At 59.7% G+C, this 57,671-nt stretch carries 47 protein-coding genes; 7 read left to right on the plus strand and 40 right to left on the minus strand.

All coding sequences use genetic code 11. From position 1 onward, the window contains the following. The 3 genes from Q0J60_RS07270 to Q0J60_RS07280 all read right to left on the minus strand — a co-directional run. A partial coding sequence (locus Q0J60_RS07270; RefSeq protein ID WP_294440060.1) for a carbamoyl-phosphate synthase domain-containing protein occupies nucleotides 1–395 on the minus strand: 395 nt, incomplete at its 3' end. 499 nt (nucleotides 396–894) lie between these two features. Beyond that, nucleotides 895–1,233 carry an AzlD domain-containing protein gene (locus tag Q0J60_RS07275; RefSeq protein ID WP_294440180.1) on the minus strand — a complete coding sequence of 113 codons (339 nt, stop codon included), beginning with the start codon at nucleotides 1,231–1,233 and terminating at the stop codon, nucleotides 895–897. 1 nt (nucleotide 1,234) lies between these two features. After that, complete coding sequence (locus tag Q0J60_RS07280) at nucleotides 1,235–1,897, minus strand: AzlC family ABC transporter permease (RefSeq protein WP_294440063.1); 663 nt, start codon at nucleotides 1,895–1,897, stop codon at nucleotides 1,235–1,237. A gap of 591 nt (nucleotides 1,898–2,488) precedes the next feature. Between Q0J60_RS07280 and Q0J60_RS07285 the strand changes: the two genes are divergently transcribed. Together Q0J60_RS07285 and Q0J60_RS07290 are read left to right on the plus strand one after the other, a co-directional pair. Further along, nucleotides 2,489–4,918, plus strand: a complete 2,430-nt coding sequence (locus Q0J60_RS07285) for a cation:proton antiporter (protein WP_294440065.1) — start codon at nucleotides 2,489–2,491, stop codon at nucleotides 4,916–4,918. 154 nt (nucleotides 4,919–5,072) lie between these two features. Next, nucleotides 5,073–6,017, plus strand: coding sequence for an AEC family transporter (locus tag Q0J60_RS07290; RefSeq protein WP_294440068.1), 945 nt, complete (start codon nucleotides 5,073–5,075; stop codon nucleotides 6,015–6,017). Nucleotides 6,018–6,124: 107 nt separating this feature from the next. Here the strand turns inward: Q0J60_RS07290 and Q0J60_RS07295 are convergent, their stop codons facing one another. The 16 genes from Q0J60_RS07295 to ileS form a co-directional block, all read right to left on the minus strand. Next, entirely contained in the window at nucleotides 6,125–7,408 is a 1,284-nt protein-coding gene (locus Q0J60_RS07295; RefSeq protein WP_294440070.1) for a rhomboid family intramembrane serine protease, read from the minus strand. A gap of 105 nt (nucleotides 7,409–7,513) precedes the next feature. Beyond that, nucleotides 7,514–8,713: a rhomboid family intramembrane serine protease gene (locus Q0J60_RS07300; protein WP_294440073.1), complete on the minus strand. Its 1,200-nt coding sequence runs from the start codon at nucleotides 8,711–8,713 to the stop codon at nucleotides 7,514–7,516. A 117-nt stretch (nucleotides 8,714–8,830) separates the two neighbouring features. Then, entirely contained in the window at nucleotides 8,831–11,551 is a 2,721-nt protein-coding gene (gene ppdK, locus Q0J60_RS07305) for a pyruvate, phosphate dikinase (RefSeq protein ID WP_294440075.1), read from the minus strand. Nucleotides 11,552–11,615: 64 nt separating this feature from the next. After that, nucleotides 11,616–12,527, minus strand: coding sequence for a pyruvate, water dikinase regulatory protein (locus tag Q0J60_RS07310; protein ID WP_294440077.1), 912 nt, complete (start codon nucleotides 12,525–12,527; stop codon nucleotides 11,616–11,618). 111 nt (nucleotides 12,528–12,638) lie between these two features. Next, complete coding sequence (gene glyS, locus Q0J60_RS07315) at nucleotides 12,639–14,726, minus strand: glycine--tRNA ligase subunit beta (RefSeq protein ID WP_294440080.1); 2,088 nt, start codon at nucleotides 14,724–14,726, stop codon at nucleotides 12,639–12,641. Nucleotide 14,727: 1 nt separating this feature from the next. Beyond that, nucleotides 14,728–15,642, minus strand: a complete 915-nt coding sequence (locus Q0J60_RS07320) for a glycine--tRNA ligase subunit alpha (protein ID WP_294440082.1) — start codon at nucleotides 15,640–15,642, stop codon at nucleotides 14,728–14,730. Between the two features lie 2 nt (nucleotides 15,643–15,644). Next, complete coding sequence (gene lepB / locus Q0J60_RS07325; protein ID WP_294440084.1) at nucleotides 15,645–16,214, minus strand: signal peptidase I; 570 nt, start codon at nucleotides 16,212–16,214, stop codon at nucleotides 15,645–15,647. Nucleotides 16,215–16,314: 100 nt separating this feature from the next. Then, nucleotides 16,315–17,046 carry a tRNA (guanosine(37)-N1)-methyltransferase TrmD gene (gene trmD, locus Q0J60_RS07330; protein ID WP_294440088.1) on the minus strand — a complete coding sequence of 244 codons (732 nt, stop codon included), beginning with the start codon at nucleotides 17,044–17,046 and terminating at the stop codon, nucleotides 16,315–16,317. A 13-nt stretch (nucleotides 17,047–17,059) separates the two neighbouring features. Continuing rightward, nucleotides 17,060–17,599: a ribosome maturation factor RimM gene (locus tag Q0J60_RS07335; RefSeq protein ID WP_294440090.1), complete on the minus strand. Its 540-nt coding sequence runs from the start codon at nucleotides 17,597–17,599 to the stop codon at nucleotides 17,060–17,062. 3 nt (nucleotides 17,600–17,602) lie between these two features. Further along, nucleotides 17,603–17,857: a KH domain-containing protein gene (locus Q0J60_RS07340; protein ID WP_294440091.1), complete on the minus strand. Its 255-nt coding sequence runs from the start codon at nucleotides 17,855–17,857 to the stop codon at nucleotides 17,603–17,605. A gap of 2 nt (nucleotides 17,858–17,859) precedes the next feature. Beyond that, complete coding sequence (gene rpsP, locus Q0J60_RS07345; protein WP_123208282.1) at nucleotides 17,860–18,105, minus strand: 30S ribosomal protein S16; 246 nt, start codon at nucleotides 18,103–18,105, stop codon at nucleotides 17,860–17,862. A 126-nt stretch (nucleotides 18,106–18,231) separates the two neighbouring features. Continuing rightward, nucleotides 18,232–20,475, minus strand: a complete 2,244-nt coding sequence (gene pnp, locus Q0J60_RS07350; RefSeq protein ID WP_294440092.1) for a polyribonucleotide nucleotidyltransferase — start codon at nucleotides 20,473–20,475, stop codon at nucleotides 18,232–18,234. A gap of 161 nt (nucleotides 20,476–20,636) precedes the next feature. Then, nucleotides 20,637–20,927 (minus strand): 30S ribosomal protein S15, encoded by a 291-nt coding sequence (gene rpsO / locus Q0J60_RS07355; protein WP_294440094.1) that lies wholly within the window; start codon nucleotides 20,925–20,927, stop codon nucleotides 20,637–20,639. A 348-nt stretch (nucleotides 20,928–21,275) separates the two neighbouring features. Beyond that, nucleotides 21,276–22,223: an RluA family pseudouridine synthase gene (locus tag Q0J60_RS07360; protein WP_294440183.1), complete on the minus strand. Its 948-nt coding sequence runs from the start codon at nucleotides 22,221–22,223 to the stop codon at nucleotides 21,276–21,278. Between the two features lies 1 nt (nucleotide 22,224). Next, entirely contained in the window at nucleotides 22,225–22,851 is a 627-nt protein-coding gene (lspA, locus tag Q0J60_RS07365) for a signal peptidase II (protein WP_294440095.1), read from the minus strand. A 146-nt stretch (nucleotides 22,852–22,997) separates the two neighbouring features. Beyond that, on the minus strand, nucleotides 22,998–25,838 hold the full coding sequence (gene ileS / locus Q0J60_RS07370; RefSeq protein ID WP_294440096.1) for an isoleucine--tRNA ligase: 2,841 nt from the start codon (nucleotides 25,836–25,838) through the stop codon (nucleotides 22,998–23,000). A gap of 233 nt (nucleotides 25,839–26,071) precedes the next feature. On the opposite strand from ileS, the gene Q0J60_RS07375 reads away from it, so the two are divergent. Continuing rightward, complete coding sequence (locus tag Q0J60_RS07375) at nucleotides 26,072–26,941, plus strand: DegV family protein (RefSeq protein WP_294440097.1); 870 nt, start codon at nucleotides 26,072–26,074, stop codon at nucleotides 26,939–26,941. Nucleotides 26,942–27,059: 118 nt separating this feature from the next. Here Q0J60_RS07375 and dut read toward each other — a convergent pair whose 3' ends face one another. The 3 genes from dut to Q0J60_RS07390 all read right to left on the minus strand — a co-directional run bounded on the left by dut (nucleotide 27,060) and on the right by Q0J60_RS07390 (nucleotide 28,493). Further along, complete coding sequence (gene dut, locus Q0J60_RS07380) at nucleotides 27,060–27,506, minus strand: dUTP diphosphatase (RefSeq protein ID WP_294440098.1); 447 nt, start codon at nucleotides 27,504–27,506, stop codon at nucleotides 27,060–27,062. Between the two features lie 144 nt (nucleotides 27,507–27,650). Further along, the gene (nrdR, locus tag Q0J60_RS07385; RefSeq protein ID WP_367178820.1) at nucleotides 27,651–28,115 is read right to left on the minus strand and encodes a transcriptional regulator NrdR; all 465 of its coding nucleotides are present in this window, start codon (nucleotides 28,113–28,115) and stop codon (nucleotides 27,651–27,653) included. A gap of 108 nt (nucleotides 28,116–28,223) precedes the next feature. Further along, nucleotides 28,224–28,493, minus strand: coding sequence for a hypothetical protein (locus tag Q0J60_RS07390; protein WP_294440100.1), 270 nt, complete (start codon nucleotides 28,491–28,493; stop codon nucleotides 28,224–28,226). Nucleotides 28,494–28,787: 294 nt separating this feature from the next. On the opposite strand from Q0J60_RS07390, the gene lexA reads away from it, so the two are divergent. Beyond that, nucleotides 28,788–29,462, plus strand: coding sequence for a transcriptional repressor LexA (lexA, locus tag Q0J60_RS07395; protein ID WP_294440101.1), 675 nt, complete (start codon nucleotides 28,788–28,790; stop codon nucleotides 29,460–29,462). A 107-nt stretch (nucleotides 29,463–29,569) separates the two neighbouring features. Here the strand turns inward: lexA and hflX are convergent, their stop codons facing one another. From hflX to Q0J60_RS07465, 14 genes are all read right to left on the minus strand, one after another. Beyond that, complete coding sequence (gene hflX / locus Q0J60_RS07400; RefSeq protein WP_294440111.1) at nucleotides 29,570–30,877, minus strand: GTPase HflX; 1,308 nt, start codon at nucleotides 30,875–30,877, stop codon at nucleotides 29,570–29,572. 13 nt (nucleotides 30,878–30,890) lie between these two features. Next, nucleotides 30,891–31,847, minus strand: coding sequence for a tRNA (adenosine(37)-N6)-dimethylallyltransferase MiaA (gene miaA, locus Q0J60_RS07405; RefSeq protein WP_294440113.1), 957 nt, complete (start codon nucleotides 31,845–31,847; stop codon nucleotides 30,891–30,893). Next, on the minus strand, nucleotides 31,840–33,195 hold the full coding sequence (miaB, locus tag Q0J60_RS07410) for a tRNA (N6-isopentenyl adenosine(37)-C2)-methylthiotransferase MiaB (RefSeq protein ID WP_294440115.1): 1,356 nt from the start codon (nucleotides 33,193–33,195) through the stop codon (nucleotides 31,840–31,842). The genes miaA and miaB overlap by 8 nt, the downstream gene beginning before the upstream one ends. A gap of 85 nt (nucleotides 33,196–33,280) precedes the next feature. After that, nucleotides 33,281–33,619 (minus strand): stage V sporulation protein S, encoded by a 339-nt coding sequence (locus tag Q0J60_RS07415; RefSeq protein ID WP_294440124.1) that lies wholly within the window; start codon nucleotides 33,617–33,619, stop codon nucleotides 33,281–33,283. A gap of 89 nt (nucleotides 33,620–33,708) precedes the next feature. Beyond that, nucleotides 33,709–34,788: an ATP-binding protein gene (locus tag Q0J60_RS07420; RefSeq protein ID WP_294440125.1), complete on the minus strand. Its 1,080-nt coding sequence runs from the start codon at nucleotides 34,786–34,788 to the stop codon at nucleotides 33,709–33,711. A gap of 253 nt (nucleotides 34,789–35,041) precedes the next feature. Then, nucleotides 35,042–36,583 carry a ribonuclease Y gene (gene rny, locus Q0J60_RS07425; RefSeq protein WP_294440126.1) on the minus strand — a complete coding sequence of 514 codons (1,542 nt, stop codon included), beginning with the start codon at nucleotides 36,581–36,583 and terminating at the stop codon, nucleotides 35,042–35,044. 210 nt (nucleotides 36,584–36,793) lie between these two features. Continuing rightward, nucleotides 36,794–37,342, minus strand: a complete 549-nt coding sequence (locus tag Q0J60_RS07430; protein WP_294440127.1) for a regulatory protein RecX — start codon at nucleotides 37,340–37,342, stop codon at nucleotides 36,794–36,796. A 197-nt stretch (nucleotides 37,343–37,539) separates the two neighbouring features. After that, nucleotides 37,540–38,559 (minus strand): recombinase RecA, encoded by a 1,020-nt coding sequence (recA, locus tag Q0J60_RS07435; protein WP_294440128.1) that lies wholly within the window; start codon nucleotides 38,557–38,559, stop codon nucleotides 37,540–37,542. A 288-nt stretch (nucleotides 38,560–38,847) separates the two neighbouring features. Next, nucleotides 38,848–39,996: a CDP-diacylglycerol--glycerol-3-phosphate 3-phosphatidyltransferase gene (gene pgsA, locus Q0J60_RS07440; RefSeq protein ID WP_294440129.1), complete on the minus strand. Its 1,149-nt coding sequence runs from the start codon at nucleotides 39,994–39,996 to the stop codon at nucleotides 38,848–38,850. Next, nucleotides 39,989–41,326: a 30S ribosomal protein S12 methylthiotransferase RimO gene (gene rimO, locus Q0J60_RS07445; RefSeq protein WP_294440130.1), complete on the minus strand. Its 1,338-nt coding sequence runs from the start codon at nucleotides 41,324–41,326 to the stop codon at nucleotides 39,989–39,991. The genes pgsA and rimO overlap by 8 nt, the downstream gene beginning before the upstream one ends. Nucleotides 41,327–41,413: 87 nt before the next feature. After that, entirely contained in the window at nucleotides 41,414–41,911 is a 498-nt protein-coding gene (locus Q0J60_RS07450; protein WP_294440131.1) for a YajQ family cyclic di-GMP-binding protein, read from the minus strand. A 38-nt stretch (nucleotides 41,912–41,949) separates the two neighbouring features. Further along, complete coding sequence (locus Q0J60_RS07455; RefSeq protein ID WP_294440186.1) at nucleotides 41,950–43,260, minus strand: RodZ family helix-turn-helix domain-containing protein; 1,311 nt, start codon at nucleotides 43,258–43,260, stop codon at nucleotides 41,950–41,952. A 92-nt stretch (nucleotides 43,261–43,352) separates the two neighbouring features. Further along, nucleotides 43,353–46,214, minus strand: a complete 2,862-nt coding sequence (locus tag Q0J60_RS07460; RefSeq protein WP_294440132.1) for a DNA translocase FtsK — start codon at nucleotides 46,212–46,214, stop codon at nucleotides 43,353–43,355. A 371-nt stretch (nucleotides 46,215–46,585) separates the two neighbouring features. Further along, nucleotides 46,586–48,370 carry a ribonuclease J gene (locus Q0J60_RS07465; RefSeq protein ID WP_294440188.1) on the minus strand — a complete coding sequence of 595 codons (1,785 nt, stop codon included), beginning with the start codon at nucleotides 48,368–48,370 and terminating at the stop codon, nucleotides 46,586–46,588. Between the two features lie 537 nt (nucleotides 48,371–48,907). On the opposite strand from Q0J60_RS07465, the gene Q0J60_RS07470 reads away from it, so the two are divergent. Next, nucleotides 48,908–49,870: a MarR family transcriptional regulator gene (locus tag Q0J60_RS07470; protein WP_294440133.1), complete on the plus strand. Its 963-nt coding sequence runs from the start codon at nucleotides 48,908–48,910 to the stop codon at nucleotides 49,868–49,870. Between the two features lie 92 nt (nucleotides 49,871–49,962). Here the strand turns inward: Q0J60_RS07470 and Q0J60_RS07475 are convergent, their stop codons facing one another. The 3 genes from Q0J60_RS07475 to Q0J60_RS07485 form a co-directional block, all read right to left on the minus strand. Beyond that, nucleotides 49,963–50,688 (minus strand): hypothetical protein, encoded by a 726-nt coding sequence (locus tag Q0J60_RS07475; RefSeq protein WP_294440134.1) that lies wholly within the window; start codon nucleotides 50,686–50,688, stop codon nucleotides 49,963–49,965. 2 nt (nucleotides 50,689–50,690) lie between these two features. Continuing rightward, nucleotides 50,691–52,544, minus strand: a complete 1,854-nt coding sequence (locus tag Q0J60_RS07480; RefSeq protein WP_294440135.1) for an FAD-dependent oxidoreductase — start codon at nucleotides 52,542–52,544, stop codon at nucleotides 50,691–50,693. Nucleotides 52,545–52,618: 74 nt separating this feature from the next. Further along, nucleotides 52,619–53,146 (minus strand): FMN-binding protein, encoded by a 528-nt coding sequence (locus Q0J60_RS07485; RefSeq protein WP_294440137.1) that lies wholly within the window; start codon nucleotides 53,144–53,146, stop codon nucleotides 52,619–52,621. A gap of 212 nt (nucleotides 53,147–53,358) precedes the next feature. Here Q0J60_RS07485 and Q0J60_RS07490 point away from each other — a divergent pair, with 212 nt between their 5' ends. Further along, nucleotides 53,359–53,931: a TetR/AcrR family transcriptional regulator gene (locus tag Q0J60_RS07490; RefSeq protein ID WP_294440139.1), complete on the plus strand. Its 573-nt coding sequence runs from the start codon at nucleotides 53,359–53,361 to the stop codon at nucleotides 53,929–53,931. Nucleotides 53,932–54,064: 133 nt separating this feature from the next. After that, nucleotides 54,065–55,060 carry a DUF5692 family protein gene (locus Q0J60_RS07495; RefSeq protein ID WP_294440141.1) on the plus strand — a complete coding sequence of 332 codons (996 nt, stop codon included), beginning with the start codon at nucleotides 54,065–54,067 and terminating at the stop codon, nucleotides 55,058–55,060. A gap of 410 nt (nucleotides 55,061–55,470) precedes the next feature. On the opposite strand, the gene Q0J60_RS07500 is transcribed toward Q0J60_RS07495, so the two are convergent. Further along, nucleotides 55,471–57,309 carry an ABC transporter ATP-binding protein gene (locus Q0J60_RS07500; RefSeq protein ID WP_294440143.1) on the minus strand — a complete coding sequence of 613 codons (1,839 nt, stop codon included), beginning with the start codon at nucleotides 57,307–57,309 and terminating at the stop codon, nucleotides 55,471–55,473. Between the last annotated feature and the right edge of the window lie 362 nt (nucleotides 57,310–57,671).

A 57,671-nucleotide genomic window follows, 5' to 3' on the forward strand; every position in this document is an offset into this window, starting at 1 on the left:
TGGGAGCCGTTGTCGCGCAGATGACGCACCAGCGCGCGGGTGTCGATGCCCTCGATAGCCACGACGTTGCGCTCTTCGAGGTATTCGGGAAGCGACATCTCGGAGCGCCAGTTGGAAGGCGTCTCGCACATCTCGTGCACGATGAGGCCGCGCAGCGCGGGGCTAGCGTTGCCGCAATATTCCTGCGGGAACTGCGGCGCCATCTGCGTATCGCCCGTGTTGATGCCGTAGTTGCCGATCTGCGGATACGTCATGGTGACGATCTGGCCGGCATACGAAGGGTCGGTGATGACCTCGAAGTAACCTTCGAGCGAGGTATTGAAGCACACCTCCCCCGTTACCTCTCCGCTTGCTCCGCAGGCGCGACCGTAGAACACGGTCCCGTCTGCGAGCATTAAAATAGCCGCACTCCGAGCCTTTTTGCTCGTGGCGGCTATCAGTTCTTGTGCTAATGAGTTCGGACGCGCGTGCGACGCGACCCGGCACAGCGTGCCGTTGCTGGATGTGCTCATGCGCTTGTCTCCTTTTCGGTCTCTCGGTACCGGATTAAAGGCATTCCACGCTACCCCGCATTCGCCGAATTCCCACTTGCGCACGCTTACGCACACGTCTCAAGACGCGCATGAGCGGTGACACGTAGATTCATCGACTGCTGGATAATGTCGAGGAATGTACAAACAACCCGTTTTTTGCACTTGGTGGATTATAAGGCCAAGTGCATGAATACAAGCGTGAAATTAATATTCTGTTCATAATTGACCACAAATAGTTTTCAAAATGGAAATATATACAATTACGCGGCGTCATAGGGCTGGAGATTACACCAGGATGACATACATCGTGCAAACGCTGCACGTCATGGACCTGGGGAACAGAGCGATGGACGTACGCGCCCTACAGCAGCACGGGGCCGTAAGTAAGCACGGCCAACGACCCGACGCCAACGACGATGCACCACGCCATGGACTTCGTCTTCGCACCGACGATAACAACGAATGCGGCAGCAATCAGAGGCGCAAGCCAGCTCCATACATCGCCGCTCGTCACCTTGGCGGGATCAAACAGGTCGTTCGCTACGAGCGCCGCAAAGGCCGCAGGCGGAATGAAGTTCAGGGCACGTACGACGGTCTCAGGCAGCTGCCTGCCCTTCAGAAGGAAGACGGGAAGCACGCGGCATGCCAGCATGGTGATTGCGACGGCGACGAACACGATGAAGAAATCGTTGACGGACACGCTAATCACCCACCTTGATGGCGGAATCGTCGGATCCGCCCGTCTTGAGGCTGAACAGCAGTGCGCAGCCTACACCCACCAAAGCTCCAATAAGGATCGCGGGCCCAGAAAGGCCCACGCATTTGCAGAGGATGACGCCCAGAATAGCGCCGACAACGGCGACTGCGTTGGCTTTGGACACCTTTTGCATGCACAGAAGGCAGATGAACAGCGACGTCATGGCGAACGAAGCAAGCGCCGTAGGAAGCGAGACGGCAGCGCCGATGAGGGCGCCGGCAATATTGGACAGAATCCATGCACTCTGTGAGAACAGGTTCACGAAGAGCGCCGCGCGCACGGTCCATCCTCCGTTGATGAAGCGTGCGAGGTTCACGCCGAAGCTTTCGTCGGTGACGGTAGCCCCGAAGATGAAGGAAAGGCGCTTGGACACGTTGCCGCAAAACTGCGAAAGCGACGCGCCGTAGAGCATCTGCCGCGTGTTCACCAGCGTGACGCTGAGGATGATAGCCGACAGCGGGTTGCCTGCGAGATACATGTTGGGGATCATGTATTGACCTGCGCCGGAGTAGAACAGGATACTCATGACGGCGGTCATCCACCAGTCCATGCCCGCGGCGGCGCACAGGATGCCGCACGGCAGGCCCAGCACGACGTAGCCCGCCATGATAGGAAACGCCGCGGTAAGCGAATCGCGAATCGTTGGAGTGCCCCCCGCGCTCTGCGAATCGGGTTCGCAAGAGGTGTCAGACTGTTAGATATGTTCGTTATCGGTTGAAAGCATAGCGCGCGGTATTATACGGCATCCGAACGCACCCAGCCAAGCTTTCTTCCGAAGCAAAGAGACCCCTCTTCGGTCATGTCGACGCCGAGACCCGTCCTGCTGCAACGCATCCGATGACCATGGGCATCTGAGGCTCGGTACCTAGCACGACTACGCATACGAACATCGCTGCCGCGAGCAGCCCGAACGCAGCGATGCCATGACGAAACTCAGCGTGCTTCGATTTATTCTCGGACACAAAACAACCTTTCAATCGACAAAGCGCTTAGCGACTTTTGAGCCGCACGCGCAATGTCGCCTTTTCTATCAATCCTCGATATTGCTTGCATATCTAAGCATGAACGTATGAATTGCGTTGAATGAACGCTCTTGCGTGACGCCCACACGCCATGCCTATCACGCCTGTTACAATCGAGGTAAATCCGACCAATAACGTCTCATTTATGTTCGCATGCAAGACGAGGAGACCCGCCTATGCATCATATCCCCCTGCTCATCACCGACCTCGCGCTGATCCTTACCGTGGCCGCGGCGGCCACCATCATCTGCCGCAAGCTCAAGCAGCCGCTCGTTTTAGGCTACGTGGTGGCCGGCTTCCTAATCGGCCCCGCTGTGGACTGGTTCCCCAACGTAGGAGATTCCGAGGGAATTTCGACCTGGTCTGAAATCGGCGTCATCTTTCTGATGTTCGGCCTCGGACTCGAGTTCAGCATCGTGCGACTGCTCAACGTGGGCAGGTCGGCTGTCATCACCGCCGTGACCGAAATGGCGCTCATGATTGCCGCCGGCATGCTGTGCGGAACGGCGCTCGGGTGGTCGTTCTTCTCCAGCCTCTTCCTGGGCGGCATGCTGGCCATCTCGTCTACCACCATCATCATCAAAGCGTTCGACGACCTGGGCCTTAAAGGCAAGAAGTTCACCGAACTCGTATTCGGGTCGCTCGTCGTGGAAGACATCATGGGCATCTTTATGATGGTCGTTCTGTCCACGATGGCAGTGAGCGCCAGCCTCGACAGCGGAGCCGTGGTGGTTGAGCTGGGGCAGATGGCTCTCTACCTGGTCGCCTGGTTCGCCTTAAGCGTCATCTTCGTGCCCTCGCTGATTTCGCGCGTCGTCCATATCGTATCCGACGAAATCCTGCTGGTGGCCTCGCTCGCGCTGTGCCTGTGCATGGTGGCGCTTGCGAACGCCATCGGTTTTTCCTCGGCGCTCGGCGCCTTCCTCGCGGGATCCATCCTTGCAGGAACCGCACAGGTCCATCGCATCGAAAGCCTGTTCAAATCGGTGAAAGACCTGTTCGGAGCCGTGTTCTTCGTCTCAGTAGGCATGTTGCTTTCACCGGATGCCGTCGTCCAGAACGCTCCCGCCATCATTGCCATCACCTTGGTCACGTTGCTCGGCAAGCCAGTATTCACGTTCTTGGGTGCCATGCTATCGGGACAATCGCTGAAAACATCCGTCAAATGTGGCATGAGCCTCTCGCAGATTGGCGAGTTCTCGTTCATCATCGCCGCCCTCGGCGCATCGCTCGGCGTCACGGGCGATTTCCTCTACCCCATTATCGTGGCCGTCTCCGTCATCACCACGCTCACGACGCCCGTATATGTGAAGAATTCCGACAGGCTTTATCGCGCCCTCGCCAAAGTTCTTCCAGGCCGCATCCTCGAACGTATCGATTCCGCCAAGGATGAAACCGACAGCACCGAAGGAGCATCGAACCTGTGGGCCAACCACGCGAAACGCTGGACGCTGAAGGTAGTGCTTGTGGTGCTCTCGGCCACCGCGTCGGTCGAGGTGCTGAAAAAAATCATCGAGCCGCTTCTTGCCACCGCCATTCCCAACGAAGCGCTCAGCTGGACCGTCATGGTGACCTGCGTGGTCATCACCGGCCTGTTCATGTCCAATGTGTTTCACGCCGACCGCACCACCGAGTTCAACGTGCTATGGATGAAGGATAAAAGGAACCATATACCCCTCACCCTGCTTACCATCATTGGAGCCGTTATCTGCGTCGGGATGGTCTTTTTCATCGTGAATGCCTCCGGCGTCGGACAATCGCCTATCCCCTATCTGATCGCCCTCATCGTGACTGGCGCGATGGCGGTATCTAAGCGCATCCATTCCCTGTTCATCAGACTTGAGACGAGTTTTATCGGCAATCTCAATGAGAGCATCATCGCGGAAAGGCGCGATGCGTTAAGCGACGAAGAGCGCGAAGCCTGGGTCAAGCGCAATCTGTATGTGGTGGAGGTAGAAACCACCCGCATGCTCCAGCACCGCGAGGCCATTCCGCCCTTGGGCCTGTCGCCCCTGAAAAGCCTTGCCAATGCCCCGGCCGCAAAGCAGCAGCCGCAGGGCGAGCAGTCCGCCGACTTCATGTATGGGCTCGCGTACGGCCTGGACCTGATAGCAATCCAGCGCGGCGACCGCCGTATCGAATGCGCCACTCTCGCCAGATTGACCAAGTCCGAGCTCGCGCAACGCATCATTGACCCGTCGGACCCGCTTTGCATCCAAGAGGGCGACGTGCTGACGTTCCTGGGAACCGAAGACGAGGCGGATGCCTATTTGCAAAGCCTCGTGGCCGACGGCGTGCTGGACGAGGAACAGGCATGCAGCATTTCGCTCGACGAATACCTGAGCGGCAGGCCCGCCATCCCCGACGCGACGTGCTTCGCGATCGATGTCGACGCGTCTTCGCCCCTTGCCGGAACGACCATCGCCGCATCGCAGCTTAAGGAACGCTACGGCAGCCTTGTGGTGGCGCTGCGCCATAACTGGCTGCTCAAGCTGAGGCCGCAGCATAACATGCGCATCTCTGCGGGCGACCGCATCTGGCTTATGGGCAAGGCAGACCTGGCCGACCCGCTCATCAAGCGTGAAGACGCCACGGTGCTCGAATAGCGATGGCTTAAGGACGAATCGGCGCGTGGTGCCCGTCCCTGGTTCGCATCACGCTTATGTCGTTTTGTGTTCGATTCGCCAAGATTCTTTCAAACAGTGCGCAATTGGAGGAAGATGGGCGGGCTGCTCTCCAGGGCGGCTTGCGTACAAACCTATGACAGTGGCGGAAGGAATCATGGAAGACGCGCTTATCAAAGTGGCGGCGTTCGTCGTCACCATCGTTGTCGGATATATCGCAGGACGAAGCGGAAAGCTGGGAAGTCGTCCCGGTGTGACGGTTTCGACCATCGTATTCAACTTCACGCTGCCCTGTGCGGTCATCCATGCATTCGGCGCTGCTGAGTTCGATACGTCTCTTCTTATCTTGGTGCCCATCGGGTTCGCCTGTGCGGCCGTTCCCTATCTCGTGACCACGCTCATCACGCTTAAGAGGCCGCGCGAGGAACGCGTGTTCTTAATGATGGGCGGCAATTCGTTCAATATCGGGTGCTTCGCACTGCCGTTCATCCAGACCGTATTCCCGGCTCCCATGGCCGTGACTGCCTGCCTGTTTGACGCAGGAAATTCCGTCGTGGGCACGGGCGGCTCGTACGCCGTGACGGGCCTCATCGCCTCGGAGAAGCCCGTCGAGCATCCCGTCAAGTTCCTCGCCAAGCGTCTGTTCGGCTCCGCGGCCTTCGACTGCTATGTGGTGCTGTTGGTGTTGGCCATAGCAGGAATCCGCATCCCCGAGCCCATCGTGACCTTCACCGAGCCCATTGCAGGCGCCAACGCATGCCTCGCCATGCTCATGCTGGGTCTCATGCTCAGCCTGAGGGTGGATTCGCAGAAGCTGAAACTTGTGGCGCAGGATATCGCCCTCCGCGTGGTGTTCAGCGCCATACTCACGGCATTGGTCTGGGCTTTCCTGCCGTTCGACGCCACCACGAAGGCCGTGGTGTCCATCATGCTCTGGGCGCCTGCCACGGCCATCTCCACCACGTTCACGCTCTGGCTTGGCGGCGATGCAGGACTTGCGGGCTTCGCAAACGCCATCACCATCGTGATAGGTGTAGTAGCCGCCGTGGTTATCCTGCTTACCACAGGCGTGATTGCATAAACGCAAATCCTCGTAGAGAGAGCAAGGCGTCGATTGCGCATTCGTGCATCATTATGCGTGGATGCACACGTATTGCCGCATGGAATACGTCATGATACCGTTGCCCCTCAGGTGAGCCACCAGCTTGTTACCCCTAACGGATTCTGCGCCAAGTCGGCAACGATGATGGGCTGAACGAATTCAATCCAATATGCGAAAACTACAGCCATGGCCACAAGCCACAGTGCTGCAACAACCACGCGAACCGCAACGGGAATGGTGAATCCTTGTTTAATACGCTCCTCTAGCTTCAAATTAGGCATCATGAGCGCTGCTAGCACACCGCCGATCAATCCTCCTGCATGCGACGGAATGCCAATATTTGTGCTTTCACCGAATAAGAAGTAAACGGCAATTGGCCCACCGATGCCGAGAAGGAAAGCCAAGAAGGCATAGCCGCAAAGAAAGCCATAGAGGGCTTCAGCATCTGTATTCGAAAGAGCGCGCGGGTTAACCACTCCGATTAGCAACGCCGCACCGGCCATGCCAAACGCCAAATCCGAAGCGCCGCCGCTGGCAAAGCTGAAATCGTTTGTGATAATAACCCCAAGAAGCTGAACGACGGTAGACGTCACGATGGAAACCGCCGTCGTTAAGACGAATCCCACCTTGCCGTACGCATATTCCACGAAGCAGCAAGTCGGGAAGAGCAGCAACAGGTTGACCGCAAGATGCTCAATGTCGGCATGCAGAAGCGATGATAAAAACATCCGGGGCCATTCTTCAGGAAGCAAAAAGGAGAACGGAGCAAACGCGCCCATTTCGTACATAACGGTAATAGAACGGGGGTCGGATGCGCCTGCACCTCCGCCAAGATGCACCTCGAGCGCGAACATGCCGATAAGAATGACGACTGTAGCGATTGAGAACGAAAAGCGCCATAAAAACTTGAGCAAGCTAGTAAGCTCTGGTTCATGTTTCGGCCCCAACGGTTTACACGCGAAATCCCTAAGAGCCTTGAAGAATCCCTTCAAGACACCGCCGACTGCATCGAAAACCGTCCGGAACGACGGCTTAGGCTTATTCTTTTGAAGCCATGCTTCGGCCTTCTCCGCAGCACGCACGGGGCGGTGGTTCAGCTTGATGCTTTTATCCATGAGGTCAAGACCGAGATTCGACGGACTCTTCGTCCCAGGAATGACCTTTTCCGATTCGGGAATCGTATCTACATAATCCTGAAACGATTGGGCCGCTCTGTCCATGAGATCAATCGTGTAGAACAGCATAAGACGCGATTCTTCATATGCCCACTGCGCACCACGGCCTTTACGCATGGTTGAATCAGCGGCTTGAAGCGCAAGCTCGAAGAATGATTCCGATGATTTGTAGTCCAACAAAATATCGTAATTCATCGACAGGTCCTCTTTCGACAACGCTGAAAAGCGGCGACGTTGAACGCGGAAGCCGCATCGGCACGAATATGCCGATGCATATGCCCTCCGCTCGCTTACGCTCCATCATATATCCGCGAAAACATCGGGGCTTTCAAGTAAATCAAATAGCGTGATAACGGGCGGATGCATATCGTCACGTATCGGTTGAACACCCATATACCATGCGAAGAACGCGCCGATTGCCGCCATCCACGCGACGGCCGCTGCGATGCGCAACCAAATGGGCGTCTTCAAATCGCGCTTGGGAACCATGAGCGCCGCAATTGCACCTCCCAGCGCACCGCCAACGTGTGCGGCAATAGACACGTTGCTTTCGACGCCCGCAATCCAGCTCAAAATGGAGCCGTCGCCCACAAATAGGAAGTTCATCGCCGTCCAGAACGCCGCAAGGTAGAACGCTTCAGGCACATAGCCCAGCGACTGCGTTTTCTTAGGATGGATGGCGATCGCCACCAAACCGGCCGCAATCATGCCAAACGCGAGGTCGGATGCACCGACAGAGATAATGTTCACGTTGCCGGTAGCGTTCGCCACACCGAGCGAGACTGCGGTGGACGTGACCATGGAGACAAACGCCACGAGAAGAAATCCGATTTTGCCGTACGCCATCTCAACGGCCATAAGCGCCGGGATAAGGCAGATGAGGTTGTTCGCGATATGCGCCCCGTCCGCATGCAAAAGCGACGGAAGGAAGATGCGCGGCCATTCGCCAGGGAGCGCGAACAACGCCGGATCGAATCCTCCCATGACGTAGAGCACATCCGACGGAACGCTGCCAAGCATATTGGTTTCAGGGAAGGAGCCGCCTCCCTCTAAGTATTTCTCCAGGAGGAACGTCGCCACGATGAGCACCACGGCGATACTTGAGAACGAACAGGGCCAGATGGTAGTCGCGGCATCTCTGATACAGTCGCCAACGAATAGCATGAAGTCTTCGAACGTGGTTCTCTCCTGCGAATAAGAGTGCTCCGAATCAGCAGCCCCCTGCATATTCATGGAAGCCTCGTCGCCTTCGATTGCAGCGCCCGCGAATGACCCATCAGTAGAGTGCCTCGGTTCCTCGGAACGAGATGGCGCATTGTCAGAACGGAATCCCTCATCGTGCGATCCCAACCGAGCATTCCGCCGTCCCAACGCCGCACGAAGCACTTCTCGCGCACGGATATCCGCTTCAGGCGAACCGTTGCCCTCGCGGATAATCCTCTCGGCCTCCTCCTTGGCGCGCTGCATAATCTCATCAGAAGCTTCGTTATGCGACGCCATCGAAACCTCCTCCACCCTGCGCATACACCAAGAAAGGCGACCTTTTCAGATCGCCTTTCAAGAATATCACGTTACGTCGCGCGATTCGCCTTGGTACGCGTTTTGCGCAAGAGCGCGTTACTGCTTGTCGGCAAGCGCCGCCTGCGCCGCAGCCAGACGCGCCAGGGGCACGCGATAGGGGCTGCAGGACACGTAGTCCAGGCCGATCTTATGGAACGTCTTCACGGAGTCGGGATCGCCGCCGTGCTCGCCGCACACGCCGCACACGATGTTCGGATTGCCCTCGTGACCCAGCTCGACGCCCATCTTGACCAGCTTGGCAACGCCGGGGTCAACCGTGGCGAACGGGTTGTAGGGCAGAATCTTCTGCGACAGGTACTGCGGGATGAACTCGGCCTCAACGTCGTCGCGGCTGAAGCCGAACGTGGTCTGGGTGAGGTCGTTGGTGCCGAAGCTGAAGAAGTCGGCCTTGGTGGCGATTTCATCGGCGGTGACGGCCGCACGCGGCAGCTCGATCATGGTGCCGATGGGAATCTCCAACTCGACGCCCTGTTCCTCGGCTACCTCGGCGATGGCCTTCTCGGCATAGCCGCGCATGACCTCGAGCTCCTTCACCGTGGAAACCAGAGGAATCATGATCTCGGGCTTGGGATCGAGGCCCTCTTTCTTGAGCTTGGCCATAGCGGTGGCGATGGCGCGCACCTGCATCTGCGGCAGGATGGGATACACGATACCCAGACGGCAGCCGCGAAGGCCCAGCATCGGGTTGGCTTCGCTCATCGCGTCGATCTGCTCCATGAGCTTGCGCTTGGCAGCGATCTCGGCGTCGTCGGCGCCAGCGGCTTCCATCTTGGCGATCTCAACGTCGAGGGCACGGGGGCTCTCCAGGAACTCATGCAGCGGCGGATCGAGCAGACGCACGATAACCGGCAGGCCGTCCATAGCCTTGAACATGCCGTAGAAGTCGCCGGTCTGAGCCTCGAAGAGGTCGTTGACGGCCTTCTCGCGAATAGCCTCGTCCTCGTTGAGGATGAAGGTCTGGATGATCTGCTTGCGCTCGCCCAGGAACATGTGCTCGGTACGGTCAAGGCCGATGCCCTGCGCGCCGAAGTCACGGGACAGCTGAGCGTCCTCGGGGTTGTCGGCGTTGGCGCGCACGCCCAGCGTGCGGAACTCGTCGGCCCACTCGAGAATGGTATCGAGGTCGCCGGAAAGCTCGGGCATGACCAAGTCGACAGCGCCCAACACCACAATACCGGTGGTACCGTCGAGAGAGATCATGTCGCCCTCATGAATCACGATGTCGGTGCCGGTGACGGCGGCTTCCTTCTTCTCGGCGTCGATCTTGAGCGCCTCAACGCCGCAGACGCAGGGAGCGCCCATGCCGCGAGCGATAACGGCAGCATGGCTGGTCTTGCCGCCATGGGAAGTTAGAATGCCCTCGGCGGCGATCATGCCGGCCAGGTCATCGGGAGTGGTCTCCCAGCACACGAGCACGCACTTGCGGCCCTCTTCGGCGGCCTTCACCGCATCGACGGCGGAGAACACGGCCTCACCCACTGCGGCGCCGGGGCTCGCATTGAGGCCCTTGGCCAGAACGTCGTACTCGGCGTCTTTGTCGAACTGCGGATGCAGCAGCTGGTCAAGCTGCTCGGGGTCGACGCGCATGACGGCCTCTTCCTTGGTGATGAGGCCCTCCTCCACCATGGAGATGGCGATGTGCAGAGCGGCGGCAGCGGTGCGCTTGCCTACGCGGGTCTGAAGCATCCACAGCTTGCCCTGCTCGATGGTGAACTCGATGTCGCACATGTCGCGGTAGTGGTTCTCCAGGATGGTGAACACGCCCTCGAGCTCACGACCGGCCTCCTGCAGGCCGTCCACATGCTTGAGCTCGGCGATGGGGCTGGTGTTGCGGATGCCGGCAACGACGTCTTCGCCCTGGGCGTTCACCAGGTAGTCGCCGTAGAATTCCTTCTCGCCGTTAGCGGGGTTGCGCGTGAAGGCAACGCCGGTAGCAGAGGTCTCGCCCTTATTGCCGAAGACCATGGCCTGCACATTGACGGCGGTGCCCAGGTCGTCGTCGATCTTGTTCTGCTTGCGATAGAGCGTGGCGCGCGGATTGTTCCAGCTGCCGAACACGGCCTCGATGGCGAGTTTCAGCTGCACATCGGGATCCTGGGGGAACTGAACCGTGCCGTCCACGACCAGATTCGGGTACTCCTCGGCAGAAACGTTCTCGGAGAAGATCTGCTTGAATTCGGCCACGAGCTCCTGCAGGTCTTCGGCGGTGAGCTCGGTGTCGCTCTTCACGCCGCGAGAGAGCTTCTTGGCGGTGATGGCGTTCTCGAACAGGTCGCCGTCCAGGCCCATAACCACGTTGGAGAACATCTGGATGAAGCGGCGATAGCTGTCCCACGAGAAACGCGGGTTTTCAGTATGCTTGATCAGGCCGTTGATGGACTGGTCATTGAGGCCAAGGTTCAAAACGGTGTCCATCATGCCAGGCATGGACATGGGGGCGCCAGAACGAACGGACACGAGCAAGGGGTCTTCGGCATCGCCGATCTTCTTGCCGATGCGGCGCTCGAGGTCCAGACGGTACTCCTGGATGGTGTCCAGGGCGCCCTCGGGCCAGGTGTTGTCCGCATTGGCGTACTCCATGCAGGTTTGGCAGCTGATGGTGAATCCCGGAGGCACAGGCAGGCCGATAACGGCCATCTCGGCAAGGTTTGCGCCCTTGCCGCCCAGGATATACTTCATATCCTTGTTGCCCTCGGTAACGTTGTTGCCTTCTGCATCCTTACCGAATGCATAGACACGCTTGACGTCTGCAGCCACTGTCTTCTCCTTACACGCTAGTTCCAACATACTGCACAGTCAGATTTTTCAATCCAAACGGGAATTATCCCTCAATTGCCGATTTCTGTACCGGATGAGCAAGCTCATAGTACCGCAAAATCTCCTGAGCGGTTTCTTCCACGGCTTTGTTTGAAGTGTTTATGACGATACAGCCAATTTTACGCATGAGCGCGCGGGCCTCTTCGAGGTCCCGGTACACCATTTCGGGGTCGGCGTAGCTCGACGCAACCGCCACCGCCTGCCTGCCGGAGCCGCCGAGACGACGCTGGCGGATGCCCACGAGGACATCCGGCGATGTCATAAGTCCGAACACGCGCGTCGGGTCGCAGTCGAAGATCTCGCGCGGAGGCTCGGTGCCCAACGCCAGCGGCACGTTGGCCACCTTATAACCTTCCATGCCCATGTAGATGGAGATAGGAGTCTTCGAAGAACGGGAAACGCCGAGCAATACGATATCGGCCTCAGGAAGGTCCTGGGGGTTGCGCCCGTCGTCGTGCTCGACCGTGAACTCCATCGCGGCGATGCGCTTGAAATAATGCTCGTCGGTGGTTCGAAGCAGGCCCGGGTCGTTAAGGGGGCGCAGTCCGGTGGTCGACTGGATGGCGTGAATGGGCGAGCTCATGATATCCACGGGGTGCATCCCGCGCTCGTAACAGAAGTCGCGCACGCGTGCGCGCAATGCGGAATCGACCAGCGTGAAGAACACGAGCAGATCGCCGGACAGCCCGGAATCGATGTGCTCCTGCTGATGCTTCGTCAGATATGCCGCGATCTCTTCGAAATCGCGCGCCTTGGGAAACACCTCAATATACGGCTCCACTACGCCGAACTGCCCTGCCGCGGCGCGGGCGACGGCCGTTGCAGTGGCGCCCAACGAGTCGCTGATGATATGGATGGTGGGCAGGGGCGAATCGTTGGTCACATGAGCGAAGCCCCTTAGATCTGCTGCTGACATGCATCCTCCTCCTTATAGAAAAAGGCCCGCCGGAAAGCGAGCCTTCACGGTTCAACCGTATTGTACATGGAGTAGGAGCATGCCGCACACGTTGGAGAGCGGCGAAATGACCTACTTCGAAAGCTGTCCGAAATCCGCGACGTTCGCGAACACGCCGACGAAGCGGTTGAGCAGGCTCAAACGGTTCTCACGCAGTTTCTGATCGTCGTCCATGACCTTCACGCGGTCGAAGAACAGGTCGACAGGCTTACGAAGCGAGGCCAGCTCGGCAATCGCAGCGGAGAAGTCGTGCGCGTCCATGGCGCGGGCGACGCGGCCCTCGGCCTGAACCACGGCGCAGAACAGCGCATGCTCGACCTCGTTGATGAGCGACTCGTCAACATCGGCGCCAAGCGAAGCATCGCGCAGGTTGTTGGCGCGCGCGTATGCCGTAGCAAGGTTCTCGAACGTCTCGGCGTCGTTGCTGCGGGCGTCCTCGAGCGCGTGAGCAAGCACAAAGAAGTCGGCGGGTACCGTCACGGAGCCGGCGGAAACGGCTGCAACCGTATCGGCGGAGAGGCCTTCGTCGCGCGCCATCTGCTCCATACGGCCGTGGATGAACGCGCGCACGTTATCGGCGACCTCATCGTGCTCGAAGGAAAGACCCTGGCTGGAGTACGCATCGAGCGCAACGTCGACGATCTTGTCGTACCCGCACTTCAGACGCGTACGAAGGATGTTGAGCACGCCGATGGCGCTACGGCGCAACGCGAAGGGGTCCTTGGAGCCCGTAGGAGGCTCGTCGATGGCGAACATGCCGGCGATGGTATCCAGCTTGTCCGCGACGGCCACGATACAGCCCTCGATTCCCTCGGGAAGCTCATCGCCCGCGAAGCGAGGGCGATAATGGTCGCGAATCGCGGATGCGACGGCATCCGACTCGCCGGCAGCCTTCGCGTAATAGCCGCCCATGACGCCCTGCTGGCTGGTGAACTCGATAACGGCAGAGGACACCAGGTCGGCCTTGCAGAGGTGCGCAGCGCGGCAGGCAGCAGTCGCCGCTTCCCCATCGACGCCTGCTTCTGCGGCGAGCGCAGCGGCGATAGCCTCGATGCGCTCGGACTTCTGCAGTACGCTACCCAGCTTCTCCTGGAAGGCGACGCTCGCAAGGCGGGCGCGGAACTCCTCCATGGGAACCTTCAGGTCCTCGTCGTAGAAGAACTTTGCGTCGTAGAGACGGGCGCGCACCACACGCTCGTTGCCGTCGATGATGGTGTCGGCGCACTCGGGCTTGCCGTTGCCCACCACGACGAACTCGCGGGTCAGGCTGCCGTCCTTGTCGTAGATGGGGAAATAGCGCTGATTGGACAGCATGGACTCGCAGATGATTTCATGCGGAACGCCCAGGAACACCTCGTCGAACGTGCCCACCAGAACCGTAGGCCACTCGCAGAGGTTGACAACCTCGTCGAGCACCTTCTTAGGCGTGTCCACGTGGGCGCCGCCGCGCTCCTCCTCAATGCGCTTGATGCCTTCGGCGATCACCTCGCGGCGACGTTCCTCGGCAAGCACGCCCGCCCCTTCAAGCACCTGCTCATAGACATCGGGGTTAGCGACAACGTGCTCGCCGGCGCCCAGCACGCGATGACCGCGCGTGGTGTTGCCAGACGTGACGTCGGCATACTGGACGGGAATCACTTCCTCGCCCAGGAGCGCGCAAATCCACCTGACGGGACGCACGAACGTGTCATGGGACGAGCCCCAGCGCTGGCTGCGGTAGTTGGGCCACTCAAGCTTGGCGATCACATCGTGGCAGATGGCGGAAAGCAGCGGCACGGCGGGAGCCGCCGGGATGTCTTTCTCGGCGAACACGTACTCGCGGCCGTCGGTGTCCTCACGCCTCACGAGCTCGGTCGCAGCAATGCCGCATTTGCGGGCGAAGCCCTCGGCCGCCTTGGTGGGGTTGCCGTCGGCGTCGAACGCGATGTTCGCGGCCGGGCCGCGCTTCACGTCGTGCACCGCATCAGTCTGGGTGGCCACCGTCGAAAGCATGGCAAGGCGGCGCGGCGTCGAGACGACGCGCACATCGCCGTGCGCAAGGCCGACCGCATCAAGACCGGCGCACATAAGCTTGGGGAGCTGTTTGACAGCATTCATAAGAGGCGCCGCAGGCATTTCCTCGGTGCCGATTTCAAAGAGAAAACTACGGGTATCTGCCATGTTAGGCGACCTCCCCTTCGGAATCGTTCGAACCGGCGACTTCGGCGAGATACGCTTCGCAGCATGCCTTGGCGACGGCACGCACGCGAAGGATATAATTGGCGCGCTCCACGGCGGAAAGGGCTCCGCGCGCGTCGAGGATGTTGAACGCGTGGCTGCACTTCATCACGCAGTCGTACGCCGGAAGCGGCAGCTTGGCCTCGAGGCAGCTGTGGCACTCGCGCTCGTAGTCGTCGAACTTCTGACGCATCATGGGAACATCGGCCACCTCGAAGTTGTAGGCCGAGAACTCGCGCTCGTTCTCCAAGAACACATCGCCGTAGGTCATGGGCGTGCCGTCGGGCAGATAGCTCCACACCAGGTCGTAGACGGAGGTGACGTTCTGCACGTACATGGCAAGACGCTCCAGGCCGTACGTGATTTCAACGGGAACGGGGTCGACCTCGATGCCGCCCACCTGCTGGAAGTAGGTGAACTGGGTGACCTCCATGCCGTCGACCCAGACCTCCCAGCCCAGGCCCCAGGCGCCAAGCGTCGGGCTTTCCCAGTCGTCCTCGACGAAGCGCACGTCGTGGTCGGCCGGATCCAGTCCGATGGCCTTGAGGGAATCAAGATACAGCTCCTGCGAGTTCTCAGGGCTCGGCTTGATGAGCACTTGGAACTGGTAGTAATGCTGCATGCGGTTGGGGTTCTCGCCGTAGCGGCCGTCGGCGGGACGGCGGCAGGGCTGGGCGTAGCATGTGCGCCACGGCTTCGGGCCGAGCGAACGCAGCGTGGTGGCGGTGTGGAACGTGCCTGCGCCGACTTCGGAGTCGTACGGCTGCAGCACAACGCAGCCCTGTTCCGCCCAGTAGCGCTGCAGCGTCAGGATGATGTCCTGGAACGTAGGCGCATCGGGGCTCACGGAATGGCTCATAGCTAAAGCACTCCTATATGATCGAGGGGCCAATAGATCATAGCCGCCCGCCCGGATACGGACGAGACGGGAATGGGACCGAAATAGCGGGAGTCAGCCGAACTGGTGCGGTTGTCCCCCATCACCCAGATGTGACCATCCGGGATGGTATACGGATACGAGATATCCACGTCGACGGCCGTCTTGAGCGGCTCGCTGGGCTTGCCCTGCGTATAGGGCTCGTCAAGCGGCACGCCGTCGACATACACGAGGCCGTCGATGAGGTCGACCGTCTGGCCTTCGGTCGCGATCACGCGTTTGATAAGCGTGCGACCAGCGATTTCAGGGTCGGCGAACGTCACGATGTCGCCCTGCTCGATGTCACGGAAATAGTACGACACCTTCTCGGACCACACGTTGTCGCCCACTTCGATAGTGTCTTCCATCGAACCCGAAGGAATGGTGTACGGGCACACGATAAACGTCTGGACCAGCCACACAATCCCCACGATGACAACGATGTAGAACACCCAGGAAAGCAGCGAACGAAGAGGTCCGCGCGATTCCGAGGAGACATGCTGGCCGTAGCCCATCAAAACAAATCCTTCCATGTATCCCGCGGCGGCACAAGGCCGGCGGGCAAAGCCGGCAGGGCCGGCGAACGTTCAAACAAAGAAGGCGCCCCGCGGCGCCTTAGGCAAGGTCGGTGCTCAATGATAGCAAAAAGTCACGTTCGGCTTGCGTCATATTGGCACACTCCAACAAATCCGGACGCAACCGGGCGGTACGCTCGAGCGACTGCCTCCTTCGCCATTCGTCGATCACCGCGTGATTGCCCGAAAGCAGCACGTCGGGCACGGCCATGCCGCGAAATTCAGCAGGCCTGGTGTACTGAGGGTACTCCAGGAGACCGTCGTAGAAGCTCTCGTCCACGGCGCTCCCCTCGTCTCCGAGCACGCCCGGCAGAAGCCTCACGACCGCATCGATGACCACCATCGAGGCAAGCTCTCCGGACGTAAGCACGTAGTCGCCCAGCGAAATGCAGCGGTCGGCAAGCGTGTAGGCGCGCTCGTCGATGCCCTCGTAATGCCCGCAGATGAAAAGCAGACGGTCTTTGTCCGCCAGCTCGGTCGCAACCCCCTGGTCAAAGGGCTGACCGCAGGGCGTGAGGAAGATGGTGTACGGCTTGACGCCTTGCGCAGCGATTTCATCATACGCCTCGAAGATGGGCTCGCACTTCATGACAAGGCCCTGGCCGCCGCCATACGGAGCGTCGTCGGTGGTGCGATGGCGGTCATGGGTCCAATCACGCAGGTCATGCGCATGAAACTCCAACGCGCCACATGCCTGAGCGCGCTTCATGATGGACTCCCCCATCACCGAGTCATACATATGAGGAAACGTCGAAAGCGTATCGATGCGCATGAAAAGCGCCTTTCTACAGCGAGGAATTCAAGGAAAGGAGGCTCTGCGGCACGCGAAGGCGCACGATGCCCTCATCTTCGTCCACATCGACGACGAACTCGTCGACAAAGGGAATCAGCACTTCCTCGCCCTCACGCTCGACGACCAGCAGGTCCTGCATCGGCATCTCACGCACGTCGACGATAGGGCCCAGCATGCCAAGCTCCTCGTCGACGGCCGTATAGCCGCTGACATGCGTGGCATCCGCCCGAAGCAAGTCGTCGAAATCTTCAGGAAGCTGGTCGCGCGAAAGAAGGCAGTGACTTCCCACGAGCGACTCCGCCATATCGCGATCTTCCACCTGCGAGAAGGCGACAAGGTAGTCATCGGCTCCCGTGTGCTGCACGGAGACGATACGGACATGGCGCGGGCCGTTCAGCGTAGGCGGAACGAAATCCACCTCCATGCCTTCTTCGAGCAAAAAAGGAAGGCCGCGCACGGAACGTGCGACGAACCTTCCCTTCAAACCTTGCGTTGCGATGAGTTCGGCCACGTCGGCCCAACGACGCGTCACGGGCTAGTCCTCGATGAGCTCTACATCGACATCGGTGTAGTCGGCCGCGGCGGCGCGGGCGAGCACGCGAATGGACTTGATGACGCGGCCCTGACGGCCGATGACCTTGCCGGCGTCCTCGGGAGCCACCTTGATTTCGATGAGTTCAAGGCTGTCGTCGGCCACGGTAGAGGTGACCTGCACGGCTTCCTTGTCCTCCACCAGGGGAAGGACGATGCCGCGGACGAGTTCGACGAGGTCGGGCGACGTCTGACCCATGGCTACTGGGCCTTCTTGGCGGTCTCGATCAGACGCTTGACGGTGTCAGTGGGCTGAGCGCCGTTCTTGATCCACTGGTCGAGCTTCTCCATGTCGAAGGAGATCTCAGAGGGATCGGTGTTGGGGTTGTAGCGACCGATCTGCTCGATGAAACGGCCGTCGCGAGGGCTGCGAGCATCGGCGACGACAACGCGATACACGGGGTGCTTCTTGGCGCCATGGCGGGCAAGGCGAATCTTAACTGCCATTGTATGGACTCCTTAATGTAAAACTTGCTTCAAAAAACATGCAAGGGAGCATGATATATCGTGTTCCCCGCATTTTCAAGCGTCCGACGAGGTTTACAGAAATCGCACGTCGGACGCTCGGATGCACTACTGCTCGTCGCGGTGGCGGCGGCGCGGGGTGCGGCCATCGCCGTGTCCGCCGTTGGACTCACGGTTGCTGCGGCCCGGACGACGGTCGCGATGCTCGCTGCGGCCGGGACGGTCCTCGCGCTCGCGACGCGGCGCGGGAGCGGAACCTTCGGGCGCCTCAGGCTTGTCGAGGCGGTCGAGCGAAATCTTACCGGACTTGGGGTCGATCTCGATGACCTGGACCTTGACGACATCGCCCATGTTGAGGACGTCCTCCACCTGGCCCACGCGGCCGTTGGCCATGCGGGAGATGTGCAGCAGGCCGTCCTGGGAGGGCGTCAGTTTGATGAACGCGCCGAAGCTCTGGATGCCCACGACGGGACCCTCGTAGATCTCGCCCACCTCGGGCTCCTTCACGATGGCCTCGATCTGGGCGCGCGCGGCACGGCCGGCATCCTGGTCAACTGCGGCGATGTGCACGGTGCCGTCCTCTTGGATGTCGATGGAAGCGCCGGTAGCGTCCTGAATGCCGCGGATGGTCTCGCCTCCCTTGCCGATGACCTCACGAATCTTGTCCACGGGAATGTGGATGGTGTCGATGCGGGGCGCGGTGTCGCGCAGCTCCTCGCGCGGGGCGGGAATCTGCTCGAGCATGGCGGACAGGATGAAGTGGCGGCCTTCCTTGGCCTGCATCAGGGCGCGACCCAGAATCTCAGTGGACAGGCCCTTGGCCTTGTTGTCCATCTGCAGCGCGGTGATGCCGTGCTCGGTGCCGGTGACCTTGAAGTCCATATCGCCCAGGAAGTCCTCGAGACCCTGGATGTCGGACAGGATCACCACGTCGTCGCCCTCTTTGATGAGGCCCATGGCGATGCCGGAGACGGGAGCCTTGATGGGCACGCCTGCGTCCATGAGCGCCAGGCACGAACCGCAGGTAGATGCCATGGAGGACGAGCCGTTGGACTCGAGCACCTCGGACACCACGCGGATGGCGTAGGGGAACTCGTCCTCAGAGGGAAGCACGGGCAGCAGAGCGCGCTCTGCCAGGGCGCCGTGGCCCACCTCGCGACGCTTGGGAGCGCCCATGCGGCCCACCTCGCCGGTGCAGTACGGCGGGAAGTTGTACTGATGCATGTAGCGGCGGTGGTCCTGAGGATCGATGGTATCAAGACGCTGGGCCTCGTTCAGAAGGCCCAAGGTGCACGTGGAGAGCACCTGGGTCTGGCCGCGCTGGAACAGGCCGGAGCCGTGCACGCGCGGCAGATAGCCGGGACGGATGTAGAGCGGGCGAATCTCGTTGGCCACGCGGCCGTCGGCGCGCTCGCCGGTCTCGATGACCATCTTGCGCATCGCATGCTTCTCAAGCGCCTTGCAGGCGGCGGCGATATCACTCTTCCAAGCGTCGCGCTCCTCCTCGGAGAAGTCATTCTCCTTGATGGCGTCCTTGAGGGCCTCCACCTTGGTCATGCGGGTCTGCTTGTCGGCGTCCTTGAGGGCGGCGCTCATCTCGTCGAAGTGTGCGTTCACGCGCTCGGCGATGCAGGGATCGGGCTCGTGGATGGGATACGCTACAGGCTCGGGAGCAACCTTAGCCAAGAACTCGGCCTGCTTCTCGCAGAACGCGGCGATGGCCTCCTGGCCGAACTCCATGGCGGCCAGCATGTCCTCCTCGGTCACTTCCTCGGCGCCTGCCTCGACCATGGAGATGTAGTCCTTGGTGCCGGCGATGGTGAGCTCCATGTCGGAGATTTCCTGCTCGGCATAGGTGGGGTTCACGATGAACTCGCCGGTCTCCTTGTTGCGGGCGATGCGCACGCAAGCAGCGGGGCCGTCGAAAGGCGTGCCGCCGCACAGAAGCGCAGCGGAGGCACCGCCCACGCAGATGCAGTCAGGCGGGTTCTGGCCGTCGATGGCGAGCGTGGTGGCCACGATGTGGACCTCCTGCTTGAAGCCGTCGGCGAAACCAGGACGAATGGGGCGGTCGATCATACGCGCAGTGAGCGTGCCCTTGTCGGACGCCTTGCCCTCGCGCTTCAGATAGCCGCCGGGAATACGGCCGACAGCGTACATCTTCTCCATGAAGTCAACCGTCAGCGGGAAGAAGTCGTAGTCTTTCTGCTCCTTGGACACCACGGCCGTGACCAGGCAGGTGGTCTCCCCCTGCGTGACCAGCACGGCGCCGGTGGCCTGCTTGGCGAGCTCGCCCGTCTCAAGGCGGTACTGCTTGCCGTAAAGCTCAAAGCTCTCGACGATCTTTTCCATGTGCTTTTCTTTCTCTTTCTCTTCTTCTTCGGGACGCATGCCCTTCACGCGTCCTCGCGAGCAATGCAGGCCCCTGCCCACATCGACCGCACGCGGCCTTTGCCGAAAGGCGCGCGGCCGCATACGCAAAAAGCCCGCTTTGCGCGGGCTTGATGCTGAAACTAGATGTTGTCGCGGATGCCGAGCTTCTTGATGAGAGCGCGGTACTCTTCGATGTCGCGCTTCTTGATGTAGGCCAGCAGACGACGACGCTTACCAACGAGCATCAGCAGACCGCGGCGGGTGTGATGGTCCTTCTTGTGGACCTTCAGGTGCTCGGTCAGGTTCTTGATGCGGACGGTGAGGATGGCAACCTGGACCTCGGCGGAGCCGGAGTCCTGCTCGTTCTTGCCATACTCCTTGATGATCTCTGCGATCTGCTCCTTGGAGATGGAGCGGGTTTCCTGAGACATGAGTCCCACCTTTCTTCGGGCGTGCGCCCTTAGGCGGCCGTTGCGCGCCGCATGTACAGATTCGCCCGGAGCCGCGACGCCATGCAGGTGGTGCGTGGTATCGAAGCCGCGGGTAGCTTTCCGATTCGGCACAACATGCGAACCGGAAAATTTGCAACCGTTGCAGTATACGCACTGAAGCCTTTTGGCGCAATGCTCAAAATACGCATGCGGCAAACTTCACGTTGCGTGCACAACCAGGCACGATTCCCGTGAACGCTCATCCTGGTACAGCAGAGCAACAAGCAAGAGTTGAAAGCAAAGGACACGCCCTCGCCTGAGCGCCGCACGCACGGCGGCGCCAAAGCCTTACTCGCGTTCCTCGAGCCCCGCTATGACCTCCTGCAAATCCGCGGGAAGCGAGTCCTCGAACTCCATGCGCTCCCCCGTCACGGGATGCGTGAACGCAAGCTTATAGGAATGAAGGAACTGGCGCTCAAGGCCGAGATTATCCTTCTTCTGCCAGCCGTACACCGGGTCGCCCACGCAAGGATGCTTGATGTACTCCATGTGAACGCGAATCTGATGCGTGCGTCCCGTGAAGAGCTTGCAATCGATAAGGCTATAGCCGTCGTCGTTTTTGCCCGGCTCGAAGCGACGCAGAACCTTGAACGTGGTGATCGAAGGCCGCGCGTTGTCACGGTCGGAGATCCTCATGCGCATGCGGTCTCGCTCGCCTCGCGCGATGGGCGCATCCACGAGGCCGGTTTCAAGCGAAATCCACCCGTGAACCAGCGCAAGGTAATGACGGTCGACATCGCGCAGGCGAATGTCCTCCATCAAAGCCAGACCCACCTCATTGGTCTTGGCGCACAGCATGAGGCCGCTCGTATCGCGGTCGAGGCGATGCACGATGCCCAAGCGGTCCTGCTCGCCCTGCACGTCGCACAGGTGGTCCTTGCCGCAATGGGCAATCAAGGCGTTCACCAGCGTGTCGCCGTAGTGCCCTTCGGAAGGGTGGCACACCAGGCCCGCCTGCTTGGAGATGACCAGCAGGTAATCGTCCTCATACCTGATGTCGAGAGGAATCTCCACCGCCTCGAGTTCGGGCGCGTGAGGATCTTCGTACACAGCGTATTGGAGCATATCCCCCGCCTGCACGCAGGAGCTTTTGCGCGCTGGCTTGCCATTGAGGATAGCGTTGCCCTCGGCGATGCACTTGGCGGCGGCGGAACGCGTGGGATACAGACCCTCGGCGGCCATGAAGGCGTCAAGACGCATGCCAGAGGCGTTGTCAGGAACGATCGCGATCGACATATCAGCCACGGCGGTCCCCCTCCTCTTCATCGCAGGAAGAAGCAGCTTCGGAGCCAGTGAGCCCCTCGGCGCGCGCTGCCTTTCTGTCCGCGATAAGGAAACCGAGCACTATAAGCACGAACCCGCAGGTCACACCGATATCGGCGATATTGAATACCGGGAAATCCATGAAGGTGAGGTCGATGAAATCCACCACATAGCCCTGGGCGAAGCGATCGATGGCGTTGCCCAACCCTCCGGCGAACACGAGAGAGAGCCCGAGCGTTTCAAGCCATATCAGTCGATGCCCCGAAAAGCGCGGCCAAAGAAGAAAGGCTGCAAGGATGGCGATGCACACCACGCAGGACAGAACACCCAAGGCGAACGTGGAATCGCCGAACATGCCCCACGCCATGCCCGTGTTGTGCACGAGTCGGAATCGGAACAGCCCGAAGTCGCCCGACGAGGTCTGACCAAGCTCGTAGGCTCCCTGGAAGTACGCCTTCGTAATCTGGTCGAACACGAGCCAAGCAAAGGCGACGACGCAAAAGAGAACCATGGCCGTTCGGCCAGGACGCGTCGGAGAAACCTCCGCAGACGCCGCAGGCGTCTGCGGCTGCAAATCGTTCTTTGAAGAGGAAGTTGTCACCTCGTGGAATCTCCTTATATCTCAACATCGCTTCGATGCTACAAGCCTTCCGCAGCGCAGGCAGACGGCTGGACGCAAAGGAGGGCGCCAACCGCAAAGCTGGCGCCCTTGCATAGTAAGGACAAAATGAACGCGACGCTCGATCGCTACGCAAGCTTGTCCAGCACGTCGCCGCAACGCTCGCAGACGTCGGCGTGATTGGGGTTACCTCCGAGGGCGCGATAGTTCCAGCAGCGCGGGCACTTCGGGGCTTCGGTCTTGGTGACGGTCGCGCGAATCTCGTCTCCCTCGGCAACCGCCAGCGTCACCTTGGCTACAATGAACAGCTCCTCGAGGTCCGCCGCATCGAACGTGGACACCACATCGATAACGGAAGCGGGCGCCTCGATGGTGATCTCGGCCTCCTGGCTCTTGTTCATGACCTTGGCGTTGCGAGCCTCCTCGATGGCCTTGGTCACGGAGTCGCGCACCTCGAGCAGCGTCGCGAACCTCTTCATAAGCGCCTCAGCCTCATCGCCCTGCGGCAGCGCGGGCGTGAAGTCGTCGTCGGTCGGCCAGCCGGCAAGCTGAACGCTCATGGGACGGCCCTCGCGATTGCGCTCGGACGTCGGATAATGCTCCCATACCTCGTCGCAGGTGAAGCTCAGGATGGGGCTCAACACGCGCACCATGACTTCGAGGATGTTCATGAGCACGGTCTGAGCGGCGCGGCGCGACGTAGAATCGGGCGCCTCGGCGTACAGGCGGTCCTTGATGACGTCCATGTAGATGGCCGACAGGTCGGTGATCACGTACTCGTAAAGCGAACGGAACACCTGGTGGAACTTGTACTCGTCGTAGCCGCGCTCCACCTCGTGCAGCACCTCGCGCAGGCGCAGCAGGGCCCACACGTCGATAGGCGCAAGATCCTCGAAGGATACGCCGTCGCGCTCCATGTCGAAGTCATCGAGGTTGCCCAGCAGGAAGCGGAATGTATTGCGGAAACGGCGGTACGCATCGGAGGTGCGCTGCAGGATGGTGTCGCCGATGGACACGTCAACGGAGTAGTCGGTGGATGCGACCCACAGACGCAGCACGTCGGCCCCGTACTTGTCGGTCACTTCCTTGGGGTCGATGCCGTTGCCCTTGGACTTGGACATCTTCTCGCCGTTCTCATCCACGGTGAAGCCGCAGCACATAACGCTCTTGTAGGGCGACTGGCCGAATGCGCCCGTGCCCAAAAGCAGCGAGCTCTGGAACCAACCGCGATGCTGGTCGGAACCCTCAAGATACATATCGGCAGGCCAACGCAGATGATCAGCCTCGGCGCGATGCTTGAGCACGCCCACATGGCTCACGCCGCTCTCCCACCACACGTCGAGGATGTCCTTCTCGGGGATGAGCTCGTCGCAGCCGCAGGCCTCGCAATGAGCGTCCGCCGGCAGGTATTCCTTGGGGTCCTTGGTGAACCAAGCGTCGGCGCCTTCGGTGTTGAACAGGTCGATGACCGCGTCGAAGATGGCCTCGTTGGCAACCGTCTCGCCGCACTTGGCGCACTTGAACACGGGGATAGGCACGCCCCAGGAACGCTGGCGCGAGATGCACCAGTCGGGACGATCGGCCACCATGGCGCCGATGCGGTTGGAGCCCCACTCGGGAATGAACTGGATATGGTTGTTGATCTGGTCAAGAGCGGCCTCGCGCAGCCCCGTCTTTTCCATGGACACGAACCACTGGTCGGTCGCGCGGAAGATGACGGGCTGATGGCAGCGCCAGCAGTGAGGATAGCTGTGCGAGATTTCCTTGCCCGCCACCAGCGTGCCGCGCTCACGCAGCCATTCGATGATGTGCGGGTTGGCCTCGTCGGTGTCCATGCCGCCGAAATACGGCACGCTCTCCATGAAACGGCCGTCGTCATCCACGGGCATGAGCGTATCGATGCCGAACTGCTGACCCACCAGGTAGTCCTCGACGCCATGGCCAGGGGCGGTATGAACCGCGCCCGTGCCGGCGTCAAGCGTCACGTGGTCGCCCCAGATGATGCGGCCCGTGCGCTCGAGGATGGGGCACTGGTAGGTGATGCCGTCGAACTGATCGCCCTTCATGAGCACCGGCTCGCCGCCCGCCTCCACGATGCGGTAGCTTTCCCAACCGGCCGCCTCGGCGACAACTTCCACCATCTCGTGGGCGAACAGCATGAACGCGCCGTTAGCCTCGACGAAGCAGTAATCGATGTCGGGGCCGAAGGACACGGCAGTGTTGGCAGGAAGCGTCCACGGCGTGGTGGTCCAGATCAGCACATAGGCGCGCTCGAGCTCGACACCGGCATCGGCGAACTTCTGCGGAATCTCATTGAGCTTGAAGTTCACATAGATGGAGGGCGACGTCTCGTCAGAGTATTCGATCTCGGCCTCGGCCAGAGCGGTATGGCAATGCTTGCACCAGTGGATAGGCTTGCGTCCGCGATACACGGCGCCGTCGAGGTAGAGCTTCTTGAACACCTCGACGTTGGCGGATTCGAAGGAGGGCTGGAAGGTCAGGTACGGATGGTCCCAATCGCCGTTCACGCCCAGGCGCTTGAAGCCGTCGCGCTGGACGTCGATGAACTTCTCCGCCCATTCGCGGCACATGCGGCGAACGGTAGCCTGCGGGAGCTCGCGCATCTTCTCGGTGCCGAGCTTCTTTTCGACCTCATGCTCGATCGGCTGGCCATGGCAGTCCCATCCGGGGATATACGGCGTGAAATAGCCGCGCTGCGCATGGGACTTCACCACGAAGTCCTTCAAGATCTTATTGAACGCGTGACCGATGTGAATCGGGCCGTTCGCATACGGAGGACCGTCATGCAGGATGAACGGCTCGCCGTCTTTGTTCTTCTCCAGGATGCGCCCGTACAGATCCTCTTCTTCCCACTTGGCCAAGCGCTTGGGCTCGTTCTCGGGAAGATTCGCACGCATGGCGAAATCGGTCTTGGGCAGATTCATCGTGTGCTTGTAATCGTTTCCCATCGTGTACTCCGATCCTCGCTTTCTCAACAGGCCGCACACAGGCGGCAAAACCACAAGTTTTGCCATTATAGATAAAAGCTGAACGCGGGGAAGCAAAAATGCCTGAATGAGATGCCATATGCAAGGTTTGACCACGAAAACGGCGGGCTGGGAGCACACGCAGGTGCCAAACGATTATACTTTGCATTTATCAAGCGTCATCGCGCACCACCAGGCAGAGAATAGGAGCAGCAATGGCATTTCAGATCGTTACGGATTCGGCCTGCAACCTCACCGAGGAGATGATCGACCAGTTCGGGCTCGAAGTCCTTCCCCTTACGTTCATGATCGACGGCGTGCAGCACCGCAGCTATCTCAAGGGGCAAAAGACCGACCTCAAGCAGTTTTACACGATGATGCGCGAGGGCAAGGTCATCACCACCTCGCTTCCCAATATGCAGGAGTCGGAAAGCACCCTGCACGCCATCGCCGAATCGGGGAAAGACATCCTGTATCTGGGATTCTCCAGCGCGCTTTCGGGCACATACGAGGCCACTGACTTGCTGCTGAAGCAGATGGCGCCCGACTTCCCCGACAGGACGTTCATCTCCGAAGAGACCTTCGCTGCCTCCGGCGGCCAAGGCATGCTCGTATACCTCGCCTGCAAAAAGGCGCAGGAAGGCGCTAGCATCGAGGAGGTCGCACAGCTGGTGCGCGACACGCGCGACCACCTGTGCCATTGGTTCACCGTCGACGACCTGATGTTCCTGTTCCGCGGCGGTCGCGTGAGCCGCACAAGCGCCTGGGCGGGCACCCTCCTCAACATCAAACCCGTTCTGCACGTCGACAACGCCGGCGCGCTCATTCCCATGGAAAAGGTGCGTGGTCGCAAGAAGTCAATCAAGGCGCTCGTGGACCACATGGAGAAGACCGCGATCGACCCCGAGAATCAGACTATCTTCATCACGCATGGAGACTGCATAGAAGATGTCGAGGCGTTGAAGGCCGAGATCACCGAGCGATTCGGCATCACCGATTTCGTGGTGAACTACGTGGACCCGGTTATCGGCGCCCACTCTGGCCCCGGCACCCTCGCCCTCTTCTTCGTCGGAACGGAGAAATAAAGCTCGGCGATACACGCACATTCGAAATCAAGAAGCGGCTGTTGACCATCTGCCAGCAGCCGCTTCTTCATATGCGGCGCTCTACGACACCGACCAAAACGTTTCTTGCAAAGATCTTCTACTGTACGCCGCTTGAGCCGAAGCCGCCTTGGCCTCGTTCGGTTTCATCAAGGGAATCGACAACGTTCCACACAACGTTCTCTACCTTCTGAATCACAAGCTGAGCGATGCGGTCGCCCGGGTTGACCTCAAACGTGTTGTTCGGGTCAAGGTTGATAAGGGCAACTTTTAACTCGCCGCGGTAGTGGCTGTCAATGAGGCCTGGGGTGTTAAGGACGGTGACACCCTGCTTGATGGCGAGCCCGCTGCGCGGCTGCACAAAGCCTGCATAGCCTTCGGGGATGGCAACGGCCAGACCCGTGGAAACTAAGGCGCGCTCGAACGGAGCGAGCTCCACATGCTCGATAGCACGAAGATCCATGCCCGCATCCCCCGGATAGGCGTACGAAGGAATGGTCACACCGTCCGTGAGACGGGTGATGTCGATGGAAAGCTGCTGGGTCAAAGAAATCTACCGCCTTTCATAAGGTGGAGCAAAACAATATGCGGTGCTCTTGGGTAAATCCAATAATCATCTTTCGAATAGCCTCAAAAAGAATCCATTGTCATCCATGAAGCCAATTGCCGAGGCGTCAAGGCCGTGGAGATGCTATTCCTCAAGGCCCTTCAGTGCTTCCTGAAATTCCTCAAGCGTCTGGAAATCCTTATAGACGCTAGCAAAGCGGATGTACGCCACGTCATCAAGACCCTTGAGATGCTCAAGAACGATATCGCCGAGATCCTTGGAGCGAATTTCCATACGACCTGAATTGCGGAGCTCAGACTCAATGGCATCGATAATCTCGGTCTTCTTCTCATTGGGGATGTTCGGTCGTTTGGCACAGGCGATGGAGATACCGCGGTACAGCTTTTCACGATCGAACACCTGGCTCGAACCGTCAGCTTTGATAACGATGATGGGGTTATCACCCAAGCGCTCATACGTAGTAAAGCGATTGCCGCATTTAAGGCATTCGCGGCGACGCCTAATGGAATTAAACTCGTCGGAAGGACGAGAGTCGACTACCTTGGATTCAGGATGGCCGCATACGGGACAGCGCATTCGATCCTCCATTCGCTCAAGAGAGCATAGGGTTCAGTGCGTGCCTATCATACACGCTGAACGGCAAAGTGGGGACCGAATGAGAAAAAACATGCGACACACAAGAGGCTTTAAATGCACTCAATAAAGCGAAGTTGAGAACAAGCCGTCAAGATTAGAGAACGAGAAGCATCCCAAAAACGAACGTTGCAATGCAGGAGCCCAGTACAGCGGGGATAGACGGGCAAATGCGACTTGCGCCAGATGCAGAGCCCTGCCCCATCGAAGAAGCGAAATCATCGATGCCAGAGGCATTGCAAAGAATTCGAAGATCATCGGAGAAATAGGACTGGCGCGCAGGCTGAGGGCGACGTCCGCCGGGAAGAACGGTAAAGCGGTCTTGGCCGTCATCAATCTTGAGGGCAGAGGTTCCGTCGATATACCTATTCATTTCACGAGCAGCCATTTTGTTGCCTCCGAACTCTTGCAACGAACCTTTGTTCGGATATATAATAAATCGCACAAAAGTTCGTGTCAATGATTTTCTCAAACATTTGTTCGTCTCATTGACATGAAAGGCAGTAGGGCTGACGTCGCCCCGACGGGCCCGTCCACATTCGTGGGCGCGGGGCGTATGAACCTGCTGCATCGGCAGAACATGCCGGCGGCCTGACAAAGATAGCCGCATGAAAGGATTGGAGAACCATGAACCAGCCCGAGGTCAAGAACACGAAAAAGATTACAAAGAAGCAGAAGGCCGTGCTTGATTTCATCGAGAAGACCATTGATGAAACCGGTATAGCTCCTACCGTGCGCGACATTTGCGAGGGTCTTGGACTCTCCTCCCCCTCAACCGTGCACGTACACCTCAAAACCCTTGAGGACAAGGGGCTCATCCACCGTGATCCGCTCAAGTCACGCTGCATCACCATCGTTGGCCATGACAGAAAGCCCGCGCCGGAGCCCGAGCCCGAAGATGCAATCGGCGTGGGGAGCTTCTCCAACGTGGTCAGCCTACCCGTTGTAGGCAACGTCGCCGCCGGCATCCCCATCCTTGCCGAGCAGAACATCACCGAAACCATTCCGCTCCCGACCGATATCGTGGGCGATGCTAGTTCGTTCCTGCTCAAGGTGCGAGGCGATTCCATGATTGAAATCGGCATCAACGACGGCGATTTCGTGGCAGTCAAGCAGCAGCCCACCGCCAACAACGGTGACATCGTGGTCGCCATGGTTGAAGACGGCGCAACGGTAAAGAGGTTCTTCAAGGAAAACGGCTATATTCGCCTTCAGCCTGAGAATTCTTCGATGGAGCCCATCATTGTGACCGAGAACGTCTCTATCGTCGGCAAGGTCACGGCGGTGTTCCGTCGCCTGTAGTTCATCGCTTATTAAGGCGCATAATCGTAGCGGGGCATCAAATGATGCCCCGCTTTCGTATCCGGCTCCATTCAACTGGATACAACTATATAGCAGCCGGATAGGCTTTATTCAACGTCAGTGCGAAACTCCTCGAATGCTTTCGCGAAGCTCGGGGGCACGCGAAGCGTCATGACAGTCCCCTGCTCCTCATAAGACTCAGCAACCACCGTGCATTTACCGTGTGCGAGCGACGCGAGATCGCCCCGGGAATACGGAATCAAGACCTCCATCGTTGATTCGCTTGCCGTAGCGGCGCGCTCGATCGCCTTGATCAGCGCATCGGTCCCCTCACCCGTTTGGGCGGAAACCAGTACCGATTCCGGGTACCGCGCGGCAAGCACCTGCTTTTCGATGTCGTCAATCAAATCGCATTTATTGAACACGATGATGCGCGGAATCTCATGGGCGCCGATCTGCTCTAGCGTCTCGTCGACGGCAGCCATCTGGCGATCGCGTTCCGGCGACGACGCATCGACCACATGCAGGATGAGATCCGCGCCGCGAATCTCATCAAGCGTGCTGTTGAACGCCTCAACAAGCGTGGTGGGAAGCTTCTGGATGAAACCGACGGTATCGGTGAGCGTGACCTCTCTGCCCTCGGGAAGCACAAGCTTGCGCGTGGTTGAATCGAGCGTGGCAAACAGCTTGTCATAGCTCAGCACATCGGCGTCAGCAAGGCGATTGATAAGGCTCGATTTGCCTGCATTCGTATACCCCGCCTCTGCAACCTTATAAATTCCCGAGGCATAACGAGCCGCACGCTGGGTCGAACGCATCTTGGACACCTGCTGAAGCTCGCGCCGAATGGAGGTAATACGCTTGCGCACCATACGGCGGTCAACCTCAAGCTGGCTTTCGCCCTCACCGAAGCGCGAACCCACGCCGCCACCCATGCGGTTGCTTGCAAGGTGAGCCCACATGCCGCGCAGACGCGGATACAGATATTGGTTCTGGGCAAGACGAACCTGGAGCCTACCTTCTTTGGTAGTCGCATGAAGCGCAAAGATATCAAGAATCAAAGCGGTGCGGTCGATGACCTTCACATCTTTGGGAACAACCTTCTCAAGGTTGCTCTGCTGGGAAGGCGTGAGTTCCTCGTCGAAAATAACCACGTCGGCGGCAAGTGAGCGACACATATCGGCAATCTCTTCGGCTTTGCCGCTGCCGACGAAGGTGCGAGGGTTGGGCGCATCCAGGCGCTGCGTCGTGGTGGCGACCACCTCGGCGCCAGCGGTATCAGCAAGCCTCGCAAGCTCTTCAAGCGACGACTCTGCCGAAGCCGAGTCCAAAACGTTCTTGTATTCAATGCCCACCAGAATGGCGCGTTCGAGCCCTTCGGTCAGACTGTTTACCGATGTATCGGAAAATGACATGCATACCTCCGAATCACGCATCGAGCGATTGAAGGATCTTATCCGCGATGCGGTTCGCATCCCCATCGTCGGCATCGATCCAATGAATTCGCGCGTCGCCGCGCCACCAGGTGCGTTGGCGCTTCGCATACCGGCGCGTAGCAAGCTTTATCGCATCGATGGCGTCCCCCATCGAACACTCGCCTCGGAGCGCGGCGACAACCTCTTTATAGCCGATAGCGTCCCGTGCCGTACAGGCGCGTTCGAACCCTGCGTCAAGCAGTCCTTGAACCTCATCTATCAGACCGCTTTCCACCATGCGATCGACTCGTTTGTCTATGCGTGCCTTCAAGATTTCAGGGACTACCGCAAGACCAAAGAACACGGCAGGCACCAGCTGGCGAAGCGCCGCAAGGCCCTCATGCTGACGGGCATAGCTCATCCCTTCGAGCTCGATCATCTCGAGCGCCCTGATGACTCGCTTCGAGTTGTTGGGGTGAATGATGGCGGCGCTTTCCGGATCGCGCTCATTGAGCCTATCCCACAGCGCAGAAGCGCCGTTGGCCGCAAGGTAGGAATTCCATTTATCCCTAACGGGATTGTCCACCTGCTCGCCTTGGGGGAAGTTATAGTCATCTATCGCGGCACGAACATAGAAGCCCGTCCCGCCTGCGAGAACCGAACGAGCCCCTCGCGCGTCGATGTCCTTAAAGCATGCGCGCGCATATTCCTGGAACAGCGATGCCGAATACGGCTCGCCGGGATCAACCAGGTCGAATCCGTGATGAGGCACGATGCGCTCCTGCGGCAGAAGCTTTCCCGTTCCTATATCCATCCCGCGATACACCTGCATCGAATCGGCGGAAACAACCTCCCCGCCCAGACGCTGCGCCACAAGCTGCGCCACGTCGGTTTTGCCCGATGCAGTAGGCCCTACGACGCATATGACGGGATGCGTCAAAGAAAACTCGGTGGAATGGCCGCTACCCACGAACGATCTCTCCCGAAAGGTACCAGGTCTTTGCCTCATCGATTCTCACGGGAACGATGGAGCCCTGAAGCTCTTCGATCGAAACGCCTGCGGGAAGCTTAGCATGAACCGTTACATTATGGGGGCTATGCCCGGTGCACATCGATTCGTCACGCTTCGATGTGCCCTCGATGAGCACGTCGACAACGCGGCCGGCAAAGCGCTGATTTTGCTCGTGGGCGGAATCCTGAACCAGGTCGACCAGCGATTGGAAGCGGTTCTGAATCACCTCGCGGGGCGTCGCATCCTCCATCTTTGCAGCGGGCGTTCCCTCACGACGCGAATAGATGAACGTGAACACCTGAGAATACCCGATGGATTTCACCAGGTCGTAGGTCGCCTGAAAGTCCTCTTCGGTTTCACCGGGGAAGCCCACGATGATGTCGGTAGAAAGCGAGATATCGGGGCACACGGCACGAACTTTGTCGACAAGCCCACGATAATGCTGAGAGGTGTAGCGACGGTTCATCGCTTTGAGAATGCGGTCGCTTCCCGACTGCACGGGAAGATGAAGCGCAGGCATGAGGTTGGGCAATTCCCCGAACAGGCCGATAACCTCATCCGTCAGATCCTTGGGATGCGATGTGGCAAATCGGATGCGCTCAACGCCCGTCTCGGAAACAGCACGCAGCACATCGGCAAAACGCGGCTCGCCATAGAGGTCGCGCCCATAGGAATTCACGTTCTGGCCCAGAAGGGTAATCTCGCGCACGCCGTCGGCGACAAGCGAACGCGCTTCGGCGGCAACATCCTCAAGCGTGCGAGAGCGTTCCCTGCCGCGCACATAAGGAACAATGCAGTACGTGCAGAAATTATTGCACCCCACCGTGATGGGAAGCCACGCCGCCCAAGGATGCACGCGCTTCGCAGGCAGGTCCGTCGAGAACGTGGTCGAAGAGTCGAGCGTTTCCACGCGATTGGTGCCGCCGTCGATCGCCTCTTCGAGAAGAAGCGGAAGGTGCTCGATGTTCTGCGTACCGAACACCACATCGACATGCGGGAGAGCATCGATGAGCTTCTGGCCATCGCGCTGACCGATGCAGCCGCCGATGCAGATCATGCGCTTATTGAAATCGCTTCCCTCGGGAAGCGGGATGTTCTTGATGGAAGCCACCTGCCCCATCAGGCGCACATCGGCAGCCTCGCGGATGCAGCAGGTGACGAATACGGCGATTTCGGCATCTTCGACCGCATCAACCTGGACGGCACCCAAAGATTCAAGCATGCCGGCGATGCGCTCGGAGTCATGCTCGTTCATCTGGCAACCGTATGTATAGAGGCAGAATGTGCGTTCCGACAAAGAGGACATGGAACCTCGCTTTCGGCGATGAAGGAATGGATGCGCCCGGCGTCAGACCGACGCATACGTATGAAAGTGATGGCTGGGCGGGCGTTTACTGCGCGAACGATTCCGTCGAGTCAACGGATGAGGCGCTGCGCGCATGCCTGGGTTCGACATCGAACCTGATGGCCGTACGGTATTCGCCATCGATGACGATATCCGCGAAAGACGGAATGCATACGATTTCGATACCGATAGGCGAAAGGAATCCGCGCGAGATGGCGATGGCCTTGACCGCCTGATTGACGGCACCGGCTCCCACGGATTGGATCTCCACGCACGAGCCGTCTTTGATCATGCCGGCAATGGCGCCGGCGACCGACGCGGGAGATGATTTCGATGAGACTTTCAGACAGCTAACCTGCGGCCTGCGTTCGACGTCGTTGGACATAGGGTTCCTTACGGTGTTTGAACTGCGTTTAGTGGTACATAGTGCTTTGCGCGGCACAGGCATCGCAAATGCCGCAAGTCATTATTCTACTACAGCTGCTTGCGCACGGGAAACGTGACGTGCACGCTGTCATGCGAAATCCGAATAGAAGGCTCGATATCCTGCTCGAGGAAATACCGGTCGGCAAGTTCGCGCCACGCCCTCAGAAGGCCACGCGAGAAATCGTCCACATCCTCAGAGGCGACCTTCAGGCCGCGATAGTCACGCCCCGCATTCTGCTTCGTCTGACGGCGCGGAGCGTCGCCCTCACGTCGACGGTCCAGCATCTCGAGGAACGGCGGTAGCGGTTTCACCTGCCCCTGAAGTATGCGATGAGCGCTGCGAGAAGACATTTCAAGCCCCATCTTCGAAGCGATGGCCGCGAATTCAAGGGAATCGGACGCAAGGGCAAGTCGCTTGACAACGGGAATCAGCGCAGGGTCAGACCCATAAGACGAATGCTGCGAGGAACGTGCGAATGCAAGCAGGGTTGCTGCTATTTCCACAGGGCTGCCGAAATACACGGTGCATGAATGTCTGTTCGCAAGCGCGAATTCGGCGGTAGTTCGTGCGATATTGTGGGGACTCGGCCCCACAGACCACGTGCCGTCGGCGCACTTCACAAGATCCGGAAGCGTGCTTTGGTCGCGCCGTTCAGTAATCTTGGAGGTATCGAACTCGATAACGAACGAACTGCCTTTGCCTGAATCCGAAGCAGCGATAAAGGCGTCCTCGGCGTTGGCCTTGATCGAATACAGCGCCATGCCCCTGCCATGCACGCCCCAATCGTCCATGGTCATCGAGTCAAGCTTGGATGTGACGCGAGGCTCGAACACAGCTTCATGAAGGTAGCCAGGGATGCCGTCCCCGTCATCCAGCATCGTGAAACGACGGATATCGCCCGATTTGGACACGGCGAAGAAGATAGAGCGCGCATGGGCGTCGCGGGCGTTGCGGAGCATCTCGATTGCAGCATCTTCGACGCAACGAATATCCTGCTTAGCCTGGCGCCTCTCCGCCTCGGATACCCTGAGACGGACAAAGCCGTCCCCGAGGTCGCTCTCAACCCGAAGACGGCTCTCATGCGTAGCCTGATCTATGAATTGCGAAAGACTCGATACATCAGCCACAGCTCAACTCCAAGTAGAAGACGTTCTCAGGAATGAAGGCTACAAATAAAGGCCATGCGCAGAAGCCATTCAAACCATGCGGAATCGGAACGAAACAGCGAAACGCGCCCTCGTGCCGGAGATTCGTGGGGTTTCGCTGGCGTAGCGTACGTTGTACGTGAGCCTGCGAAAGCACGCGAAGATTCGGTGCGAGGGCGCGTTGCAGCGTCGCAGCGCCTCATCGAGTAGTTACGACGGCCGTAGGCCGCCATAACTATTTAGCGTAGTCGACGGCGCGGCTCTCGCGGATGACGACGACCTTGACCTGGCCGGGATACTGCATCTCGTCCTCGATCTGCTTCGCGATGTCGTGAGCGAGCACTACGGCGGCAGCCTCGTCCACCAGCTCGGGGACCACCATGACGCGGACCTCACGGCCAGCCTGCATGGCATAGGTGCGCTCAACGCCCTTGTGAGCGTTCGCGATCTCCTCGAACTTCTCGAGGCGCTTCACATAGCTCTCGAGGCTTTCCTTACGAGCGCCGGGACGGGCGGCAGAGACGGCGTCAGCGGCCTGAACCAGCACGTCGAGCACGCTGTTAGGCTCAACATCGGCATGATGCGCCTCGATGGCGTGAACGATCTCGGGCTTCTCGCCGAAACGACGGGCGAGATCGGCGCCGATGACGGCATGGGGGCCCTCGACCTCATGGTCAACGGCCTTGCCAAGGTCGTGAAGAAGGCCGGCGCGCTTCGCAGGAACAGGATCAAGACCCAGCTCGGAAGCCATGACGCCGCACAGGTATGCGACCTCGAGGGAGTGGTTCAGCACGTTCTGACCGAAGGAGGTGCGGAAGCGCAGGCGTCCAAGGGTGCGGACCAGCTCGGGATGCAGGTCATGAATCCCCACATCAAACGTGGCCTGCTCGCCTGCCTCCTGGACCTGCTGGTTGACCAGCTTCTCGGCCTTGGCGTACATCTCCTCGATGCGAGCGGGATGAATACGGCCGTCAGCGATGAGGTTTTCCATCGTGACGCGGCCAATCTCGCGGCGCACGGGATCGAAACAGGAGATGGTGACGCACTCAGGGGTGTCGTCAATCAGAAGATTGACGCCCGTGAGTTGCTCGAAGGAACGAATGTTGCGACCCTCGCGACCGATGATGCGGCCCTTGAGGTCGTCGGAGGGAATATGGATGGTCTTGACGGTGGTCTCGGCCGCGTGATCGGCGGCGACGCGCTGGATGGCAAGGCTCAGAATCTCACGCGACTTCTTGTCCGCCTCGGCGCGGGTGCGCTGCTCGGCCTCACGAATGATTGCGGCGCTTTCGTGCGTGACCTCATCCTTAAGGGTGTCGAGGAGCTCCTTCTTGGCCTCTTCGGGGGTCATGCCGGCAACGTGCTCCAGACGAGCATTCACCTCCTGCATGGCCTCCTTCAGGTCGCGTTCGCGACGCTCGACCTGGCCTTGCATGGAGGAAAGCTGGTGCTCGCGCGCATCGAGGCTCTCGACGCGGCGGTCAAGCGACTCCTCGCGCTGGTTAAGGCGATTCTCGGCGGCGCGAACTTCGCGCATACGCTCCTTGTTCTCAGCCTGGGCCTCCTGCTTCATCTTGAAGACCTCGTCCTTGGCCTCGACGATCGCCTCGCGGCGCATCGTCTCAGCCTGACGCTCGGCGTCGGACACGAGCTGACGAGCCTCCTCAGCGGCGCGCTTGGTGGACGAATTTGCAAGGTAGCGGGTGATTACGAAACCGACGGCAACGCCGACGATGATACATACAACGCCGACGATGACAGGAAGCAAATCTGGCATCGGCCTCCCCTTTCTTTCATCTAAATCAAACGGTCTAGGTGTACCGGAAATAAAAAATGCCGGGCATAGAACACCTGGCATGAGCGAAGCGCACGAAAGACAAGCATGCGATATGCGATTGTTTATCGAAAAGCACCAAATACATTCGGCGCGAATACACTCAAGCTTGATTATGATACACCGACTTGCGGCGAATGGCACCGCCGTTCGTTAAAAATACTCAGAGTGCTCGGCTACTTCCTCGGCATAGAGACGCGCGGCATCGTAAGCGACCTGCTGGCTATACCCTTTGCCCACAAGGCGGCGAAACGCCGCCCCGCGCACGTCTTTGGCTCGCGGGGGCTTGCGGCGCAAAAGCCCCAAAGCCCGCTCAAGCTCTGAAGGCGTATCCTCATGGAAGAAATCTTCAGGCCATCCAGGTACCATCGTCGCGTCGATGCCTGCGCGTTCGAGCTCAGAGACGATGCCCGACTTGCCCCTACCCTGCGAGATGCGCGAGCGAATGAGGACGCCCGCATACCGCATGTCATCCACCAGGCCGCAGGCAACGGCACGGCGCACCGCGGCGTCGGCGTCTTGCGCCGTGAATCCGTCGCGAGCGAGCCGCGCACGCAGTTCGCTCTCGCACCGTTTGCGCACGCAGGCCAGACGCTGCACCTTCGCGAAGGCTTTCTGCTCGCCCTCCGGGATCTCACGCACCACCGGCTCAAGCTCGACGGCGGCAAGCTTTGCGAGAAATTCTTCATCGATGACGGGCATTACTGCTCCTTACCGCTATGTCGTTACGGCGCACGCGCAACAGAAGATCCCATACGAAGCACCCAGGGCGCACGGTAACGCACGGCAAATCGAAAGTGCCTCGCAACGGTTCGACCGAACGTATTGCGAGGCGCAAGAGAAACGCTTTACGCATCAGGCACAGTCGAGAATAGAACCGGCCCGATGCGGCAGCCGCATTAGTTCTCGGACTGTTCAGGAGTGGCAACAGGGATATCGAAATGCTCGCGAACCTTTGCCTCAATCTCATCGCGCACATCGGGGTTGGTGCGCAGCATTTCCTTCGCGGCCTCGCGACCCTGCCCCAGGCGCTGTTCGCCATAGGTGTACCAGGCCCCGCTCTTCTTTACCACGCCGGCCTCAACGCCCATATCGACGATGCACCCTTCGCGAGAGATGCCCGTACCGTACATGAGGTCGAACTCGGCCTGGCGGAACGGAGGCGCAACCTTGTTCTTGACCACCTTCGCGCGAACGCGATTGCCTACGGGCTCGCCGCTCTTGCTCTTCAGCGTTTCGATGCGACGAATGTCGATGCGGACGCTGGAGAAGAACTTGAGGGCACGGCCGCCCGTGGTGGTTTCGGGGCTGCCGAACATCACGCCGATCTTCTCGCGGAGCTGATTGATGAAGATGCAGGTGGTGTTGGATTTGGAAAGCGAGCCGGCGAGCTTGCGCAACGCCTGGGACATGAGGCGCGCCTGCAGACCGACGCTGCTATCGCCGATTTCGCCTTCGATTTCCGCCTTAGGCACCAAAGCGGCCACCGAGTCGATGACGATGGCGTCAATGGCGTTGGAGCGAACGAGCATATCGCAGATCTCAAGCGCCTGTTCGCCCGTGTCGGGCTGAGAGATAAGCACCTCGTCGATATCGACGCCGAGGCGAGCGGCATAGGTGGGATCGAGCGCATGCTCGGCGTCAATGAACGCCACGATGCCGCCCAGCGCCTGAGCCTCCGCGAGAATCTGCAGGGCAAGCGTGGTCTTGCCGCTGGATTCAGGACCGTAGATTTCTACGATACGCCCGCGCGGCACTCCCCCGATACCCAAGGCGGCATCCAGCGGAAGAGCACCGGTGGGGATGACGCCCACCTCCAGGCTGTTGCCCTGGCCCAGCTTCATGATGGAGCCCTGACCGAACTTGCGCTCAATCTGTTCGGTGGTGAGCTCGAGAATCTTATCTTTATCTTGAGTCATATACGCTCCTTGCAGCAGACGATGCGTTGCGATGCGACGGGATTCCCCGCAAATCTTGCATAGCCCTATTATTACGAACGGATGTTCTCATGTCAAGAAATTATCGCCTGGCCGCCATGCCGGCATCAGCGACCATGCGGTTTTCTTGGCTGGCTTTATGAAACCATACAAACCTTGCCAAACCATTGCGGATTTCTGACCGAAACCTTGCCGAATTCTTGCCGAAAACCCCTCAAGCTCTCGAACGAATCTTGCGCAAATCCCCTTGGCGCCTCCAATGAAAGAAGGTTAGATTTTTTCGATTTCTTCCAGCATCACGCCAAGAGCCGCCTCGACGGTCTGACGACGAACGGCATCGCGGTCGCCGTCGAAATGGTGAAGCCGCGCGGAGGTTCCCAAATGCGAAGAAACGCCGATCCACACGGTTCCCACGGGTTTGCCGGGAACGGCACCGCCCGGCCCCGCGATGCCCGTGACCGACACGGCCACATCGACCGAAAGCTCCCTGCGGGCACCTGACGCCATCTGGCACGCCACTTCCTCGCTTACCGCGCCCTTGTCCTCAAGGGTCTGAGCGTCGACGCCAAGACGATCGCGCTTGACCTCGTTGGCATAGCTCACGATGCCGCCGGCAAGCGCCGCGGAAGCGCCGGGAACATCGGTAAGCGTGGCAGCGATAAGACCGCCCGTGCAGCTTTCCGCCGTGCCCAGAGTGACGCCCTTTGCGGATGCCTTCTGGATGACGCGCTCTTCGACGGCCGACTCCTGGGCCTTCGCGGCAGCCTGCTCCGTGGCAGAGCCCTTACGCGGCTTGAACCCGATGAGATGGCGTGCCTTGGAAATGTAATCGAGCATGGAGACGATGGTCAGCACGAGCGCGATTGCCATGATCAGCCAGCTCAGGGCATACAGAGCGCCATACGCCGATGAGGACCACTCCAAGATTACGGTGTTCTCCTTGACCACGAACAGCACGATGGCGATCATCTGGAACACGGTCTTGAACTTGCCGTACCACGACGCAGCGATGACCTCGCCCTTGTTGGCCGCCACCATGCGAACGCCCGAAACGATGAATTCGCGCGCGACGATGATCAGCACCACCCAGCTGGGAAGCGCTCGCAGTTCGACAAGCACCAAGAGCGCCGCTATGACCAGAATCTTATCGGCCAGCGGATCCATGAACTTGCCGAAGTCGGTCACCTCGTTGCGCTTGCGCGCGAGATAGCCGTCCAGCCAGTCGGTGCAGGAGATGATTACGAACACCGCGGCGGCGATCCAGCTTTTCCACTGGTCAAGCCAATCGTAGCCGATCCACTCGGGCCAGGGGCTGATGAGCACGGCGACGAACACCGGCACCAGGCAGATGCGCACGAGCGTCACGATGTTCGCAGGAGTGAGAATGGCGTCAGAGCCTTTGGGGCGGGAATCAGTCATAGATGATATCGCCTTCCATCTCATACACGAGGGTGTCGGTAATCTTCACGCGCACGATGTCGCCCGGCTCTCCTTCCTCGAGGTAGACCACGCCGTCCACCTCGGGGGCCTGACACATGGCGCGGCCATACAGCTGGCCGTCCTCTTCGCGGCCAAGCACAAGCACGTCCATTTCCTGCCCGATCCGCTGGGACACATGCGCCTCGCCAATGGAGTCGGCAAGGTCGCGCACCTCTTGGGCGCGGGCGATCTTGACGTCCTCGTCCACCTGGTCGGGAAGCGTGGCGGCACGGGTCCCCTCTTCGGCCGAATAAGGGAACACGCCGGCGTAGTCGAACTCGGCCTCTTCGAGGAACGAGATCAGCTCTTCGAAATCCTCGTCGGTCTCGCCCGGGAAGCCGGCGATGAGCGTGGTGCGCAACGTGATGCCCGGCACGCGCTCGCGCATGCGGGCAACCAGGTCAAGATGCTTCTGGGCATCGCCCCTGCGATTCATGGAACGCAGAATCTTCTTGGAGGCATGCTGCAGGGGCACATCAAGGTAGGAGCAGATGTTGGGACGGGCGGCTATGACATCAAGCAGCTCGTCGGTCACGCCCTGCGGCTCTATATACATAAGCCTGAACCACGTATCGGAAAATTCATCGGCAAGGCGGTCAAGCAGATGGGCGGTGGTGTCGGCATCATCGAAGTCCTCCCCCCACCTGCCGGTATCCTGGGCGATAAGCGTGATCTCGCGCACGCCCGCCGCCACGCGCTCGGCCACCGCCGCCCTCACGTCCTCATAAGGGAAGCTGTGATAGGCGCCGCGGATGTAGGGAATGGCGCAGAACGAGCAGAATCGGTCGCACCCGTCGCTTATCTTCACGTACGAGGCGGGGCTTGCAGCGTACGGCGATACGGCCCTGGTCGCCGAAGATGCCCCCTTGAAGCCAAGCAGTTCGCGCAAGACGTCTGCGATATCGTCCTCTTTGGAGCAGGGCACGAACGCGCTGGCCTCGGCCAACTCTCCTTCGAGGTCAGTTCCGTAGCGAGCCGGCATGCAACCCGCGACAACGAGCTTCGCACGCCCGCTCTCAAAGTTCTCGAGCCCGCAGATGTCGAAGATGCATTCGATGCTTTCCTCGGTCGCAGCCTGGATGAACGAGCAGGTATTCACCACCACGGCATCAGCAGCCCCAGGATCGTCGACCACGGAGAATCCTGCCGCCGTAACGCGCTTGGTCATCTCAGCGGTGTCGACTTCGTTCTTGGCGCACCCAAGCGTCACAAAGCACACCGAGGGTGCCGAAGACACGCAATGGGCTGTGGTTACGTCGATATTGCTCACGAATGCATCATCCTCATCAGAATAAAAGCGCCCGCAGGCGCAGCAAGGCGCATCCCCAACAAAGGGATGCGCCCAAAACGATTGAACCTAGCGATAGTTGACGTACTGAAGCGGCTGGCCGTAATCCTTGCTCTTGAGGAAGGCGATAACGTCCTGGAGCGCGTCCTTGGAAGCGGAGCTCACGCGAAGCTTGTCGCCCTCGATGGTGACCTTCACCTTGAGCTTCTGGGCCTTGATGTCCTTGTTGATGGCCGATGCGGTTTCTTTGTCGATGCCCTCGATGATGTCCGCCACCTGGCGAACGCTCTGGCCGGCGGCGGGGACAGGGTCGCCCCACTTCACGGATGCCAGGTCAATGCCGCGGCGGATGAGCTTGCTCGACATTACGTCGATGACCTGCTTGGCAACGAAGTCGCTGGGAGCACTCACCGTGATCTTGCGCGAGCCCTTGTCGAACGAGACCTCGGCACCGGAATCCTTGAGGTCGTAGCGCTGTGCGAGCTCGCGCTTGGTCTGCTGGAATGCGTTATCGAGCTCCTGCATGTCAACCGTGGACACGACGTCGAAGCTGGAATCTTTAGCCATGGGTTTCCCTTTCTGTCCAAAATGATGTCGGTCGGAAGTTATTCGGCCGCGTCCGTCGAGCCATCGAATGAGGCATCGCCGGACGAAGCATCATCGGAGGCCCCGTCTTCGTCGGACGCGGAAGACGCATCGCCCTCGTCCGCAGGCGTCGAACCATGCTCCTTGTTCCACGCGTCGAGAACCTCCTGGAAATCGACGCTATAGCGGAAGATGCCGCTGGACACGTTGTCGTCGATGTTGACCTTCTCGCCGTCCTGCGTCACCGTAAGGCCGTCGTAGGGACTTGCAACGATCTCGAACGTGCCCGTGACGTCGAAGCTCTCGGTGGCGGGACCGGTGACATCGCTCGCAAACGTGCAGTTGTCGCCCTCCCAGATCTCGATATACGGAGTCTCACCGTCGGCAACTTCATAGGAAATCGTGGTCTTGGTGGGAGCGACTTCCTTGGGCTCGGTCTCCTTGGCCTGCTGAGAGGCCTCATCGGTCGCGGCCTCGCCGTCGGACGCGGTATCGTCCTGCTGGACGTTCTCGGAGCCGGGCATGCCCGTCACGTTCATAGGCTGGCTTGCGGGCTCGGAGGTGGCCGCCCTGTTCATGCCGTTAACCATGACCACGATGACCACAACCAGCAGCAAGATGACGATGCCCGCGATGAAGAACGGGAGCTTCTCGCGCAATCCGGACCCATGGTTATGCACGCCCAGATTGGAAGGCGCAGCATACAGGTTGCCGTAGTGTTCCTCGGAAAGCGCCGAGCGGCGCGCGCGATGCGTTGAATGATGGCGGTCGTCGATGGGGTCCATCACACGCGTCTCGCCCGCCGAACGGGCGGCGGCACGCTGCGAGAGCCCTTGCCCGTAGGCGTTATAGGAGCCCACGTGGACCGCGCCGATCCTACGTGTGGTGGCCGCAGGCGGAATGGAAGTGGGAGCGGGCCCGTTGAAGAACTCATCGTCGGAAGCGGGCAGGCCGCGGCTGTACGAGGAGCCCGCAGAGCTCGAAAGATGGGCGCGCGTCTCCGACGAGGAAACGGTTTCGCGGTTGTGACCCCGACGCCTGCCGGCGGACATGTCGAATCCGGTAGGACGGATGTTCTCGCGCGCTTTTTCGACCTGGTTGCGGTACTGAGCATCCAGATACATCTTCACCACTTCAGTGGGATTAAGCCCCAGGTAGCGTGCATAGGCGTTGATCATGTTGCGCGAATAGCCGCGAGGCGGCATGCCGTCGAGGTCGGATGCCTCGATGCGCTCCAGGATGTCGGGGCGGATGCGAATGCGGCGGGCGACGGAGACGATATCCTCGCCGCTGCGCTCGCGCGCCTGGCGAAGAACGTCGCCGAAATTCATGGCATCCACGCGTGGTACCTCCTTATATTCGTGCGGCCAAGGGGCCGCTCAAAAAACGCGACAAGCCGGACGGTGCCTCCGCCCGGCAATCATTAGTATACAGAATCCTCGGCGTCATGCGCCTCGAACGCCTTGAGGCTCTCCAGCTCCATGGCGTCCACCAGGACTTCGCGGGGCTTGCTGCCGTTCGGCGGACCCACGATGCCCTTTTCTTCGAGCATATCCATGATACGCCCTGCTCGCGAATAGCCTACACTCAAACGGCGCTGGATATTCGACGTCGAGCCCAATCCACTCGAAACCACTATATCGGCCGCCTCCCAGATCAGCGGATCGTCCGAGCTTGAACCTCCACCGCTGCCGTCAGGCATGGAGGACCCGATGCCTATCACGTTGGTCTGCAGAATCTCGTTGTGATATTCTGGCTCGCCTTGCGACTTAAGATGCTCGACCACCGCTTCAATCTCGTCCTCGGAGACGAAGCAGCCCTGCAAACGCTGCGGCTTCGCCCACTCAGGCTTGCTGAAGAGCATGTCGCCCCATCCGATGAGCTTCTCGGCGCCCGGCGTGTCCAGGATGACGCGCGAGTCGATGCCGGAGGCAACCAAAAACGCGATGCGGTTGGTGATGTTGGCCTTGATCAGGCCTGTAACCACGTTGGTGGACGGGCGCTGTGTGGCGATGATCATGTGAATGCCCGCGGCGCGCGCCAGCTGAGCGATGCGGCTGATGGAAAGCTCCACCTCTTTACCCACGTTCATCATGAGGTCGGCAAGCTCGTCGATCACGATGACGATATAGGGCATCTTCTTGGGCGCCTGAGGAATGTCGTCGATGGAAAGCTGCTTGGTGCCGCTAGCCGGCTGGGACTCGTCGGGGCCGTCGGGATCGAGCGCGCCCGACTCGACCTTCGCATTGTACTGGGCGATGTTGCGCACGCCTGCCTTCGACATCACCTTCAAACGGCGCTCCATCTCGGCCACGCCCCAAGCCAGAGCGCTTGCCGCCTCCTTGTTCTCGGTAACCACGGGAACATAGAGATGAGGGATGCCGTTGTACAGCGTGAACTCGACGCGCTTGGGGTCGATCATGATGAAGCGCACCTCGTCGGGCGTCGCACGCATGAGGATGGACATGATCATCGAGTTGATGCCCACCGACTTACCGGAGCCCGTGGTGCCGCCGATGAGCAGGTGAGGCATCTTGGCGAGGTCCACGAGGATGGTATTGCCCTCGACATCCTTGCCGATGGCCATCTCGAGCGGGCCGCCCTTGGCGTCTTTGAGCACGTCGCCCAGAAGCACCGTCTGACGCACCTTGTTCGGCACTTCGATGCCTACGTGGTTGGTACCTGGGATGGGCGCGAAGATGCGCACGCCCGGCGCGGCCAGCGCAAGCGCGATGTCGTCCTGGAGCGCGAGGATGCGGCTCACGCGCACACCCGAAGGCAGATCGACCTTGAACAACGTGACTGTAGGGCCGGCCACCCAGCCCACGACCTGGGCCATAATACTGAAGTCCTCGAGCGTTCCCTGGAGCTCGGCGGCCACTTCGCGCAGTTCATTCTCGTCGGCTTTTTCGGCCTTGGAGGTATGCTTGATCAGGCTGAACGCAGGCAGCGTGAAGCCGCCGCGCGTCTCGCCCGGCGCGTCATCGAGCTTGGGCTTCTGTGCCAAAGAGCGCGTTTTCGGAGCCGGCTGAGCGGCAGGGGCATGAGCGGCGGGAGCATCCTCTTTGCGCGCAAGACGGCGCGTCATAGGCTTGGGCTCCTCGACGGGCGCCTCAGGAGTATCCGCTTCGTCGTTCCAGGGAAGCGCCACCGTCTTGTCAGCAGGCCCGTCGTTCACGCGAGCACGTGAGCTTTTCTTCATGCGGGGGCCCTCGTCGACTCCAAGCACGCGCGTCTTGGCCGCCTGCGCCGCCTGCATCTCCTCGGCCTCCGCCAGGCCCTCGTCATAGGCGTAGTCGGACGGCCAGTACATATCGACGTCGGAGGCATGAGGGCCGCCGTACATGGTGCGCGAATCGCCCAGAACCTGGGTGATGGACTGCGACGCGCGGCGAGGACGCGAAAGGTCGCGGGGAACACGCGCCGCAGGCTCCGGACGGTACGGCGCCTGCTCGACGGTATGGTCGGGGTCGACGGAGCGGCGAATGCCGCCGAAAGGACGATTGCGCTCCGGACGAGGCTGGTCGTAGGGCTGGCTGTCCAGTGCGGTCATGTCGTCTTCCTGCTCGGCCGCATGGCGCTCGCGACGCATCTCGCGAAAGTCATGTCCCTTGTCGCGAATGGCAGAAAGCGCACCCGAAATCGAGAAGCCGATGATGACGACGCCGCCCAATGCGACGCCGATCAGCAGCACGCACCCTACGGCCTGCCCGAAAAGCTCGAGCAACGCCCAGGCTATGCCGGCGCCGATATAGCCCCCGCGAACAGCAAGCGGGTCAACCGACGCCGCAGGGTCGCGCGAGAACACGGCATAGGGATCCGTCGCAGCGCCAGGCGTGAACAGCGCCAAGAGAGACATCAGCGCTATCAGGATGAGGAACAGTCCTATGCCCACGCGCAAGCCAAGATGGCTATGCTCGGTGCGTACCAGCATGCAGACGCCTGTCGCAAGCATCATGATGGGAAGCAGATAGCACCCGAAGCCCAGCCCTAGATGCAGGCCCTGCGAGAGCGCGGAGGTGATGAAGCCTGAAGGAGGAAGCACGGCGATGACGAACAGCGCGACGGCCACGACGCCGCACAGAACGCCCGCGATGTCGCGCCTGGTGCGGTCGTCGAAGATCCTTGGCTCGCTGAAATCAAGCTCTGCCTGAGCGCGAGCAGCAGCCGCCTTGCGGCCGTTGCCGGCCTTGGCGCCCGCCTCTTTCAAGGCGACGCGGCCGGAATTGCGCTTGCTTGAACTGCTCTTCGGTTGTGCTTCGGCTTTCTTGGAACCGCGAGCCACTCTTCTTGCTCCTTACACTGCTGCGTATCTGCTTCGTTTTTTTTGGACTGGGAGATTATACCTGGTGTGCCGGTCGTTGGCTAAATTGCATGGTTTTTTGCAAAATGCGAGGGTTTGAAAGGGGGAGGGGGAAGAGGAAGGGTCCTCTTCCCCCTCCCCCTTTGCATCCCCCTCCCCTTGCTCCTCGCTCCAGGGCGCATGAGACACCGGCTGCTTACGGCCTCATCGCCCACCGTGCGGGCATCGCTTGCGCTCGCCCGCAGCTCGCAAGGACGGTGGAACTTGAAATACTGCCAAGTGCCTCACGGTCTTTGGGTTCGCGCTTCGCGCGCGTGGGGTTCGCTTCGCTCCCCCACGGCTGCCCCGTAAGCTTATAGCTCGATGATGCTTGAGACCACCATGGGGCGCTGCTTGGTGCGCTCCCACAGAAGCGACAGCAGGGAGTCGCGGCAGGTCTTTTCGAGGTCGCGACCCTTGGTGCCCTTCTCGAGCGCGCGGCGCAGCGTGCCCTTCACGGTGTCGGTGGCCTCGCGGCGCAGATCCGATACATCGCCGCCGGTGATGCCGCGCATCTCGACGCGCACGTTGCCAAGAATCTGCTTCTTGCGCGGGTCGACCGCGGCGCAGATCAGGGCCACGCCGGCACCGCCGAGCGTCTGACGCTCGTCGAGGACGTCCTTGGAGGTATCGCCCACCGAGAGGCCGTCCACGTACACGATACCGCTTTCCACAGGCTCGCCGAAGCGAACGCCTTCCTGAGTGAGCTCGAGGGTGTCGCCGTTCTCGCACAGGAAGATATTGCGGGCGGGCACGCCCGTGGCCTCGGCCAGCTTGGCGTGGGCGCGCAGATGCGTCGCCTCGCCGTGGACGGGCATGAAGTTCTTGGGCTGCACGATGGAGAGCACCAGCTTGAGTTCCTCGGCTCCGGCGTGACCGGATACGTGCACGGTGGCACGACGCTTGTCGTATACATCGCAGCCAATCTTGGCGAGCGAATTGACCACGCGGGTCACCGCCTTCTCATTGCCGGGAACGGGCGTGGCGGAAATGATGACCGTATCGCCCTCGTCGATCTGAATGGTGCGATGCTCGCCATTGGCGATGCGCGCCAAAGCAGACAGCGGCTCGCCCTGGCTGCCGGTACACATGATGACGACCTTGTCCGCAGGCATGTCTTTGAGGTCGTAGGCGTCGATGAGGTCGACGTCCTGAATCTTCAGATAGCCCAAACGGCGCGCGATATCGGTGTTTTGCACCATGGAGCGCCCGGTCACGACCACCTTGCGGCCGCAGGCCACAGCCGCATCGGCGATCTGCTGCAAGCGATGGATATGGCTTGCAAAGCTGGCGATGATGACGCGGCCCTTGGCGTTTTCGATGATAGGTCGCAGCGCACGACCCACCTCGGCCTCGGAAGGCGTGAAGTTGGGGTTCATAGCGTTGGTGGAGTCCGACATCATCAGATCGACACCGATCTTGCCGAATCGGGCGAGCGCACCGAAGTCGGTGTGCACGCCGTCGATGGGGCTCTGGTCGAGCTTGAAGTCGCCGGTATGAAGCACATTGCCCGCAGGCGACTGCAGGAACACGCCCAGCGCGCCGGGGATGGAGTGATTCACCGCAAAGAAGTCAATCACGAAGCACCCGAGCTTGATTTCGTCGCCCGCCTTGACCTCGGCGAGGCGCGCCTTCACGCGGTGCTCGTTGAACTTGCCCTCGACCAGGCCAAGCGTCATCTTGGTGGCGTAGATGGGCACCTTGCGAGACAGGTCCTTCATCAGATACGGAAGGCTTCCCGTGTGGTCCTCGTGGCCGTGCGTGATGATGATGCCACGCAGCTTGTGCTCGTTTTCCAGCACGTAGGTGTAGTCGGGCAGAATCAGGTCGATGCCCGGATGGTCGTCATCGGGGAACATCAGGCCCGCATCGACCAGAATCATGTCGTCGCCGCACTCGAACGCCGTCATGTTCTTGCCGATGGCATCCAGACCGCCCAGGGGGATGACCTTGAGCATCGCATCGGGCTTGCGCTCGACGCTGCCGCGACGGCGGGCGCCGCCACGCGCTTTACGCGTACGGGGCTTGGAGAACGTCTCCTTCTCCATCTGGTCCTCGGGGGTGATCTGGGGTCGCTTGTGCTCGACCGTGACCGTCATGTGACGCTTCGTGCGATGGCGGCGATTCTTGCCCTGACCCGCCTGCGATGCGCCCTGCTCGGAATCGTTGGCGCGCGTCTGCTTAGAGCCGGAACGCTTGCCGGCGTCAACGTTGCTGGCGGTCTCATTGCCGCCATGGATATGTTCGTTAGCCAATGTCGCAGTCTCCTTAGATTGAGGAATCGATTACAATACAAACACGCCGTTCGCCAAGGCCCAAGCCATAAAGAGGACCGGCGACGACGAACCGTCCAAACTGAAGAGTTACGCCCTTTTTCGCCAAACAAATCATTGCCGGCAAAATCGTATCCGACAATTTTACGCCAAATCATACCGGTCAACCAAATCTCACCTTCAAATTGAGGAGAAACGGTGGCGAGGTCGCATGCGCAATCAAAGATTAAGGATATACTATAAACGCTTCACGAATGTAGTCAAATAGCTATCAATCGGCTTAATTCTGATCGCATCGGCATTCGCGAGCCGAACTACGATGCGCCAGCAGAATTCCGCAAGAACCGAAACCCGAGGTGCCCCATGTCAGAAACCGCCGCATCCTTTACAGCGCCAGTACCCAGCGCACAAGGCACCCCGCCCCGATTCGATTCCGCGTTCTTCGTCGCCTTCCGCCTCACGCATGAGGCGCTCAAAGGAGCGTTGCACGAAGCGAGCGACCTCAACGTCACCCAATACCGCGTGCTCGTGAAAGTGGCCTCGGCAACCCCGGAAGGAATAGGCCAAGGAAAGCTCGGTGAAAGCCTGCGGCTCAAGCCCAATGTGGTCACACAATCGCTCAACGTGCTTGCAAGCCACTCCTTTATCGAACGCGAAGAAGGCCAATCGGACCGCCGAGCCAAAATCGTCCACGCCACTGGCGAGGGCATTCGCCATATCGAAGGTGTCAATAAGAAGATCGTGGGGCTTCTCTATGAGCTCTTCCCCACCGAAAACGCTTCATGGCGCGCTATCCTCGAAGCCTCGGTTGCCGCAGGCGCCACGATCGATCCTCCCCTGTCGCGCAAGGCAGAGCGCTACCCCGCTTCCAAAACGCTCGTGTCCATCGAGCTCGTAAGGCTCGAAATCGAACGCGAACTCAAGCATTCGTGCGGCGTGCCGCTGAGCGAAGCGCTCATCATGATGCGCCTTAACGAAGTTGCGACGCCCCAGCGCGTCGTCGATATCGCTGCAGCACTGGACACATCGACCGCCAACATGACGCGCACGGTGGATCGTTTGGCGAGCCACGGCTGGATCAAACGCATGGGAAGCCCGTTTGACAAGAAAGCCGTCTACGCGGTTTTAACCGAAGAGGGCGCGTTCCAAGCGAATGTAATCAGCGACACTACCGACCGCATCGCATCTGAGCTGCTGTGGAGCAAGCTCGATGACAAGGGGCGCGACGCCATCGCGCAGGTAGGCACGGTGGTGATTGACGGATTGCGCGCACGCAAACATGCTGCGCAGCAGGTCAACTACGACGACCTGCTCCCCATCCAATAAACGCACCTGGCCATTAGCGTCAAAAAGCCTCCGAGCAAGATGCCCGGAGGCTGGAGGGGGATATGCGCGATCGGCTCTTGTGAACCCCTACGCTAGACAGCGGCTTTTCTCACAAGCACGCGCGGAGCGACCAGGAGGATGACGAGGTTGCATACGAGGTCGGCAGCGAACCACATCAGAAGCGCTCCGGTATCGACCGACGCCGCGCTGAGGGCGGAAAACGTCCCCACGGTAAGAAGCATGACGGGAACGCCGCAGCAAAGCGCCGCGGCCACCAGTCGTACGCAGGCGCTCTTCTCGCCGTTCGCGCCTTCGAGGCATGCGGATGCCACCATCGATGCGGCACCGAGCAACGTGCCGATGAACGCAGAGAATCCCACGATACCCGCTACAATCACACCCATTCCGGGCAGCTTGCTGCTCATCGAGCCAACCTGGACCGCCGACAGAATTCCGCTTGCCACGATGCCCAGGCATACGATCGCAACCAGCGCGGTCGCCCATCCCCAAAGAAACGCCGAGGCGGAATGCGCGCGCAGGCCCTTGCATCGGCACAACGCGACATAGAGGGCAACGCCTGCCGTCGAGAGCGTGAGCGCCAGCCCTGCGTCGAAGAGAAACGCCACCAAAGCCGAACCGGTAAGAATCGAGCACACCACATCGAGCATGGGAACACCCGAGGCTGATATGTAATCATACGAGAGCGATCCCGTGACATCCATGACGGCTAACCCCGCGCGAGCCAATACCGCCACCACCAACGCAATCGCGAACAGCGTCGCATAAGGACGCGCCATCGCTTTCATTTGACCGAGCATTCCTATTCGCCTCCCTTCACGTTCTCATTCTCGAACTCATGCTCGATGACCGACGTGCCGCATAGGTACCCGCCGCAGAACGCCAGCCCCACATCGCCCATGAGCGATCCGAGAATGGGGTCGCCGATATAGCTGTTCTCGCCGCATGCACCGCCGGCGGTATGCCATCCCGCATACAAGCCCGGAATCACCCGTCCGCCGGTGCCGACCACCTGCATCTGATCGTTGATCAGCAGACCCGCCTTAGTGCCGTACAGGTTGCCCCCGATACGACAGCCGTAGAACGGCGGCTCCTTGATGGCATGGAGCCATTCAGGAGGCATGGGATACATGAAATCGTCCTCGCCGCGCTCGCAGCATTCGTTCCACTTTGCCACTGCCTCGGTGAGCACGCCCTCTGCCAGGCCGAGGTCGCGCTCAAGCTCCTCAAGGGTGTCGCGGCGCTTGAGAACGTCGGCGTCGATGGCGTCCTGAACGCCGTGATGCCAATCGCGATAATGCTCAGGGACCTTCTCGATCTGCTCAAGGTCGGGCGTGATGAGCTTGCGGCAGTGCTCCTGCGCGAACCCGGCCAGATGGTCTTCGTAGTTCGCGTCGAAGATGATGTAGGAGCGATGACCGGGCGGCGTCATCTGGATCGTAGCCAAATCGCCCAGCGCATAGATCGCGTTGGCCCCGTCTTCGGCAACGCGCGAGTCCATATAGCGAAGGCGATTGCCGCAGCGGTCGATGGTGAGCCACGGTTGGCGTGAAAGCTGCGTCATGCCGTCGTAGAGGAAACGCGCCCACTGACCGCCTTCGGCCTGCCAATCTACGCCGCCGTCGAAGCTCGCGGAGCTATTGAAACCCGACACGTCGGCGCCGACGCCAAGCCCCATGCGGAAGCACTCGCCAGTCTCGCCGCCCACCAGGTAGCTTGAGGCACACCCCATGGCAGCTGTAGGAATATACCGCTCGAGCAGCGCCTTGTTGTTGCAGAAGCCGCCTGCGGTAAGAATGACGCCCCGCTGCGCGTGGATGTACACCTCATTTTGAAAGTCCTCTTTGGCCACTACACCCACGATACGGCCCGACTCGTCTTGGACCAACGCCTCAGCCGGGCAGCGGAACTTGTACGAAACGCCCTTCTTCTGCCCATAGAAGAACATGGCATCGGTCGCATCCTTCATCTTGAGAACGTGATGATCGAGCGTAGAACGCTTGGGCGCGACGTATACCGGCACCTCACCCAGACGCCAATCGACACCGCAGTCCGCCATCCAGTCGAGCGACGGGCCGCCTTGCTCGGCAATACGATAGATGAGCTTGGGGTCGGCGGCATAATGGTACTCGTCCATCGCCCAATCGGTAAGCGCCTGCGGGTCGAACGGATAGCTGGGAAATGCGAAACGCTTCTCCTCTTGCTTACTGTATCCGCCCAAAATGCCGCACATGCCAGCGGATTGAGCGTTTCCGCCCCATGTCGCCATCGATTCAACACACATGACTGTCGCTCCGAGCTCGGCCGCACGGGCGGCAGCGTTCAGCCCGCCGCCTCCGGCTCCGACGACTACGACATCGCACTCGTAATCCCAGGCGTCGGGCACTGACCGAGGCGGTATCGGTGTCGCATCGTTGGCCGGAAACGCAGCGGCATTATGCTCGCGGTACGTACCGTCAGAAGAGCTCGCATTGCCCGTCGCGCTATCGGGCACCGCCACTTCCGCGCTGCCGTCGCGGGCCCAATCGCCAATCACTCCTTCATCGACGGCAAACGCGGAACACGGCGTCGCGCATGCGGCAACGCCTGCGACGGCTGCTGCGCCAACAAGAAAATCGCGCCTCGAAACAGCGGGGCTTCCTTTCAAATCGTTCATCGAATCCTCCCCTGTACAGTGCGGACGCGAACGGATTGCATTCACATCCGCGAATCAGACTGATGAGTTTCGCGTCACTCCCCGTCCGGCAACGCGCCGGAGCCCATTTCACGAGGCTCTATTGGTGCGCCAGCCTGAATCAAGGCATCATCGACCGCCTGCTTTACGCCAGACGTGGTGAACGTCGCCCCGGAGATCGTATCGATATCGGAGCACTGCGCCGCGTCGATCATCGCCGCATAGGTGCCGTCCCTAATCGCTTCGAAGCCTCCTACGCTCTGGGTCTCTCCTTCCTGGGACACCCCGAGACAGGTGATGCGATCGTCCTGGATGAAGAGCTGCACGGTAATAAGGCCGTCCATGCCTAAGCCCGTGCCCGTATACACTCCGTCCGCAAGACCCGTGTACACCGGAGCGGCCTGCGAGCTTTCCACCTCGAACACCCAAGGATCGTCCGCACGAAGCGCCAACTGCTCGGCGCTGGCAGCGTCTTTACTCCCCGATCCTTCGAACGACGGCCCGCAGCCGCTGAGGCCTGCTGTCAGAAGAATCGCTCCGCACGCAGGAAGCACGCGCGCCATTTTCGATTCAAAAGAACTCATCCCCTCACCATCCTTCTTCATCGACTTTCATTACTTCTTCGAAGCTGTTTGTTTGCTTCTTCTGTGAACTGTTTAAACCATATCACAGATTTAGAATGAGACATATTCCCAGATAGATAAAACTTTCCGTGATTGACGATTCGTCAAAAGTGTACATTGACGCATAGTCGATTAATTCACATACTGTAAATACCTTGAAGTGAGGAGGGCATATGGGCCGAAAGGAAGACATAGTCTCGTGCGCTAGAGAGCTTTTCGAAGAAAAGGGGCTTTCGCGGACGTCTGTCCAAAGCATAGCCGACCGCATGGGCGTCGCGCGCAGCCTGTTCTACCACTACTTCCCCAGCAAGGAAGAGCTCACCGCTGCGGTGCTGGACACCTATGTGGAAGAGTTCATCGCGTCGCTGCGTTCCTGGAACGAACAGCGACGCGTCGGCGATATCGAGCATGCGCTCTCCACGGTCGTCGTGCTCGTTCGAAACGAACTCTTCGATTGCGAAAGCGCTCATAAGCCGTTTCGCCGCGCGCTTGCCACACGTGAGAATGCGGCGCTATACCTCGCGTTCGTCAACCGCGTCGCCGAACGCGTGACCCGCTACATCATGGACACGACGGTGGAGGATTACCGACGATTGCATTCCGTCGACATACAGCATCCGTACGAGACCATCTATACGCTGATCCTGGGGCTGGTTGGCTATCTGAGGCAGCACCCTGATGTTGATGACGAAGTAATCAAGGACATCATTGCCCAAACCCTTCACCTGGAGCGAGCACAACCGTAGCCGCGAAGAGTCTCTTGAATGTCAGCATGCCAGCAGGGCGCGCAGCCGGCATGCCGCAACCATATCTGAAGTATAGGTATTGCGCCGGTCTCGCATCGGCTCGATAACGTACGCATCAAGGAGGAGATGCACCATGTTGTTCGACGTCTATGGCGAAAACGCCGTCTACCAGTGGATAGGATGGATCGTCGTATTCATCGGATTAATCCTGTTCAACGAGATCGCCCGTCGGTCCAAAGTGGGTGGTATCACAATGTTTCTTGTGGTCCCCGGGCTTCTCACCGCCTACTTCATCGCCATTGCGATAGGTGCGTCCATGGGCGCCGAATGGGCGCTCAACAACCCCACGCACCTGTACATGAACAGCTGGTTCCATTATTGGAAGCTCTATGCCGCGACGGCGGGCTGCATCGGCTTCATGATTCTGAAATACCAGTGGGGGCCTCTTGGAAAGGCACACTGGTTCAAATGCTTCCCGTTTGTGATTGTGGCCTTCAACATCCTCATCGCCGTGGTGAGCGATTTCGAGAGCGCGATTCGCGCCTGGGGTACCACATGGGTGTCTTCCGAGGGAATCACGCTGTACGGCGGCTGGCATAACGTCTTCAACGGCGTCGCGGGCATCCTGAACATCTTCGTGATGACCGGCTGGTTCGGCATCTATATTTCCAAGAAGAAGCAGGACATGCTGTGGCCCGACATGACCTGGGTGTTCATCATCAGCTACGACATCTGGAACTTCTGCTACACCTACAACTGCCTGCCCAACCACTCCTGGTACTGCGGCCTGGCGCTGCTGCTCGCCCCCACCGTGGCGAACGCGCTTTGGAACAAGGGCGGTTGGATTCAGAACCGCGCCAACACGTTGGCCATGTGGTGCATGTTCGCCCAGTGCATGCCCATCTTCCTGGACTACAGCCAGTTCTCCGTGTCGTCCGTGAACAACCCCGACGTGAATCTTGCCGTGTCGCTGCTGGCCCTTGGCGCTAACGTGGCCGCCCTTGGATATGTGGCATACCGCGCCAAGAAGCTTGGTCGCAACCCCTACACCAACGAGATCTTCGTCGGTACGCGCGACTACGACAAGGCAATGGCTCGCCGCGAGGACGCAGAGCAGCTAGCGGCATAGAGCGCAAACGACAGAACGGGAAAACGAAGCCGGCGGCCCCTGAGGCGGCCGGCTTTTTCATGGGCAAGATAGCTTGTTGGCAGTTTTTCCGAGTATGTAATCCAGATTGATGCCCAAATCACTTCTTTCTGCCAGTTTCTCAAAGTATGTAATCCAAAATCCGGCATCAGAGAAGCAGTACTGAACCCTTCAACCGCCAGCTCATCTGTAAATCCAGCATAATCCCAGGTCAGAATTTTCAATAGGGCAGCACGAATACACTATCGCCATTCTGAGGCAGAAATTTCTTCCGAATTGGATTACATACTCGGGAAAACTGACGCAGGAAAGGTAATTCGGCGCGGCCACGGATTACATACTCGGAACAACTGCCAACAAAAGCGCACGCGGACGAAACAGCCAGCGAGCGCTTACTCCAAATATGCGCCCGTTTGGCGGCTCCAAAGGTGGGCATATTCACCGCCTTGCTCGATGAGGCGAGCATGCGGACCGTCCTCAACCACTTTGCCGCCGTCCAACACCACAATGCGGTCAAGGCTCGCCACCGTAGAGAGGCGATGCGCCACAACTATAGAAGTGCGACCACGCATCAGCTCCTCGAGCGCATCCTGCACCATCTTCTCGCTTTCAGAGTCGAGCGCACTCGTGGCCTCATCAAGCACCAGAACAGGACAATCGGCAAGCATCGCGCGGGCAATGGCGATGCGTTGACGCTGCCCTCCGGAAAGCTTCACGCCTCGCTCACCGGTTACGGTATTGAACCCCTGCGGCAGACGCTCAATGAACTCAAGAGCGTTGGCGCGCCGGGCCGCTTCGCGAATCTGATCCATGGTGGCATCAGGCCTGCCATATGCAATGTTCTCGGCGATCGAGCGATGGAACAGCAGCGCCTCCTGGGGCACGTAGGCAATCTGACGACGCAGGCTTTGCTGCGTGCACCGAGAAATATCCTGGCCATCCACCATTATGCTACCTTCCTGGATATCGGACAGGCGCAGCAAAAGCTTGGTGAGCGTAGTTTTACCTGCGCCGCTCATACCCACCAGACCAACACGCTGTCCTGCAGGAATGTATAGATCAAGCCCGTCGAATACACGCGTTTCCACGCCGCCGTCCTCGTAGGAAAACCCGATGCCCTCGAAATCGATGGCGCCTTCACGTACCTTCAGGTCGGGCGCGCCGGGAGCGTCGGCCACCAGGCGGGGCTCATCAAGGACCTGCGTCATGCCGCTCGCGTCGCCGAAAGCGCGGTTGAAGCGCTGCAGGCCCAAATTCACGAAGTTGAACTGCTGCGTCATGGTGTAGGTGTAGGTGAACATCACCACCAGCGTGCCCGGCGTGATGCCGAACCACGCATTGCCACCCGAAATGAACACGGCCACCACGCTCATGATGATCACGGCGATACCCGCAGTTAACACGCCGCGCAGAAGCGAAGATCGCATGCGCTTGGAGTCACGCGCCACCACCTCTCGATTGGCCCGATCGAACAGCTCACGCTCGTAGTCTTCGCGACCGTAGGTTTTCACGGTAAGAATATTGGTCACCGCGTCGGAGAGCTCGCCAGAGAGATTGTTTTGAGCTCGGGCGGCATTTTCATTAAGGTGGAGAATGCGCTTGTACATGATATAGGACACGCACGCGTATACCGCAAACAGCGCCATGAGAATGACCACATACACCGGCACGCGCGGCCCTAGCAGGATACACACGAATACGACCGAACCCAACACCGGCAAAAACGGATGCACCAGCGCTTCGACCAGCTGGTTGTACGCCGCCATGAATTTGGAGGTCTGCGAAACCAGCGTGCCGCCGAAGCGATTGGAGTGAAACGTCATGGACTGGTTAGATAGCGCGTCGAAGCTCATGGTTGCCAGATCGTAGCTCACCGCAATCTCGAGCTTCCACAGCGCATAGTCCTGCAGCTTGCTGCACGTTTGCCCGCACACATTCACCAGTACCAGAGCGGCAATGTAGGGTCCAAACACGGTAAACACCTGGTCGGCTGTCACAGGAGCAGCGCTTACGCGATCCACGATCAGGCCCATGACAAACGGGTTGCCATACGTTTGGAATCCGCCGAAGAACAGCGTGGAAAGCACCAGCAGTGCAAACAGCCCAAAATGCTTGCGCGTGACTATCCAGTAATAATGAAGCGTCCGCCGCGTCGTGGAAGGAACGCCCGAGCGCCGAGTCGATGCAGAAGCATCTGGGCGCGCACCAGAAGAATTCGAAGAAGCTGCCATAGATAACGCCTTTCAGTAGAATGGCGCCCATTATGGCACATAGAGTGAACTCAAACGCAAGAGGAACACAGGAATAGCCTCAAGCACACCCGTGGCAAGCAAAGCAACGCTCACCACGCAAAGCGCGAATCAAAAAGAGCCTGAGACACTTGGCGGTGTCTCAGGCTCAATTGTTGTTACGAACCGCGGAAGAGCGAAAGCGAATTCCGCCGCACGAAGTGCGAACCAAAAGCTCGAGACACTTGGCGGTGTCTCAGGCCATACTGTCGCTGCAAGCCGCGGAAGAGCGAAGCGAATTCCGCTTTGTGGGCGATGAAGCCCCGATTGGCCGGTTTCCCATGCGCCCTGGTGCGAGGGTGAGG

It is taken from the genome of uncultured Slackia sp., assembly GCF_944321625.1.
Lineage (GTDB): Bacteria > Actinomycetota > Coriobacteriia > Coriobacteriales > Eggerthellaceae > Slackia.

Coding starts and splice junctions, on each gene's coding strand:
- Q0J60_RS07280 (WP_294440063.1), bottom strand. CDS start 1,897: ATGGCGGGCTACGTCGTGCTGGGCCTGCCGTGCGGCATCCTGTGCGCC.
- Q0J60_RS07285 (WP_294440065.1), top strand. CDS start 2,489: ATGCATCATATCCCCCTGCTCATCACCGACCTCGCGCTGATCCTTACC.
- Q0J60_RS07290 (WP_294440068.1), top strand. CDS start 5,073: ATGACAGTGGCGGAAGGAATCATGGAAGACGCGCTTATCAAAGTGGCG.
- Q0J60_RS07295 (WP_294440070.1), bottom strand. CDS start 7,408: ATGAATTACGATATTTTGTTGGACTACAAATCATCGGAATCATTCTTC.
- Q0J60_RS07300 (WP_294440073.1), bottom strand. CDS start 8,713: ATGGCGTCGCATAACGAAGCTTCTGATGAGATTATGCAGCGCGCCAAG.
- Q0J60_RS07310 (WP_294440077.1), bottom strand. CDS start 12,527: ATGTCAGCAGCAGATCTAAGGGGCTTCGCTCATGTGACCAACGATTCG.
- glyS (WP_294440080.1), bottom strand. CDS start 14,726: ATGGCAGATACCCGTAGTTTTCTCTTTGAAATCGGCACCGAGGAAATG.
- Q0J60_RS07320 (WP_294440082.1), bottom strand. CDS start 15,642: ATGAGCCATTCCGTGAGCCCCGATGCGCCTACGTTCCAGGACATCATC.
- lepB (WP_294440084.1), bottom strand. CDS start 16,214: ATGGGCTACGGCCAGCATGTCTCCTCGGAATCGCGCGGACCTCTTCGT.
- trmD (WP_294440088.1), bottom strand. CDS start 17,046: ATGCGCATCGATACGCTTTCGACGTTTCCTCATATGTATGACTCGGTG.
- Q0J60_RS07340 (WP_294440091.1), bottom strand. CDS start 17,857: ATGGGTCAGACGTCGCCCGACCTCGTCGAACTCGTCCGCGGCATCGTC.
- rpsP (WP_123208282.1), bottom strand. CDS start 18,105: ATGGCAGTTAAGATTCGCCTTGCCCGCCATGGCGCCAAGAAGCACCCC.
- pnp (WP_294440092.1), bottom strand. CDS start 20,475: ATGGAAAAGATCGTCGAGAGCTTTGAGCTTTACGGCAAGCAGTACCGC.
- rpsO (WP_294440094.1), bottom strand. CDS start 20,927: ATGTCTCAGGAAACCCGCTCCATCTCCAAGGAGCAGATCGCAGAGATC.
- Q0J60_RS07360 (WP_294440183.1), bottom strand. CDS start 22,223: ATGTCGATCGCGATCGTTCCTGACAACGCCTCTGGCATGCGTCTTGAC.
- ileS (WP_294440096.1), bottom strand. CDS start 25,838: ATGGGAAACGATTACAAGCACACGATGAATCTGCCCAAGACCGATTTC.
- Q0J60_RS07375 (WP_294440097.1), top strand. CDS start 26,072: ATGGCATTTCAGATCGTTACGGATTCGGCCTGCAACCTCACCGAGGAG.
- nrdR (WP_367178820.1), bottom strand. CDS start 28,115: ATGGAGGATCGAATGCGCTGTCCCGTATGCGGCCATCCTGAATCCAAG.
- Q0J60_RS07390 (WP_294440100.1), bottom strand. CDS start 28,493: ATGACGGCCAAGACCGCTTTACCGTTCTTCCCGGCGGACGTCGCCCTC.
- lexA (WP_294440101.1), top strand. CDS start 28,788: ATGAACCAGCCCGAGGTCAAGAACACGAAAAAGATTACAAAGAAGCAG.
- hflX (WP_294440111.1), bottom strand. CDS start 30,877: ATGTCATTTTCCGATACATCGGTAAACAGTCTGACCGAAGGGCTCGAA.
- miaB (WP_294440115.1), bottom strand. CDS start 33,195: ATGTCCTCTTTGTCGGAACGCACATTCTGCCTCTATACATACGGTTGC.
- Q0J60_RS07415 (WP_294440124.1), bottom strand. CDS start 33,619: ATGTCCAACGACGTCGAACGCAGGCCGCAGGTTAGCTGTCTGAAAGTC.
- rny (WP_294440126.1), bottom strand. CDS start 36,583: ATGCCAGATTTGCTTCCTGTCATCGTCGGCGTTGTATGTATCATCGTC.
- Q0J60_RS07430 (WP_294440127.1), bottom strand. CDS start 37,342: ATGCCCGTCATCGATGAAGAATTTCTCGCAAAGCTTGCCGCCGTCGAG.
- recA (WP_294440128.1), bottom strand. CDS start 38,559: ATGACTCAAGATAAAGATAAGATTCTCGAGCTCACCACCGAACAGATT.
- pgsA (WP_294440129.1), bottom strand. CDS start 39,996: ATGACTGATTCCCGCCCCAAAGGCTCTGACGCCATTCTCACTCCTGCG.
- Q0J60_RS07450 (WP_294440131.1), bottom strand. CDS start 41,911: ATGGCTAAAGATTCCAGCTTCGACGTCGTGTCCACGGTTGACATGCAG.
- Q0J60_RS07455 (WP_294440186.1), bottom strand. CDS start 43,260: ATGAATTTCGGCGACGTTCTTCGCCAGGCGCGCGAGCGCAGCGGCGAG.
- Q0J60_RS07465 (WP_294440188.1), bottom strand. CDS start 48,370: ATGACGGTCACGGTCGAGCACAAGCGACCCCAGATCACCCCCGAGGAC.
- Q0J60_RS07470 (WP_294440133.1), top strand. CDS start 48,908: ATGTCAGAAACCGCCGCATCCTTTACAGCGCCAGTACCCAGCGCACAA.
- Q0J60_RS07475 (WP_294440134.1), bottom strand. CDS start 50,688: ATGCTCGGTCAAATGAAAGCGATGGCGCGTCCTTATGCGACGCTGTTC.
- Q0J60_RS07480 (WP_294440135.1), bottom strand. CDS start 52,544: ATGAACGATTTGAAAGGAAGCCCCGCTGTTTCGAGGCGCGATTTTCTT.
- Q0J60_RS07485 (WP_294440137.1), bottom strand. CDS start 53,146: ATGAGTTCTTTTGAATCGAAAATGGCGCGCGTGCTTCCTGCGTGCGGA.
- Q0J60_RS07490 (WP_294440139.1), top strand. CDS start 53,359: ATGGGCCGAAAGGAAGACATAGTCTCGTGCGCTAGAGAGCTTTTCGAA.
- Q0J60_RS07495 (WP_294440141.1), top strand. CDS start 54,065: ATGTTGTTCGACGTCTATGGCGAAAACGCCGTCTACCAGTGGATAGGA.
- Q0J60_RS07500 (WP_294440143.1), bottom strand. CDS start 57,309: ATGGCAGCTTCTTCGAATTCTTCTGGTGCGCGCCCAGATGCTTCTGCA.